Annotated in this window: 41 protein-coding genes and 1 pseudogene (1 of these 42 running past the window's edge); 31 read left to right on the top strand and 11 right to left on the bottom strand. The window is 71.2% G+C overall.

The window, feature by feature from the left end; translation table 11 throughout:
• On the bottom strand, positions 1–5 hold the 5' portion of the coding sequence (locus tag NH287_RS02135; protein WP_253034294.1) for an acyltransferase family protein. It extends 1,117 nt beyond the left edge of the window; the window shows 5 of its 1,122 coding nt (coding positions 1–5); its start codon is at positions 3–5; the stop codon falls past the left edge of the window.
• Between the two features lie 145 nt (positions 6–150).
• Between NH287_RS02135 and NH287_RS02140 the strand changes: the two genes are divergently transcribed.
• Together NH287_RS02140 and NH287_RS02145 are read left to right on the top strand one after the other, a co-directional pair.
• The gene (locus NH287_RS02140) at positions 151–1,347 is read left to right on the top strand and encodes an LLM class flavin-dependent oxidoreductase (RefSeq protein WP_374209355.1); all 1,197 of its coding nucleotides are present in this window, start codon (positions 151–153) and stop codon (positions 1,345–1,347) included.
• Entirely contained in the window at positions 1,344–1,988 is a 645-nt protein-coding gene (locus tag NH287_RS02145) for an FMN reductase (RefSeq protein WP_064003163.1), read from the top strand. The genes NH287_RS02140 and NH287_RS02145 overlap by 4 nt, the downstream gene beginning before the upstream one ends.
• Positions 1,989–1,993: 5 nt before the next feature.
• Here the strand turns inward: NH287_RS02145 and NH287_RS02150 are convergent, their stop codons facing one another.
• Positions 1,994–2,590: a VTT domain-containing protein gene (locus NH287_RS02150; RefSeq protein WP_253034296.1), complete on the bottom strand. Its 597-nt coding sequence runs from the start codon at positions 2,588–2,590 to the stop codon at positions 1,994–1,996.
• A gap of 150 nt (positions 2,591–2,740) precedes the next feature.
• On the opposite strand from NH287_RS02150, the gene NH287_RS02155 reads away from it, so the two are divergent.
• Entirely contained in the window at positions 2,741–4,696 is a 1,956-nt protein-coding gene (locus tag NH287_RS02155; protein WP_253034297.1) for a glycosyltransferase, read from the top strand.
• A 10-nt stretch (positions 4,697–4,706) separates the two neighbouring features.
• Here NH287_RS02155 and NH287_RS02160 read toward each other — a convergent pair whose 3' ends face one another.
• Together NH287_RS02160 and NH287_RS02165 are read right to left on the bottom strand one after the other, a co-directional pair.
• A complete protein-coding gene (locus tag NH287_RS02160) occupies positions 4,707–5,387 on the bottom strand; it encodes a response regulator (protein ID WP_253034298.1) in 681 nt (226 codons plus the stop codon).
• Complete coding sequence (locus tag NH287_RS02165; protein ID WP_253034299.1) at positions 5,384–6,649, bottom strand: ATP-binding protein; 1,266 nt, start codon at positions 6,647–6,649, stop codon at positions 5,384–5,386. Before NH287_RS02165 ends, NH287_RS02160 begins: the two co-directional genes overlap by 4 nt.
• Positions 6,650–6,776: 127 nt before the next feature.
• Here NH287_RS02165 and NH287_RS02170 point away from each other — a divergent pair, with 127 nt between their 5' ends.
• Positions 6,777–8,216, top strand: a complete 1,440-nt coding sequence (locus NH287_RS02170) for a cation:dicarboxylate symporter family transporter (protein WP_253034300.1) — start codon at positions 6,777–6,779, stop codon at positions 8,214–8,216.
• A gap of 72 nt (positions 8,217–8,288) precedes the next feature.
• Here NH287_RS02170 and NH287_RS02175 read toward each other — a convergent pair whose 3' ends face one another.
• Positions 8,289–8,471, bottom strand: a complete 183-nt coding sequence (locus NH287_RS02175; protein ID WP_064003169.1) for a DUF5302 domain-containing protein — start codon at positions 8,469–8,471, stop codon at positions 8,289–8,291.
• 294 nt (positions 8,472–8,765) lie between these two features.
• On the opposite strand from NH287_RS02175, the gene NH287_RS02180 reads away from it, so the two are divergent.
• From NH287_RS02180 to NH287_RS02205, 6 genes are all read left to right on the top strand, one after another.
• Positions 8,766–11,030 carry a polyribonucleotide nucleotidyltransferase gene (locus tag NH287_RS02180; RefSeq protein WP_064003170.1) on the top strand — a complete coding sequence of 755 codons (2,265 nt, stop codon included), beginning with the start codon at positions 8,766–8,768 and terminating at the stop codon, positions 11,028–11,030.
• 201 nt (positions 11,031–11,231) lie between these two features.
• Complete coding sequence (locus tag NH287_RS02185; protein ID WP_253034301.1) at positions 11,232–12,251, top strand: aldo/keto reductase; 1,020 nt, start codon at positions 11,232–11,234, stop codon at positions 12,249–12,251.
• A gap of 65 nt (positions 12,252–12,316) precedes the next feature.
• Positions 12,317–12,916: a histidine phosphatase family protein gene (locus tag NH287_RS02190; protein ID WP_308210378.1), complete on the top strand. Its 600-nt coding sequence runs from the start codon at positions 12,317–12,319 to the stop codon at positions 12,914–12,916.
• 1 nt (position 12,917) lies between these two features.
• Positions 12,918–13,739 carry a TSUP family transporter gene (locus tag NH287_RS02195; protein WP_253034302.1) on the top strand — a complete coding sequence of 274 codons (822 nt, stop codon included), beginning with the start codon at positions 12,918–12,920 and terminating at the stop codon, positions 13,737–13,739.
• A 9-nt stretch (positions 13,740–13,748) separates the two neighbouring features.
• Positions 13,749–14,561: a 4-hydroxy-tetrahydrodipicolinate reductase gene (gene dapB / locus NH287_RS02200; protein WP_253034303.1), complete on the top strand. Its 813-nt coding sequence runs from the start codon at positions 13,749–13,751 to the stop codon at positions 14,559–14,561.
• A complete protein-coding gene (locus NH287_RS02205) occupies positions 14,558–15,007 on the top strand; it encodes a tetratricopeptide repeat protein (RefSeq protein ID WP_253034304.1) in 450 nt (149 codons plus the stop codon). The genes dapB and NH287_RS02205 overlap by 4 nt, the downstream gene beginning before the upstream one ends.
• Positions 15,008–15,011: 4 nt before the next feature.
• On the opposite strand, the gene NH287_RS02210 is transcribed toward NH287_RS02205, so the two are convergent.
• From NH287_RS02210 to NH287_RS02225, 4 genes are all read right to left on the bottom strand, one after another.
• On the bottom strand, positions 15,012–15,902 hold the full coding sequence (locus NH287_RS02210; RefSeq protein WP_253034305.1) for a TIGR01777 family oxidoreductase: 891 nt from the start codon (positions 15,900–15,902) through the stop codon (positions 15,012–15,014).
• Positions 15,895–16,320, bottom strand: a complete 426-nt coding sequence (locus tag NH287_RS02215; protein ID WP_253034306.1) for an OsmC family peroxiredoxin — start codon at positions 16,318–16,320, stop codon at positions 15,895–15,897. The genes NH287_RS02210 and NH287_RS02215 overlap by 8 nt, the downstream gene beginning before the upstream one ends.
• 94 nt (positions 16,321–16,414) lie before the next feature.
• Positions 16,415–16,981, bottom strand: a complete 567-nt coding sequence (locus NH287_RS02220) for a DUF4395 domain-containing protein (RefSeq protein WP_253034307.1) — start codon at positions 16,979–16,981, stop codon at positions 16,415–16,417.
• Entirely contained in the window at positions 16,974–17,411 is a 438-nt protein-coding gene (locus NH287_RS02225; protein ID WP_253034308.1) for a thioredoxin family protein, read from the bottom strand. The genes NH287_RS02220 and NH287_RS02225 overlap by 8 nt, the downstream gene beginning before the upstream one ends.
• A gap of 83 nt (positions 17,412–17,494) precedes the next feature.
• On the opposite strand from NH287_RS02225, the gene thyX reads away from it, so the two are divergent.
• The 18 genes from thyX (at position 17,495) to dapF (ending at position 35,251) form a co-directional block, all read left to right on the top strand.
• A complete protein-coding gene (gene thyX, locus NH287_RS02230) occupies positions 17,495–18,238 on the top strand; it encodes an FAD-dependent thymidylate synthase (protein WP_217531385.1) in 744 nt (247 codons plus the stop codon).
• 21 nt (positions 18,239–18,259) lie between these two features.
• Positions 18,260–19,009, top strand: a complete 750-nt coding sequence (locus NH287_RS02235; protein WP_253034309.1) for an SDR family oxidoreductase — start codon at positions 18,260–18,262, stop codon at positions 19,007–19,009.
• A 202-nt stretch (positions 19,010–19,211) separates the two neighbouring features.
• Complete coding sequence (locus NH287_RS02240) at positions 19,212–20,066, top strand: type IV toxin-antitoxin system AbiEi family antitoxin domain-containing protein (protein ID WP_253034310.1); 855 nt, start codon at positions 19,212–19,214, stop codon at positions 20,064–20,066.
• 106 nt (positions 20,067–20,172) lie between these two features.
• Positions 20,173–21,150: a 4-hydroxy-tetrahydrodipicolinate synthase gene (gene dapA, locus NH287_RS02245; protein ID WP_253034311.1), complete on the top strand. Its 978-nt coding sequence runs from the start codon at positions 20,173–20,175 to the stop codon at positions 21,148–21,150.
• Positions 21,147–22,823: a ribonuclease J gene (locus tag NH287_RS02250; protein WP_253034312.1), complete on the top strand. Its 1,677-nt coding sequence runs from the start codon at positions 21,147–21,149 to the stop codon at positions 22,821–22,823. The genes dapA and NH287_RS02250 overlap by 4 nt, the downstream gene beginning before the upstream one ends.
• A gap of 21 nt (positions 22,824–22,844) precedes the next feature.
• Entirely contained in the window at positions 22,845–23,336 is a 492-nt protein-coding gene (locus tag NH287_RS02255; protein ID WP_253034313.1) for a GNAT family N-acetyltransferase, read from the top strand.
• A gap of 68 nt (positions 23,337–23,404) precedes the next feature.
• On the top strand, positions 23,405–26,101 hold the full coding sequence (locus NH287_RS02260) for a DNA translocase FtsK (RefSeq protein WP_253034314.1): 2,697 nt from the start codon (positions 23,405–23,407) through the stop codon (positions 26,099–26,101).
• 33 nt (positions 26,102–26,134) lie between these two features.
• Positions 26,135–26,701 (top strand): CDP-diacylglycerol--glycerol-3-phosphate 3-phosphatidyltransferase, encoded by a 567-nt coding sequence (gene pgsA / locus NH287_RS02265; protein ID WP_217531379.1) that lies wholly within the window; start codon positions 26,135–26,137, stop codon positions 26,699–26,701.
• Complete coding sequence (locus NH287_RS02270) at positions 26,701–27,237, top strand: CinA family protein (RefSeq protein WP_253034315.1); 537 nt, start codon at positions 26,701–26,703, stop codon at positions 27,235–27,237. The genes pgsA and NH287_RS02270 overlap by 1 nt, the downstream gene beginning before the upstream one ends.
• A 149-nt stretch (positions 27,238–27,386) precedes the next feature.
• A complete protein-coding gene (locus NH287_RS02275; protein WP_064003188.1) occupies positions 27,387–27,707 on the top strand; it encodes a helix-turn-helix domain-containing protein in 321 nt (106 codons plus the stop codon).
• A gap of 7 nt (positions 27,708–27,714) precedes the next feature.
• A complete protein-coding gene (locus NH287_RS02280) occupies positions 27,715–27,936 on the top strand; it encodes a DUF3046 domain-containing protein (RefSeq protein WP_064003189.1) in 222 nt (73 codons plus the stop codon).
• A gap of 226 nt (positions 27,937–28,162) precedes the next feature.
• On the top strand, positions 28,163–29,221 hold the full coding sequence (gene recA / locus NH287_RS02285) for a recombinase RecA (protein ID WP_253034316.1): 1,059 nt from the start codon (positions 28,163–28,165) through the stop codon (positions 29,219–29,221).
• 2 nt (positions 29,222–29,223) lie between these two features.
• Complete coding sequence (locus tag NH287_RS02290; protein WP_253034317.1) at positions 29,224–29,931, top strand: regulatory protein RecX; 708 nt, start codon at positions 29,224–29,226, stop codon at positions 29,929–29,931.
• Positions 29,932–30,014: 83 nt separating this feature from the next.
• A complete protein-coding gene (locus tag NH287_RS02295) occupies positions 30,015–30,935 on the top strand; it encodes an ABC transporter ATP-binding protein (RefSeq protein WP_253034318.1) in 921 nt (306 codons plus the stop codon).
• Positions 30,932–31,810 carry an ABC transporter permease gene (locus NH287_RS02300; RefSeq protein WP_253034319.1) on the top strand — a complete coding sequence of 293 codons (879 nt, stop codon included), beginning with the start codon at positions 30,932–30,934 and terminating at the stop codon, positions 31,808–31,810. Before NH287_RS02295 ends, NH287_RS02300 begins: the two co-directional genes overlap by 4 nt.
• Before the next feature lie 48 nt (positions 31,811–31,858).
• The gene (miaB, locus tag NH287_RS02305) at positions 31,859–33,415 is read left to right on the top strand and encodes a tRNA (N6-isopentenyl adenosine(37)-C2)-methylthiotransferase MiaB (protein WP_253034320.1); all 1,557 of its coding nucleotides are present in this window, start codon (positions 31,859–31,861) and stop codon (positions 33,413–33,415) included.
• A gap of 4 nt (positions 33,416–33,419) precedes the next feature.
• Complete coding sequence (gene miaA / locus NH287_RS02310; RefSeq protein ID WP_253034321.1) at positions 33,420–34,346, top strand: tRNA (adenosine(37)-N6)-dimethylallyltransferase MiaA; 927 nt, start codon at positions 33,420–33,422, stop codon at positions 34,344–34,346.
• Positions 34,347–34,384: 38 nt separating this feature from the next.
• Positions 34,385–35,251 (top strand): diaminopimelate epimerase, encoded by an 867-nt coding sequence (gene dapF, locus NH287_RS02315; RefSeq protein WP_253034322.1) that lies wholly within the window; start codon positions 34,385–34,387, stop codon positions 35,249–35,251.
• 14 nt (positions 35,252–35,265) lie between these two features.
• Here dapF and NH287_RS02320 read toward each other — a convergent pair whose 3' ends face one another.
• Positions 35,266–35,907: a class I SAM-dependent methyltransferase gene (locus NH287_RS02320; RefSeq protein WP_217531371.1), complete on the bottom strand. Its 642-nt coding sequence runs from the start codon at positions 35,905–35,907 to the stop codon at positions 35,266–35,268.
• A 78-nt stretch (positions 35,908–35,985) separates the two neighbouring features.
• Between NH287_RS02320 and hflX the strand changes: the two genes are divergently transcribed.
• Positions 35,986–37,500: a GTPase HflX gene (gene hflX, locus NH287_RS02325; protein ID WP_253034323.1), complete on the top strand. Its 1,515-nt coding sequence runs from the start codon at positions 35,986–35,988 to the stop codon at positions 37,498–37,500.
• A gap of 12 nt (positions 37,501–37,512) precedes the next feature.
• Here the strand turns inward: hflX and NH287_RS02330 are convergent, their stop codons facing one another.
• The gene (locus NH287_RS02330; RefSeq protein WP_253034324.1) at positions 37,513–39,411 is read right to left on the bottom strand and encodes a prolyl oligopeptidase family serine peptidase; all 1,899 of its coding nucleotides are present in this window, start codon (positions 39,409–39,411) and stop codon (positions 37,513–37,515) included.
• Between the two features lie 210 nt (positions 39,412–39,621).
• Here NH287_RS02330 and NH287_RS02335 point away from each other — a divergent pair, with 210 nt between their 5' ends.
• A complete protein-coding gene (locus NH287_RS02335) occupies positions 39,622–40,578 on the top strand; it encodes a methylenetetrahydrofolate reductase (RefSeq protein WP_253034325.1) in 957 nt (318 codons plus the stop codon).
• Positions 40,575–41,583: pseudogene (locus NH287_RS02340) on the top strand (5-methyltetrahydropteroyltriglutamate--homocysteine S-methyltransferase); the annotation flags it as partial. The gene NH287_RS02335 and the pseudogene NH287_RS02340, both read left to right, overlap by 4 nt.

Here is a 41,583-nt window from a genome sequence, read left to right on the forward strand (position 1 = left end):
CTCATCCGGGCCAGGGTACCCGCGGGAATAACGTGGACACCACGGCGTTGACACAGGTATATTCACTTGCATGAATCGGGCGCGATCCGTCCGGGAATCGAGAGGGACACCGTGAGCGACACCAGCAGCACCACCACCACCTGGCCCGGGGTGCAGTTCGGCATCTTCACCGTCACCGACATCACGCAGGACCCCACCACGGGTCACACGCCGAGCGAGCGAGAGCGCATTGCGGCGACCGTCGAGATCGCCAAGCACGCCGAAGAGGTCGGCCTCGACGTCTTCGCCATCGGCGAGCACCACAACCCGCCGTTCTGGTCGTCCTCGCCGACGACGACGCTCGCGTACGTCGCGGCGCAGACCGAGCGCCTCATCCTCTCGACCTCGACGACGCTCATCACGACGAACGATCCCGTGAAGATCGCTGAGGACTACGCGATGTTGCAGCACCTGTCGGGCGGTCGCATGGACCTCATGCTCGGGCGCGGCAACACCGGTCCCGTCTACCCCTGGTTCGGCAAGGACATCCGTCAGGGCGTGCCGCTCGCGATCGAGAATTACGCCCTGCTCCACAAGCTGTGGCGTGAGGACGTCGTCGACTTCGAGGGCAAGTTCCGCACGCCGCTGCAGGGCTTCACCTCGACGCCTCGGCCGCTCGACGGTGTGCCGCCCTTCGTGTGGCACGGCTCGATCCGCACGCCCGAGATCGCCGAGCAGGCCGCGTACTACGGCGACGGCTTCTTCGCGAACAACATCTTCTGGCCCGCCGAGCACTACCAGCGCCTCATCGGCCTCTACCGTCAGCGCTGGGAGCACTACGGTCACGGGGCTCCCGAGACGGCGATCGTCGGCATCGGCGGTCAGGCGTTCATGGCGAGGAACTCGCAGGATGCCGTCGCGCAGTTCCGCCCGTACTTCGACAACGCCCCCGTCTACGGCCACGGCCCGTCGATGGAGGACTTCACCGAGATGACACCGCTCACCGTCGGTTCGCCGCAGCAGGTGATCGACCGGTACGCAGGCATGCGCGACCTGTTCGGCGATTTCCAGCGTCAGCTCTTCCTCGTCGACCACGCGGGGCTTCCGTTGAAGACCGTGCTCGAGCAGCTCGACTTCCTCGGCGGCGAGGTCGTGCCGGTGCTCCGCAAGGAGCTGGCGGAGGATCGGCCGGCGATCGTCCCCGATGCCCCCACCCACGCGGCGCGGGTGGCCGCCACGTACGGTGACGGTCCGGTCCGTGAGGCCCGCCCGCGCGCGAACCGCGGCGACAACCTCTCCGGCCCGAGCCCGTACCAGGACACCCCGGCTCCCGTCGGCGCCGCGTTCGGTCTGGGCGGTGCACGATGACCGCCCGTCGCATCGCGGTCGTCTCGGCGGGGCTCTCGAACCCGTCATCGACGCGGATGCTCGCCGACAAGCTGGCGACCGCCGTGCTCGCGGACCTGCGGGAGCGGGGGGTGGAGGCATCCGTCGACACCTTCGAGCTCCGCGAGTACGCGCACGACATCACGAACAACCTGCTCACCGGGTTCGCCCCGCCCGCCCTCGAGACGATGATCAACACGGTCGTGTCGGCCGACGCGCTCATCGTCGTCACGCCGATCTTCTCGACGAGCTACTCGGGCCTGTTCAAGTCGTTCATCGACGTGCTCGATCCCGACGCGCTGCAGGGCAAGCCCGTCCTCATCGGAGCGAACGCGGGCACGGCGCGGCACTCGCTCGCGATCGACTACGCGATCCGTCCGCTGTTCGCCTACCTGCACGCCGAGGCGGTCTCGACCGGTGTGTTCGCCGCGTCCTCGGACTGGGGTGCCCGCGCCGACGACGTCTCGCCGCTGTCGGCTCGCATCGAGCGCGGCGCACGGGAACTGGCGGATGCCGTGACGCGGCGCCCGGCCGGCGAGACGCTCGACCCGTTCGACCCCGAGTCCTACCTCGGCAAGGGCGGCTCGTTCGGCCACCTGCTCGGTGGTCTCACGGGGGAGTGATCCCCTCAGCGTGAGCGGCGGCCCGTCCAGCGGGCCGCCGCCGCGTCGATCGTCACGCCCAGGATGATCGCAACGGCGATGGAGACGACGACGGCCAGCGCGGGGCTCCCCGGCAGGAGACCGCCGACCGCGGCACCCACGACCGCCTGGTAGAGCGCCCAGGCGGTCGCCGCGACCGCGACCGTGCCCAGGTACCGGGCCGCGGGCACCCTCGTCGCTCCCGCAGTGAGGTTGACCGCGAGCCGCGCGAAGGGGATGAACCGCGCCGTGAACACCACCGTCGCCGTCCCGCGCGACAGGCGGGCTCCCGCCCACTCGAACGCGGCACGGATGCGGCGGTGCCGCATCCATCCCCACCGCTCCACGCCGGCGAACCGCCCCACGCCGTAGCAGAGCGCGTCGCCGCAGAAGGCGGCGAGGGCGGCCACCGCGACGACGGCGGCGAGCGGCGGCGTTCCGGTGGCGGCCGCGAGCGCCCCCGCCGCGGTGACGGCCACCTCGCCCGGGACGACGACGAGGACGGCGTCGGCGAGGACGAGGGCGAAGAGCGCCGGCAGCGCCCACGGGCCCACCGCGACGCTCGTCAACAGATCGGCGAACACGGCGCCTGTGTAGCAGGCGGGGGTGAACGACGCGCGAACGGGGGACGGCGCGGAACCGGTCGGTGGACGCGCGGGGAGGGGTGGATGAACACTCCGCGATCCGGGCCTTCCGCGCTGTGTCAGGGCTCCGCCGCCCGTCACCCTGGTGCTGTGAGAGTCGCGGTCGTCACCGAGTCCTTCCTCCCGCACATGAATGGGGTCACCGGATCCGTCCTGCAGATCCGGGATCATCTCGAACGACGCGGGCACGACGTGTTCGTCATCGCGCCCGCCGCCGGACGCCGGGAGCTCGGGATGCCGGGCCGCGCCGTGCCGTCCGTCCCGCTGCCGCGGTACCCCGCCGTCCGTCTCGCCGTGCCGCCGGTCGCCTCGCTCGTCCGCGACCTCGCCCGCTTCGACGCGGACGTGGTCCACCTCGCCTCGCCGTTCCTGCTCGGGTGGCAGGGGCTGCTCGCCGCGGAGGCGCGCCGGCTGCCGAGCGTCGCCGTGTACCAGACCGACGTCGTCTCGTACGCGGGGAGGTACGGGCTCCCGCAGGGGGCCGCCCTGGCCGAGGCGCACGTGCGCCGGCTGCACCGCCGTGCGACCCTCACCCTCGCCCCCTCCGCGTCGGCGCGCGCGCAGCTCGAGGGGTTCGGCGTCGACCGCGTCGCGCTGTGGGGACGCGGCGTCGACGGTGCGCGGTTCACGCCGAGCCGACGCGACGAGCGGTGGCGGCGGAGCGTCGCCCCCGGCGAGGTGATCGTCGGGTACGTGGGGAGACTGGCTCCCGAGAAGCAGGTGGAGGACCTCGCGGCGCTGCGGGGGATCCCCGGCATCCGTCTCGTCATCGTCGGGGACGGGCCTGCGCGACCGGTCCTCGAGCAGCTCCTGCCGGACGCGGTCTTCCTCGGCCACCTCGACGGCGACGCGCTGGCGACCGCGCTCGCGTCGTTCGACGTCTTCGTCCACCCCGGCGAGAGCGAGACTTTCGGCCAGACGATCCAGGAGGCGCAGGCCAGCGGCGTCCCGGTCGTGGCGACGGGGGCCGGCGGTCCCGTCGACCTCGTCCGCAGCAGCGTCGACGGGTGGCTCTACCGCCCGGGCGACGCGGACGACCTGCGCGCGCGGGTCGCCGACCTCGCCGGCGACGGCGCGAAGCGGCGCGCCTTCGCCCGCGCCGCCCGCGACGCGGTGTCGGGACGCACCTGGGAGGCGCTCGCGGACCGCCTCGTCGAGCATTACGACCGTGCTGCGATGCTGCACCGGACGGATGCCGGGCGCCGGGCCCTCGCGTGGCCCCGCCCGGACGTCGCCGCTCCCGGCGCCGCGGACGGGCGGTTCTGGTCCCGATACGTCGCGCTGGGGGACTCGATCACCGAGGGCCTGTGCGATGCGTCCCGCATGCCGCGGGGAGCGTTCCGCGGATGGGCCGACCGGCTCGCGCACCTGCTGGCGCTGAGCGGCGGGGAGCGTCGTGCCTTCCGCTACGCGAACCTGGCCGTCCGCAGTCGCCGCGTCGCGCACCTCGTCGAGGAGCAGCTGCCCCGCTGTCTCGAGATGCGCCCCGACCTGGTGTCGGTGCTGATCGGCGCCAACGACCTCACGCAGGTGCGGTGCGACCCGGTCGCGCTGGCCGCGCAGGTGGAGGACGCCGTGACCCGCCTCCGCGACGCGGGGTGCGACGTGCTGCTTGCGACGGTCTTCCTCCCGGACAGGTGGGCGGCGGGCGTGTTCACCCGACGCTTCGCCGTCTACAACGCGCACCTGCGCCGGGCGGCCGCGCGCACCGGCGCGATCCTCCTCGACCTCGCGGCCCTCCCCGAGCTGTCGCGCGTCGAGCTCTGGGCCGACGACAAGGTGCACCTGCGCTCGCGGGGGCATCGCTACGTCGCCTATCGCGCCGCCGAGGCGCTCGGCATGCCCGACGCCGAGGCGCTCGCCGGTCTCGACGAGGCGTTCCACGTCGACGAGGAGCCCCCGGCCGGCTCGTGGCTGCGCCGCGATGCGCTGCCGTGGGTGTGGCGCCGGCTGCGGGGCCGGACGGCCGGGGACGGGCTGACGGCGAAGGTCCCGGACTACGTCCTGGTCGGCCGTCCCGGCGGGCGGGCCGGCGTGCAGCGCTGAACGGCGCCGCTCACTGCTCCCAGCGGTACTCCGTCTCGGGGCGACCCGGGGTCCCGTACCGTTGCACCCGCTCGACCCGGCCCGCCTCGGCGAGGTGCTCCAGGTATCGCCGCGCGGCGACCCGCGACATCCCGAGCCGGTCCGCCGCCTCCCGCGCCGACGCCGGCCCTGTCCGCAGCAGCGCGCTCACGCGGCCGAGGGTCTCGGGCGACAGCCCCTTCGGCAGTGTCGGCGCGGGCGCGGTGCGCAGGGTCCCGAGCATCGCGTCGATCTCGGCCTGCGTCGCCGCGCCCGCCGTCTGCGACACCTGGTCGCGGAAGCGGCGGTACTGCTGCATCCGATCCTGGAAGTCGCCGAACGTGAAGGGTTTGACGAGGTACTGCACCGCGCCGAGCGTGATCGCCTGTCGCACCACCTCCGCATCGCGGACCGACGTGATCGCGATGACGTCGACCGTCCCGGCTCGGGCGCGCAAGTGGCGGAGGACATCGAGGCCCGAGCCGTCCGGCATCGTCATGTCGAGCAGGACGAGGTCGATGTCGGCGGCGCGGGGACTGTCGAGCAGGGCGGCGACGGCGGCGCGCGCGCCCGTGCACTCGGCGACGACCTCGAAGCCGTCCAGCCGCTCGACGTAGTGCCGGTGGAGTTCGAGCGTGAGGGCGTCGTCGTCGACGACCAGGACGCCGATCATCCGTTCCTCCGGGGGAGGATGACGCGGAACGTCGTCGGATCGGACTTCACCGAGATCGTGCCCTGGGCCTCCTGCACGATCGAGCGCACGAGGGCGAGGCCCACGCCGCGGCCGAGCTCGCCCGCGGGTTTCGTCGAGAAGCCGTGCGCGAAGATGCGGTCCGTGATCTCGGCCGGGATGCCGTCCCCGCTGTCGGCGACCTCGACGGCGAGCTCGTCCTCCGCGGTGCGGGTCATGCGCACGTCCACCCACCGCGGCGCGGCGCCGGACGCCGCGGCATCCAGCGCATTGTCGATGAGGTTTCCGACGATCGACACCGCGTCGACGGGGGAGAGCACCGATCGCGGCGCGTCGGCGTCGATGCGCGCGCGCCACTCGACACCGCGCTCGGCGGCCTGCGACGCCTTGCCGAGCAGCAGGGCGCCCACCGTCGGGTCGCCCTCGCGGCGGGCCGCGACCTGATCGACGAGCAACTGGCTCTGCCGGGCGTCCTCCGACAGGATCTCGATCGCCTCGCTCGTGCGGCCCAGTTCGAGCAGGGCGATGGCCGTGTGCAGCCTGTTGCCGTGCTCGTGCGTCTGCGCCCGGAGCGCCTCCCCGAGGGTGCGCATGGACTCGTACGACGAGACGGCGTCGCGCACGGCGCCGGCGGGGAGGTCTCCGGTGACCCGCCGGGTCGCCCGCCGGGCGAGGATGGCTCCGGCGAGCCCCGCCGCGGCGAGGACCACCGCGATGCCGACCGCCACCAGGACGCGCGGGCCGAGCGTCTCGGCGATCGATCCGATCGTGACGCCCACCGACACTCGCCCCACGACCTCGCCGTCCGAGACGACCGGCACGATCGTCCGGACGGACGGCCCCAGGGTCCCGGTGAACTCCTCCGTGAGGGTCGCGGTGCCCTCGGGGATGGTCCCGAGGTAGCGCTCGCCGATCCGAGCCGGGTCAGGATGGGTGATCCGGATGCCGGAGGGGTCCATCACGGTCACGAAGTCGACGCCGGCGTCGGCGATGATCGCCTCGATCACGGGCTGCAGGACGCGCGACGCCGCGGCGCGGTCCCCCTGCGCAAGGGCGTCGACGACGCCGGCGCTGTCGGCGATCGTCTCGGCGACCGCCCGCGTCACCCGCTCGGCCTCCGCGCGGACGGCGCGCTGGCCCTCCCAGAGCAGGATCCCCGCCATCGCGAGGGAGAGGACGACGACGGCGGCCGAGACGGCGACGAAGACGCGGGATGCCGCGCTCGTCGGTCGGGGTCGCGCCACCCTGCACTCCTCTCGCCGTTCTGCGAACAATACGACCACAACGGCGGATGCCGGTCCGCGAGGCGCACGCTGATCCTCGTCGACACCGCCGTCGGCTCACGACAAAGACTGTCACGCAGGAGAGATCATGGCCCTCACAACCTCGTTCCGGCTCCCCGGATACAACCCCCGCCGCGGCAAGCAGGCCTGGGACAAGCACACCTGGCTGTACGTCTCGGTGATCATCGCGGTGGTCCTCGGCTGCGTCGTCGGTCTCCTCTGGCCGAACTTCGCCGTCGAGCTGGAACCGGTCGGCAAAGCGTTCGTCAACCTCATCAAGATGATGATCGCGCCGATCATCTTCTGCACGATCGTCGTCGGGGTCGGCTCCATCGCCAAGGCGGCCACCGTCGGTCGCATCGGCGGCCTCGCGCTCCTCTACTTCATGGCGATGTCGACCTTCGCTCTGGGGATCGGTCTCGTGGTCGGCAACATCATCCACCCGGGTGAGGGCCTCAACATGCAGAGCGCGACCTACGACACCGGTTCGCTGCCCGAGGCGAAGACGACGACGGAGTTCATCCTCAGCATCATCCCGACCACCTTCTTCTCGGCCTTCACCGGCGAGAGCGTCCTCCAGGTCCTGTTCATCGCTCTGCTCGTCGGCTTCGCCCTGCAGAAGATGGGCGCCAAGGGCGAGCCCATCATGAACGCGGTCAAGAACCTCCAGGCCCTCGTCTTCCGCATCCTCGGCATGATCCTCTGGCTCGCCCCGATCGGTGCGTTCGGCGCCATCGCCGCCGTCGTCGGCAAGACCGGTGTCGCGGCGATCCTGAGCCTCGGCCTTCTGATGATCGCCTTCTACATCACCTGCATCGTGTTCATCGTCGGCGTCCTCGGAACGCTCCTGTACGCCGTCGCCCGCATCAACATCTTCCAGGTGATGAAGTACCTCGGCCGCGAGTACCTGCTCATCGTGGGCACCTCCTCGAGCGAGTCGGCCCTGCCGCGCCTGATCGCCAAGATGGAGCACCTCGGCGTCTCCAAGCCCGTCGTGGGCATCACGGTCCCCACCGGGTACTCGTTCAACCTCGACGGCACCGCGATCTACCTCACGATGGCGTCGCTGTTCATCGCCGCCGGCATGGGCGCGCCGATGTCGATCCCCGAGCAGATCGGTCTCCTGGTCTTCATGATCATCGCCTCCAAGGGTGCTGCCGGTGTCACCGGTGCGGGCCTGGCGACCCTCGCGGGCGGTCTGCAGGCCTACCGCCCCGACCTCGTCAACGGCGTCGGCGTCATCGTCGGCATCGACCGGTTCATGTCCGAGGGCCGTGCGCTCACGAACTTCACCGGCAACGCGGTCGCGACGCTCCTCATCGGCACGTGGACGAAGCAGATCGACCGCGAGCAGGTCGCCGCGGTGCTCGCGGGGCAGCGACCCTTCGACGAGTCGACGCTCACGGGTCACGGCGTCTCGGACGACACCGGCGCCGTCGACACGACGGGCCTCGGCGACGCCGCCCTCGACGAGGCAGCGGCCAAGGAGGAGCGCGCTCGGCGCCGCGCGGAGGTGGCCTCGCACTGATGCGACACGAACGCGGCGGGCCCGGACAGCCAGAAGGCGTCCGGGCCCGCCGTCATGTCGGGCCGCTCGGGCTCAGCCGCTCTTGCGTCGGAACTCGCGCTTGGTGACGGCGCCGTGCGTCCCGTGCACGGCGGAGTCCCCGTCCAGGTGGGCTTCACCCTTCCGGCTCTGCGCGTTCTTCTTCTCGAGCGCCTCGCGGAACTTCCGCTTCATGTCTTCGGATGCCGCGTCCGCGGTCTTCTCGTCGTCGCTCATGCCGCCACGATACGCACTCCGAAGGGTCCGCTGATAGGCTGGGTCGGGTTGCCCGCGGTTCTCATCGCGGCATCCGCTCAACTTCACAGTGAGCTCATGGAGCAGGCCCGGCAGGAAGCTGGTCCCCTGTGGTGGATTCCCATCCCGTTCCCGCGGATGGTGGTCTTCGACTGGTGGCCAGCGCAGGCGGTCCTCGCGGATTCTCCGCGCGCCCATATCTGCCTGTTCCTGCTCCTTCGCACGATCTCGCTCGCGAAACGCGCGTGCGAGTCTAAACAAAGAAGGAGAGACCTCTTGGAAGGTCCTGAAATCACCGCCGCCGAAGCCGTCCTCGACAACGGACGCTTCGGCACCCGCACCGTCCGGTTCGAGACCGGACGCCTCGCCCAGCAGGCGCAGGGCGCCGTCGCCGCCTACCTCGACGAGGAGACGATGCTCCTGTCGGCCACCAGCGCCGGCAAGCACCCCCGTGAGGGCTTCGACTTCTTCCCGCTGACCGTCGACGTCGAAGAGCGTTCGTACGCGGCGGGCAAGATCCCCGGCTCGTTCTTCCGTCGCGAGGGTCGTCCCTCGACGGAGGCGATCCTCGTCTGCCGCCTCATCGACCGGCCGCTGCGTCCGTCGTTCGTCGACGGCCTCCGCAACGAGGTCCAGATCGTCGTGACGGTGCTGTCCATCGCGCCCGGCGAGTACTACGACGCCCTCGCGATCAACGCGGCCTCCGCGTCGACGCAGATCTCGGGTCTGCCGTTCTCGGGCCCGATCGCCGGTGTGCGCCTCGCGCTCATCCCCGGTCACGGCGAGCACGCCGACCAGTGGGTCGCGTTCCCGAACCAGAAGCAGGTCGAGGAGGCCGTATTCGACCTCATGGTCGCCGGTCGCGTCCTGCCCGACGGCGACGTCGCGATCATGATGGTCGAGGCCGAGGCCACCGAGAACTCGTGGAACCTCATCAAGGGCGGCGCCGTCAAGCCGAGCGAGGACATCGTCGCCGGTGGCCTCGAGGCCGCCAAGCCGTTCCTCAAGCAGCTCGTCGAGGCGCAGGCGCAGATGGCCGCCGAGTCCTCGCGCGAGCCGGGCGTCTACCCCGTCTTCCCGCCGTACAGCTCCGAGGTCTACGACTTCGTGGCCGGCCGCGCCTACGACGACCTGGTGAACGTGTACCAGATCGCCGACAAGCAGGAGCGTCAGGCTGCCGACGACGCCGTGAAGGACCGCGTCAAGGCGGAGCTCATCGCGGCCGTCGAGGCGGAGCAGCTGCCCGCCGGCGCGCCGATCGAGTTCTCCGCCGCGTACAAGTCGGTGACGAAGGTCGTCGTCCGCGGCCGCATCCTCTCCGAGGGCGTCCGCATGGACGGCCGCGGGCTGGCCGACATCCGTCCGCTCGACGCCGAGGTGCAGGTCATCCCGCGCGTCCACGGCTCGGCGATCTTCCAGCGCGGCGAGACCCAGATCCTGGGTGTCACCACTCTGAACATGCTCAAGATGGAGCAGCAGATCGACTCGCTGTCGCCCACGACGAGCAAGCGCTACATGCACCACTACAACTTCCCGCCCTACTCGACCGGTGAGACCGGCCGTGTCGGCAGCCCGAAGCGTCGCGAGATCGGGCACGGCTTCCTCGCCGAGCGCGCCCTCGTGCCCGTGCTGCCCAGCCGTGAGGAGTTCCCGTACGCGATCCGTCAGGTGTCCGAGGCTCTCGGCTCCAACGGCTCGACGTCGATGGGCTCGGTGTGCGCCTCGACCCTGTCGCTGCTGAACGCGGGTGTGCCGCTGCGCGCCCCCGTCGCCGGTATCGCGATGGGTCTCGTGACCGACGAGGTCGACGGCCAGACGCGCTACGCCGCGCTGACCGACATCCTCGGCGCCGAGGACGCCCTCGGCGACATGGACTTCAAGGTCGCGGGCACGAGCGAGTTCATCACCGCGATCCAGCTCGACACGAAGCTCGACGGCATCCCGTCGTCGGTGCTCGCCGCCGCGCTGACGCAGGCGAAGGATGCCCGCCTCACGATCCTGAACGTCCTGAACTCGGCGATCGACGCGCCCGACGAGATGGCGCCGACCGCGCCGCGCGTCATCAGCGTCCAGATCCCGGTCGACAAGATCGGTGAGCTGATCGGCCCCAAGGGCAAGACGATCAACGCGATCCAGGACGAGACCGGCGCGCAGATCTCGATCGAGGACGACGGCACGGTGTACATCGGCGCCGTCGACGGCCCCTCGGCCGAGGCCGCTCGGGCGCAGGTGAACGCCATCGCCAACCCGACCAACCCCGAGGTCGGCGAGCAGTTCCTGGGCACGGTCGTCAAGATCGCGACCTTCGGTGCGTTCGTCTCGCTCCTGCCGGGCAAGGACGGGCTGCTGCACGTCAGCGAGGTCCGCAAGCTCGCGGGCGGCAAGCGCGTCGAGAACGTCGAGGACGTCCTCGGTGTCGGTCAGAAGATCCTGGTGCGCATCACCAAGATCGACGACCGCGGCAAGCTGTCGCTCGAGCCCGTGGTCGAGGAGTCGGCTCCGGCCGGCGACGCGGCCGCTGAGGCGCCCGCCGAGGCCTGATCCCGCACGTCGCGAACGCCCGTCCTCCTCGGAGGGCGGGCGTTCGCCGTTGCGGGCCCCGCGCGGACAACCGTTATCGAAACGTCATCGATCGCCGCGCGGACGCGCACGTCCAGTCCGAGGGCTGCTCTACCCTCGGAGTGAGCGCATCCGGCGGTGCGTGGACACATGTCTTCCGGAACGCTCTGCAAGGAGACGGGCATGGCAGCGTTCGAGACGGCGGATCCGACGTCGCCGACCACCGCGCCCACGCTGCATCCCTCCGGCCCGCTGCCGGTCCACGGCGGTCCGCTGGGCCGCGCCGTCCGTGTCCCCCTCGGCGAGACCGGCCTCACGGTGTTCCCGCTCATCCTGGGGGGTGGGGAGTTCGGGTGGCACATCGACATCGCGGCGGCCCACGCCATCCTGGACCGCTATGTCGAACGCGGCGGCAACGCGCTCCACACCTCCGACAGCTACGCCGCCGGTCGCAGCGAGCACGCCATCGGCAGATGGATGGCGGCCCGGCGCAACCGCGACGACATCGTCCTCACGGTCCGGGTCGGTCGCGGCGCCGACAACCCCGGTCTCGGCCCGGTCAACCTCGTGCGGGCCGTCGAGGCATCCCTCATCCGACTCGGCACCGACCGGATCGACGTGCTGTCCCTCGACGGCACCTCCGACCGCACCACCATGCTCGAGGACACCCTCGCCACGGCGGAGTGGCTCGTCGAGTCGGGCAAGGTGCGCGCTGTCGGCGCCGCGGGCTACCGCGCCGCGCAGCTGGTGGAGGCCCGCATCCTGTCGGCGGCCGGATACCCCCGCTTCACGGTGCTCGACGTGCCGTACAACGTGCTCCGGCGCGACGAGTTCGACGGCGATCTGCGACTGGTCGCCGGAGCGCAGGGCATCGCCGTCACGCCGTCGCAGGCCCTCGAGCACGGGTACCTGTCGGGGATGCATCGCGACCGCGACCACGTCGGGGGCACGGTGCGCGGTCGCCAGTTGGCGGCGAGTATGAACCGTCGCGGCGCGCGGACCTTGCGGGCGATGGACCGGATCGCCGGCGAGCTCGCGGTGCCGCCCGCCGCTGTCGCCATCGCCTGGCTGCTCGCGCAACGGATCGTCGCGGCGCCGATCGTCAACGCCTACGCCGTCGCCCACGTCGACGAACTCGTGCAGGGTGTCGGCGTGCACCTCGGTCGAGCGCACCTCGCCGAGATCGCGCGGGCCACCGACTGAGGCTGGTTTAGGGTGGAAGGAGCCGGGGCAACGCCCGGCGCACTTTCGACGAAGCGAGCAGACACGTGACGCACTATCTGTATCTGGTGCGGCACGGCGAGCACCTCGACGCCGAGCACGGGCTCGCCGACGGACCGCTTTCGCCGCGCGGTCGTCGGCAGGCCGAGCTTCTCGCCGATCGTCTCTCGGGCGTCCCGCTCACCGCGGTGTGGCACTCACCGCTGCTGCGTGCGGCCGAAACCGCTCGCGCTGTCGCCGAGCGCCTGCCCGCGGTCGACCCCGAGCCCACCGCCCTGCTGTTCGACTGCGTGCCGAGTGGCATGACGCCGGACACCCCGCACGTCTACGAGCCGTTCTTCGGGGGAGTGACCGAGGCCGAGGCCGACGCGGGAGCCGCGCAGATGGCGGATGCCGGGGTGGAATTCCTCGCGCACCGTCCCCACGCGCACGAGCTGCTGATCACCCACAACTTCGTCATCGCGTGGTTCGTACGCGAGGTGCTGCAGGCGCCGGAATGGCGGTGGCTGACGATCAACCAGGCGCACTGCGGCCTGACGGTGCTGGCGCAGCGCCCGGGGCGTCCGTGGACGCTCGTCTCCCACAACGACCTCGCGCACCTGCCCGTGGAGCTGCGGACGGGCCTCCCCGACATCCTCTCGGTGTGAGGTGCTGACCGGCCCTCTCCTCGCCGAGTGGCTCCCCGTCTCCGCGAGCGCCCTGTTGTTGCTCGTCGTCGCCGCCGGGCTCGCCGGCTGGGTGGACGCGGTCGTCGGAGGAGGCGGCCTGATCCAGCTCCCCGCCCTCGTGATCGGGGTGCCGAAGGACGTCGCGACGCCGTTCATCCTCGGGACGAACAAGCTCTCGTCCTTCTTCGGGACGCTCTCGGCCAGCTGGGTCTATCTGCGTCGTATCCGGGTCCACCTCACCCTCCTGATCCCGCTCGTCGCCGGGGCGTTCGCCGGTTCCGCCGTCGGTGCGGCCCTCTCGCGGTACGTGCCGCGCGAACTCCTGACCCCCGTCGTGCTCGTCGCCGTCGTCGCCGTCGGCGTCTACACGCTGCTGCGGCCCCGCATGGGGCTGCACCACGAGCCGCGGCACACGGATCGCGGGGCCGTGGTGTGGCGCTCGGGCGCCATCGGGCTCGGGGTCGGCTTCTACGACGGGATCCTCGGGCCGGGCACCGGGTCGTTCTTCGTCATCCTCCTCGTCGGCGTCCTCGGCTTCGGGTTCCTGCAGGCGAGCGTGAACGCCAAGATCGCGAATCTCACGACGAACCTGGCCGCGCTCATCGTCTACGGTGTGCACGGCGAGATCATCCTCGCCCTGGGCCTGCTGATGGCGTGCGCCAACATCGCCGGTGGTCTCCTCGGCGCGCGAATGGCCACCCGCGGCGGCAACGGCTTCGTCCGCGTCGTGTTCCTCGTCGTCCTCGGCCTGCTGGTCGTCAAGCTCGCGTGGGACACGATCGCGTCGTTCCTGCCCGCCTAGGCTGGTGGCATGACGACGCGCGTGGCCCTCGTGGGCGGGACCGGCAAACTCGGCGGGATCATCGCCCAGGTGATCGCAGCGACCGACGGATACGAGACGGTCGCCGTCCTCGGGTCCTCGAGCGACCTCGCCGAGCTCGACGGGGCCGATCTCGTCGTCGACGCCTCGACCCCGGCGGTGTCGATCGACGTCGTCCGCGCCGCGATCGAACGCGGCAAGAACGTCCTCGTCGGCACCTCCGGATGGTCCGCCGAGCGCATCGCCCTCGTCCGCCCGCTAGTGGATGCCGCCGGCACGGGCGCCGTCTTCATCCCGAACTTCTCGCTGGGTTCGGTGATCGGGTCCGCGCTGGCTGCGGCATCCGCTCCCTTCTTCCCCTCGATCGAGATCGTCGAGACCCACCGCGAGACGAAGGTCGATTCGCCCAGCGGCACGGCCGTCCGCACCGCGGAGCTCATCGCCGCGGCGCGGTCGGAGGTCGGACCCGTCGAGGCGCCGCACGTCGACCAGCGCGCGCGGGGTCAGCAGATCGCCAGCGTCCCCGTCCACTCGCTCCGCCGTCCGGGGGTCATCGCCCGCCAGGAGACGATCCTGTCGGGGCCGGGGGAGTCGCTCACGATCGTCCACGACACCGTGGACCCTGCCGCGGCCTATGCCCCCGGCATCCGTGTGGCACTCGATGCCGCCCGCGACGCGTCGGGGATCGTCGTCGGTCTCGACGCGATGATCGACATCGGGATCCGGATGCCGCACACGTCGCGCACCGTGCCGGTCGCCGACGGGGACGTCTCGGGCCAGGTCGCCGCGACGACCGCCCGATGAGGACCCGCATCGGCGTCGGGATCGTCGCCGCCGTCCTCGTCCTCTACATCGTCCTCGTCGCGCAGCGCGCCGTGCTGCTCGTGGCGAGCGGCGATCCGGTGGGCATCGCGATGGGGATCGCCCTCGTGCTCCTGCCCGTCGTGGCGGTGTGGGCGCTGTGGCGCGAGCTGAGCTTCGGCCTGGGAGCGCAGCGGCTCGGCCGACGACTCGAGGCCGAGGGCGGCCTGCCCGAGGAGGAACTCTCGCTGCGCCCGAGCGGACGCCCCGTGCAGGCCGAGGCCGACGCGCTCTTCCCGGCGTACCGCGACGCCGTCGAGCGCGATCCCGACGACTGGCGCGCCTGGTACCGGATGGGGCTCCTCTACGACGGCGCGGGCGACCGTCGGCGTGCGCGCAGCGCCATCCGCACCGCGATCTCGCGCGAGCGCGCCGACCGTCGCGGCTGACCGGTCAGACGGCCGCCGCGACGGCGTCCTCGACGGTCGGATGCCGGAACGTGAAGCCCGTCTCGAGCAGCACCGCCGGGACGACGTGCGTGTCGTTGGCGAGCAGCGCCTCGACCGCGTCCTTGCCGAGCACGAGCCGGACCGCCCACAGGGGCGCGCGCAGCACGTACGGGCGGTTCAGGCGGCGTGCCAGGGCGAACCCGAGGTCGTTCGCGGTGGCGCGTTCGGGCCCCGTCAGGTTGACCGGCCCCGTGATCCCGCGGTCGATGACGTGGCGGATCGCACGCACCTCGTCCTCGAGCGAGATCCACGGCCACGCCTGCGTGCCGCGGCCGAGCGGCCCCGACAGGCCGAGCTTGGTGAGCAGCAGCAGCGGCTTCAGCACGCCGTCCCGGTGGACGACAGGGGCCGTGCGCAAGAGGGCTGTGGGGGCACCCGAGGCGACCGCGGCCGACTCCCACTCGCCGCAGAGATCGGAGAGGAAGGCGTCGCCCCGTGGGCCCGATTCGTCGAAGGTCCGGCCGTGCGCGTCGGGCGGATAGTAGCCGGTGGCCGATGAGCTCACGAACAGCGGCGCGTCCTCGCCGAGTTCGCGCAACGCTCGCGCGAGCGTCTGCGTCGGATGGATCCGCGACCAGACGAGCTGCTTCTTGTACGACGGCGTCCACGGGAATCGGCCGATCGTCGCGCCGTTGAAATTCACGACCGCCTCGGCACCTGCGAGCACCTGGGGGTCGAGCGGCGATTCGCCCGGCGCCCAGGTGACCTCGTCGGGGGCCTGCGCCTCGTGGCGGACGAGTCGCGTGACGGCGTACCCGTCGGCCCGCAGCGAATCGACGAGCGCCCGTCCGATCAGACCCGACGCCCCCGAGACGACGACGCGGCGATCAGGCAAGCGTCGCCTCGAGCGTGATCTCGATGCCGGAGAGGGCTGCCGAGACGGGGCATCCCGCCTTCGCCTCGTTGGCGATGCGGTCGAAGTCCTCCGCCGAGAGGCCGGGAACCGACGCGTTGACGTTCAGGTGCGAGCCGGTGATCCCGGTGCCGGGGATGAAGGTGACGGATGCCGTGGTCTCGACGCTCTCGGGCGGGGTGCCGTTCTTGGCGAGGGCGTTGGAGAGGGCCATGCTGAAGCATGACGAGTGCGCGGCGGCGATGAGTTCCTCGGGCGTCGTCACCGAGGTGGATCCCTCGCTGCGCGCCTTCCAGTTCACGGCGAACGGTCCCTGGTTGGAGCTCTCGAGGGCGACCTCGCCCGCCCCTTCGAACAGGGTGCCCTTCCAGCTGGTGGTGGCTTCGCTCGTGACGCTCATGGTGTCTCCTCGGTCGTGGTCGTGACGGATCGCTGCCGAGCCTAAACCTCGTCCATGAGCGTGCGATATGACTTGACGCGGCCGCAGCGGAGCGTCAGGCGGTACGGCCCACGAGGCCGACGCGCTGCAGGACCAGCCACAACTGGCATCCGAGGCACAGCCCGAACACGGCGTTGAGGAACGCGGCCATGAAGGCGAGGCCCGCGGCGATCGGGAGCGCCACCGGGACGCCCATCACGTGGAGCAGCAGACCGACGGAGGTGACGAAGAGTCCGACGCCCTGGGCGAAACGGGGCGGACGGGGGTCCTCGAGGTCGGTCGGGGGAGCGAGGCGGGGCTGGACGAGGCGCCGGTAGAGGACGCCCCACGGTGCGGTGCGGGGCGAGACGACACCCCACAGGAACAACAGGGCGATGACGAGGACGGCGAGGAAGCCGGGGTCGAGGATGCGCGCGCTGACCGGGGCGAGCGAGATCGCCCAGGGGCTCCCGGAGACGAAAGCGAAGTCGCCGATCGGCTGATAAGCGAACCACCCGAAGGATGCAGGCCTCTGCGTCGAGATACCGACCAATGCCAGAAGCGTCGCAACGAGCAGCAGCACCGACGTGACGGATGCCGCGAACCGCGGCCCGCGCGGATCGATCCCGCGCACCTCAGCCACGGCCGGCTCCCGTGGTCACCCGGTCGAGCTCCATCTCGACGACCTGGCGTCCGGGTGTGCCGCCGAACCGGGAGCGCACGACGCCGTGCTTGTCGAGGATGAGGGTGGTCGGGGTCTGCAGGACCCGGAAGTGCTGCGCGATGTCGACGCGGTGGGTGAGGTCGACGTCGAGGTGGATGACCCCGTCCCGCTCGTCCGCGATCTCGCGGAGCGTGCGGTGAACGCCCGGGCACCGGCCGCACATCTCGGTGCTGAACTGCAGCAGGGTCGCCTCGTCGCCGAGCCGCTCCGCGCCCAGGCGGGTCGGCTCGACGACCTCCTGCGGGTCGAAGGGACGCGGCCGGTTCTGCCGCCACCGCAGCGTGAGACCGATGCCGACGGTGACCGCGAGCAGCGCGGTCAGCACGACGATGGCGGGGAAGAGTTCCATGACCGCTCCACAGTAATGCCGGCCGCGGGTGTCGGGGCGCCGCGGCGTCATCCGGCGTCACCCCGACGGGTAGTGTGTGAGCCGTGAGTGAGCGCGCCGACAGCCCCGAGATCGAGTTCCGCAGCGATGTCACCGTCGAGCTGGTGCGCTCGTCGGCATCCGACAGTGACGTGCTCTTCGCGGCCCGGGTCTCGACCCAGGGCGAGCAGACCCTCGAGGCCGCCGCCGAGGGCACCGAGGCGACGGGGCGCGACCGAGGCCTCATCAACTACCTCATGCGCGACCGCCACGGTTCGCCGTTCGAGCACAACTCGATGACCTTCTACGTCCAGGCGCCGATCTTCGTGTTCCGCGAATTCATGCGGCACCGCATGGCGTCCTACAACGAGGAGTCGGGCCGCTACCGCGAGCTGCGTCCCGTCTTCTACGTCCCGGCCCCCGAGCGCAATCTCGTCCAGGTCGGCAAGCCCGGCGCCTACCAGTTCCTCCCCGGGTCCGAGGAGCAGGTCGAGCTCGTCGCCCGCGAGACGCGCGCGGCATCCGTCGCCGCTTTCGAGAGCTATCAGCGGATGCTGGACGCCGGCATCGCCCGCGAGGTCGCCCGCATCGTCCTGCCGCTGAACATCATGTCCTCGATGTACGTGACGGTGAACGCCCGGTCGCTGATGAATTTCCTGTCGCTGCGCACCACCCGCGAGGGGACGCACTTCCCGTCATTCCCGCAGCGCGAGATCGAGATGTGCGCCGAGAAGATGGAGAACGTGTGGCGCGAGCTCATGCCGCTCACGTACGCCGCCTTCAACGCGAACGGTCGCGTCGCCCCCTGACCCGCTCCTAGGCTGGCGCGCATGAGTCGCACCGCCCTCGTCACCGGAGCCAGCTCCGGGATCGGCGCAGAGTACGCCCGTCAACTGTCGTCCCGCGGCGCCGAGGTCCTTCTGGTCGGCCGCGACGCCGACGCGCTGCGCGCTCTCGTCGACGAGATCGCGGCGGCCGGAGGACGGGCCGAGCACCTCGTGGCCGACCTGCTCGATCCCGCCGGGCGGCGGCGCGTCGAGGAGCGCGCGGCGGGTGTCGACGTGCTCGTCAACTGCGCCGGCTACGGCCTCCGCCGCGCGTTCGAGGAGAGCGACATCGACGAGGAGGCCCGCCACCTCGAGCTCCACGCCGAGGTGACGATGCGTCTCACCCGTGCCGCGCTGCCCGCCATGCTCGAGCGCGGAAGTGGCCGCATCCTGAACGTCGCCTCGGTGGCGGGGCTGGTCCCGCGAGGCACCTACGGAGCCGCCAAGGCGTGGGTCGTGAGTTTCAGCCGGTGGGCGAACGCCGTCTACGCGCCCCGCGGCGTGACGGTCACGGCGGTGTGTCCGGGCTTCGTCCACACGAACTTCCACGAGCGGCTCGGCCTGCCGCCCGGGCAGGAGGGCGTCCCCGGATGGATGTGGCTGGAGGTCCCTCACGTGGTGCGCACCTCGCTGCGCGACGCCGCCCGCGGCCGTGCCGTCAGCATCCCCTCGTTCCGGTACAAGGCGCTGGTCGCCGTCTCGCGCCTGCTGCCCGACCGCGTGGTGGTGCCCGCCGCCTCCCGCGGCCGCTGACCCGGAACACCGCGTTCGCGCGCGTCGGCTCACGCTTGCACGACCGTTGGTGCGGAATGCTCCCGAGACGGCCGATTTGGGCGACGAGGTCCCCACCGATCGCGCATCCGTCGCACTCTCCACAGAACGCCGCACGAACTCGCTCTCCGCGAAGCCGCGGCTGCGGGGACCCTGCAGTGCCGTAGGCGACGAGGCTCGACGGATGGATGCCGCGACAGTCGCCCATCACGTCCGCGTCCTCGGCGGTATCGCGAGGTCTGCGCAGCTGTGTCGCCGAGGGGCGACGCGGGCACAACTCATCCGTGCAGCGGATCGCGGCGCCCTGGTCCGCGTCCGGAACGGCGTGTACGCGGTGCCCGAGGTAGATGCGTCGACCCGGCTCGCGGCCGCGCACGGGGGCGAGCTGTGCTGCGCCTCCGCGCTGCGCCACCATGGTGTCTGGGTACTCGAGCATCCGGTCGGCCTGCACGTCTGGGTGGGGCCGGACGCGCGTGTCCATCCTCACGACGGATGCCGATGCACGACCCACCGGGACGAGGGCCGAGCCGCTTTCGGTGTGGTCTCGGTCGTGCACGCCCTCATCCAGTCCGTCCGCTGCCTCGGAGCCGAGGGATTCTTCGCGGCATTCGAGTCCGCCTGGCACCTCGGTCTCCTGACCGGGTCCGACCGGGCGCTCGTGCGGCAGGGCATCCCTGCGCGGTTCCGACACCTCGTCGACATCGCCCGCCCGGACGCCGAGAGTGGGATCGAATCTCTCCTCCGCTTGCGGCTGTCGCGTCTCGGCATCCGTCTGGAGTCCCAGGTCCTCGTCGCGGGTGTCGGCAGGGTGGACTTCGTCCTCGCGGGTCGGATCATCCTGGAAGTCGACGGGCGGCTGAACCACGACGGCCCCGCTCAGCGGCACCGCGACCTCGTGCGGGATGCCGAAGCCGCCGCTGCGGGGTACGAGACGCTGCGGTTCGACTACGCCCTCATCGTCCACGACTGGCCCCGAGTCGAGCGCGCGATCCTCGGCACCCTCGCTCGCAGTCGGCGACGGATGCACGAGCAGCGGTGACGGAGACAAAGGCCCGAGAGATCGAGAAGACACCCATCCCACGGATCGTGCATCTGTCACCACCACCCCGCACGACCGACGGACCCCGACCGGTACCCTGGGAACCATGACGCACTCCGCCAATCCGTTCGGTCAGGTGCTCGTCGCGCTCGTCACTCCGATGACGGCCGACGGCGAGGTCGATTGGCCCGCGGTCGAGAAGCACATCGACGACGTCATCACCGGCGGCGCCGACGGCATCGTCGTGACCGGCACGACCGGTGAGACCAGCACGCTGACGGATGCCGAGAAGCTGAAGCTCGTCGAAGTGGGCAAGTCCGTGTCCTCGGGGCGCGCGAAGATCATCACGGGCGGCGGCTCCAACGAGACCGCTCACGCGATCGAGCTCTACAAGGCGAGCGAGAAGGCCGGCGCGGACGGCATCATGATCGTCACGCCGTACTACAACAAGCCCACCCAGGCCGGCATCCTGACGCATTTCCGCCTCGTCGCCGACGCGACGGACCTGCCCGTCATCCTCTACGACATCCCCGGGCGCACGGGTGTCCCGATCACCTACGAGACGATTCTGCGCCTCGCCAAGCATCCCAACATCCTCGCGGTGAAGGACGCCAAGGGTGACTTCAGCGAGGTCAGCCGTGTCCTCAACCAGACCGACCTGCTCTACTTCTCCGGCGACGACGCGAACGTCCTGCCGCACCTGTCGATCGGCGCCGCCGGACTCATCGGTGTGACCGCCAACATCACGTCCGCGCCGTACCGCGTGATCGTGGATGCCGTGAACCAGGGCGACCTGAAGACCGCGACCGCCGCGCACCAGAAGCTCGAACCCCTCGTCCGCGCCGTGATGACCCACGTCCCGGGCACCGTGAGTGCGAAGTACATCCTCCACGGACTCGGCCGCATCTCCAGCCCGCGCGTGCGTCTGCCGCTCGTCGGGCCGGAGGAGTGGGAAGCCGCCCTCATCGAGGACGAACTCGCCCTCGTGAAGGATGTCGACGGTGCCGACTTCTCCAACTTCCGCCCCGACCGCAACGCCGCCGCCGGCGGCGCCCTCCCGAAGGTGCATGGAACAACTCGATGAGCACGACCGTCTCAGCGCCTGAGGCGCTCGCTCCCGGCACGCTCCGGGTGACCCCCGTCGGCGGACTCGGTGAGGTCGGCCGCAACATGACGGTCTTCGAGTTCGACGGCAAGCTGCTCATCGTCGACTGCGGCGTGCTCTTCCCCGAGGAGCACCAGCCCGGCGTCGACCTGATCCTGCCCGACTTCGAGGCGATCCGCGGCCGGCTCGACGACATCGTCGGCGTCGTCCTCACGCACGGTCACGAGGATCACATCGGAGCGGTGCCCTACCTCCTCAAGCGCAAGGGCGACATCCCCCTCATCGGGTCGCAGCTGACCCTCGCGCTCGTCGAGGCGAAGCTCAAGGAGCACCGGATCAAGCCGTACACGCTCACGGTCAAGGAGGGGCAGCGCGAGCAGGTGGGGCCCTTCGACCTCGAGTTCGTCGCGGTCAACCACTCCATCCCGGATGCGCTGGCCGTCGGCATCCGCACCCCCGCGGGCCTCGTCCTCGCGACGGGCGACTTCAAGATGGACCAGCTGCCGCTCGACGGTCGCCTCACGGACCTCCGCGCGTTCGCCCGTCTCGGCGAGGAGGGGGTCGACCTCTTCCTCGTCGACTCCACGAACGCCGACGTCCCCGGCTTCACCCCGCTCGAGCGCGCCATCGGGCCGGTGCTCGATCAGGTGATCGGCAAGGCACCGCGCCGCGTCATCGTCGCGAGCTTCTCGAGCCACGTCCACCGCGTCCAGCAGGTCATCGACGCTGCCGCCGCGCACGGCCGGCGGGTCGCGTTCCTCGGCCGGTCGATGGTCCGCAACATGACGATCGCCGAGCAGCTCGGCTACCTCCACGTCCCCGACGGCGTGCTGATCGACTACAAGAAGGCCAAGGACCTGCCCGACGACCGCATCGTCTACATGTCGACGGGTTCGCAGGGCGAGCCGATGGCCGTGCTGTCGCGGATGGCGAACCTCGACCACGCGATCGAGCCGGGCGAGGGCGACACGGTCATCCTGGCCTCGAGCCTCATCCCGGGCAACGAGAACGCCGTGTACCGCGTGATCGACGGGCTGACCAAGCTCGGGGCGAACGTCGTGCACAAGGCGAACGCGAAGGTCCACGTCTCGGGCCACGCCGCCGCCGGTGAGCTCCTCTACTGCTACAACATCCTGAAGCCGAAGAACGTCCTGCCCGTCCACGGCGAGTACCGCCACCTCATGGCGAACGCCAAGCTCGCGCAGGACAGCGGCATCCCCGCCGAGAACACGATCCTCGCCGAGAACGGCACCGTCATCGACCTGAAGGACGGGGTGGCTCGTGTCGTGGGTCAGCTCGACCTCGGCTTCGTGTACGTCGACGGGTCGTCCGTCGGCGAGATCACGGACGCCGACCTGAAGGACCGTCGCATCCTGGGCGAGGAGGGGTTCATCTCCGTCATCGTCGTGGTGGATGCCGCGACCGGCCGTATCGTCACGGGTCCCGAGATCCACGCGCGCGGTGTCGCGGAGGACGATGCGGTGTTCGACTCCGTGAAGCCGAAGATCGCCCAGGCGCTCACCGACGCCGCCCAGTCGGGTGTCCGCGACCAGCACGCCCTGCAGCAGGTCGTGCGCCGCACGATCGGGCGCTGGGTCAACCAGTCGCTGCGTCGCCGGCCGATGATCGTCCCCATGGTGATCGAAGCCTGACGAGGCCGCTACCATTCGGGCATGCCCGAGTCGTGGTCGCTGCGCCCGGCCGTTCAGGCGGACGGGGTGTTCCTCGGCGACATGGTCGTCGAGGCCGCCAACTGGCGGCCCGGTGCGGCGCGCCCGCGACACGAGATCCTGTCGCATCCCGACTACAGCAGGTACCTGTCGGGGTGGATGCGGCCCGGTGACGTCGGGTTCGTCGCCGTCGCCGGCGCGGAACAGATCGGGGCCGCGTGGTACCGGACGATGCCGCCGAACGATCCCGGCTTCGGGTACGTCGGCACAGGGGTGCCCGAGCTCATCATCGGGGTGAAACCGCTGTGGCGTTCGCACGGCGTCGGGCGTGCGCTCCTGCGGCGACTGTGCGAGGAGGCCCGTACCGAGGGCCGCGCGCGCATCTGCCTGTCCGTCGAGCGGGGGAACTTCGCCCAGGTCCTCTACCGGGGCGAGGGGTTCGCGGTCACGCGCAGCGGGTTCGGCCGCGACACGATGGTCATGCGCCTCGGCTGACCGCGGATACGGGCGAGGGGTCGCGTCAATCCGGGCACATGTCGGTCCTCGCGCCTACCGTGGAAGGTATGCCCAGGAGCAGCAGTCCGGCCAGCAAACCCCGCGCCTCCGCGTCGGGCTCCTCGGCGCGCGCGAAGAAAGCCGAGCCCACGCCTCGTCGAAAGGCCGAACCGGCCCCGAAGCGGTACGTCGACGACGTCGAGCGTCCCCCGGTCCTGGTCCGCGCCTGGCTGGGGCTCGCGCACGTGGCGGGCGGCATGTTCCGCGCCTTCGGCTCCGAATCGCTCGAGAAGGACCAGCGGCGCGACGGGTTCCCGTTCCTCCTCGTCCTCATGGCGATCGCCGGCGCCGTCGTCGAGTGGTTCCTCATCGGGACCGAGGTCGGCACCAACATCAGCGCCTACACCGTGGGTGCGCTCATCGGGCGCGAGGCGTTCGTCTTCCCCGTCATCCTGCTCCTGCTCGCGGGGTGGCTCTTCCGGCATCCGCCCTCCGTCCACGACAACGGCCGGATCGGCATCGGCGCGGGCCTGTTCATCCTCGCGGTCGCCGGTTTCTGCCACGTCGTCGCCGACCGACCGCAGCCGAGCGAGGGCCTCGCCGCACTGAGCGCCGCGGGCGGCCTCTTCGGGTGGGCCATCGGCGAGCCGTTGACGGTGCTCTCCGAGATCGGGGCCGGCATCGTGCTGGGCCTGCTCGCGTTCCTCAGCGTCCTCATCCTCACCAAGACACCGCCGAACCGCATCGGGCGGCGCCTCGGCGACCTGTACGCCTGGATGTTCGGCGCCGAGCGCTCCGAGGCCGACGACGCCCCGTCCCAGGGGCGGACCGGACCGACGGTCGCCTTCGACGCACCCGAGGACGAGGGCGAGTCGCTGCCCTGGTGGCGGCGCAACAAGTCCGGCCGCGAAGAGGACGCCGACGGCGGACTGGGCGCCGACGACCTGACGGCGCTCCTCGAGGCCAGCGGCGACGGCAGCTTCGACAACCCGGTGACGACGCCGACGCCCGAGGTGATGCCGGATGCCGTGACGGAGATCATCGCGCCCGCCGCGCCTCGCACGCCGGGCCGCAAACGCGACGCCGCGGCCGGGGACGTGCCGCCCGTCCCGCCGCTGCCAGACTTCGTGGCCGCGAATCTCGACTCCGTCGACCCGGATGCCGCGGACTACCGGCTGCCGTCCGCCGACGCGCTCGCCGCCGGCACGCCGCACAAGGCGCGCTCCGAGGCGAACGACGCGATGGTCCGCGCCATCATGGGCGTCTTCGAGCAGTTCTCCATCGACGCGAAGGTGACCGGCTTCTCGCGCGGCCCGACCGTGACCCAGTATGAAATCGCTCTGGGGTCCGGGGTCAAGGTCGAGCGCATCACCGCGCTCACCAACAACATCGCCTACGCCGTCGCCTCCAACGAGGTCCGCATCCTCGCCCCGATTCCGGGCAAGAGCGCGATCGGTGTCGAGATCCCCAACACCGACCGCGAGATCGTCACGCTCGGCGACGTCCTGCGCTCGCCCAACGCGCAGCAGGCGACGCATCCCATGACGATCGGCATCGGGAAGGACGTCGGCGGCGGCTACGTCGTCGCGAACCTCGCCAAGATGCCCCACCTCCTGGTCGCGGGATCGACCGGCTCGGGCAAGTCGAGCTTCGTGAACTCGATGATCACGAGTCTGCTGATGCGCGCGAAGCCGTCGGACGTCCGCATGGTGCTCATCGACCCCAAGCGGGTGGAGCTCACCTCGTACGCCGGCGTGCCGCACCTCATCACGCCCATCATCACGAACCCCAAGAAGGCTGCCGAAGCGCTGCAGTGGGTCGTGAAGGAGATGGACATGCGGTACGACGACCTCGCGTCGTTCGGATTCCGTCACATCGACGACTTCAACCGCGCCGTCGTGGCGGGCGAGATCCAGCTCCCCGCCGGCAGCGAGCGCGTCCTAAAGCCCTATCCCTACCTGCTGGTCGTGGTCGACGAGCTCGCGGACCTCATGATGGTCGCTCCCCGCGACGTCGAGGACTCGATCGTCCGCATCACGCAGTTGGCCCGTGCCTCCGGCATCCACCTCGTCCTCGCGACGCAGCGGCCGTCGGTCGACGTCGTGACGGGTCTGATCAAGGCGAACGTCCCGTCCCGTCTCGCGTTCGCGGTGACGAGCGTCACCGACTCGCGCGTCATCCTCGACCAGCCCGGCGCCGACCGCCTCATCGGACAGGGCGACGGCCTCTTCCTCCCGATGGGGGCCTCGAAGGCCGTGCGCGTCCAGGGCGCGTGGGTCGCCGAGAAGGAGATCGAGAAGGTCGTCGCGCACGTCAAGAACCAGGCGCGTCCCGAGTACCGCAAGGACGTCGAGGCGATCGTCGAGAAGAAGGAGATCGACGCCGACATCGGTGACGACCTCGAGCTGCTCCTCGCCGCCGCCGAGCAGATCATCACGACCCAGTTCGGGTCGACGTCGATGCTGCAGCGCAAGCTCCGGGTCGGCTTCGCGAAGGCGGGTCGCCTCATGGACCTCCTCGAGGCGCGCGAGATCGTCGGTCCCTCCGAGGGTTCCAAGGCCCGCGACGTGCTCGTCACCCCCGACGAGCTGCCCGCCGTCCTCGCCCGCCTCCGCGGCGAGGAGCCTCCGGCGGACGCGACGCCCGTGTCGACTCCTGCGGCCGACCCGTACGGGCCCGACGCGGTGACGCAGCAGTTCGAGGGCTACGAGGTCGTCGAGTCCGAGGGCGATGAGGATGCCTGGGGTCTCACGGGCCGCGACTGAGGTCGGGTGTCCGCGGCTCGATAGGCTCGGACCGTGACGATCCCGCGGCAGCTCCCGAACGCCATCACGATCCTGCGCATCCTGTGCGCGCCGGTGTTCGTCTGGATGCTCCTCGCCGACGGCGGCTCGGACGGCCCGCTCCGGTGGTGGGCGGCGGTGCTGTTCATCGTCGCGATCGCGACGGACGGCATCGACGGGTATCTCGCCCGCAAGCACGACATCGTGACGGACCTCGGCAAGCTGCTCGATCCGATCGCCGACAAGGTGCTGACCGGCGCCGCCTTCGTGTCGCTGTCCATCCTCGGGGAACTGCCCGTCTGGGTCGTCGTCCTCGTCCTCGTGCGCGAACTCGGGATCACGGTGCACCGCCTCGTCGTGGCCACCGACCACGTGGTGGCGGCCGCCTGGATGGGCAAGCTGAAGACGGTCGCGCAGGCCGTCGCCCTCTCGCTCGCCCTCCTACCGCTCTGGACGGTCGTGGGGGAGTGGATCCACGTCGTCAACACGATCACGATGAGCGTGGCCGTCGTCCTGACCGTCGCCAGCGGGATCGACTACGTCGTCACCGCGCTCCGCTCCCGCACCTCGAGGAAGCCATGATGCACCGGACGCCCAGCGAACTCCCCGAGGAGCTCGAGCAGACCGCGGTCGCCAGCGGACCCCGCTCCGAGTCCGAGCGGCTCGTCGAGCGACTGAAGGAACTGGGGTGGACCCTCGGTGTCGCCGAGTCGCTCACGGGCGGCCTCGTCGCGGCATCCGTCGTCTCGGTGTCGGGTGCGTCGGCCGTCTTCCGCGGCGGCGTCGTCGCCTACGCCACCGATCTGAAGGAGCGGCTCCTCGGTGTCGACGCGACCCTCCTCGAGGCCCACGGTCCCGTGCATCCGCGGGTGGCGCGCCAGATGGCGGACGGCGTCCGCCGCACCGTCGGCGGCGCCGAGCCCGCCGACGTCGGCATCGCCACGACGGGGATCGCAGGCCCGGTGTCGTCGGACGGGCAGCCGGTGGGAACGGTGCACATCGCCGTCTCCACGCCCCTCGGTTCGCGGGTCGAGTCGCTCCTGTTGGAGGGCGACCGGGACGAGATCCGCACGGCTGCGGCAGCCCGTGCGATCACGCTCGCCGTCGACGCTCTCTGAGGCGGGAATAGCGCTTGTTCCGTGCACGTTACGTCTCGGTGATTCCCATCCATTCCCCAGCGCTCGGGGTCTAGGGTGACATCGAACGTGTTGTACCGTGGTTCCCCCGCAAGGGATTCGGTGGATCGCAGCAGAGGGAGGGCCCACGCATGATCCTGGTTCGTCAAGAGATCGGTGACGTCCTCCGCGACTTCCGTCTGCAGAAGGGTCACACCCTCCGCCAGGTGTCCGGCAAGGCCAGTGTGGCCCTCGGCTACCTGAGCGAAGTCGAGCGCGGGCAGAAGGAGGCGTCGAGCGAGATCCTCGCCGCCGTCGCCGAGGCACTGGATGTGCCGATCTCCGCCATCATGCGCGAGGTGGGCGAGCGCATCTCCGTGCTGGAGGGCCTGCACTCGCTGAGCGACGTCGTCCCGGACGACCTCGCGTCGCTGGGAGAGGACGTCCCCGCTCCCGAGCTGTCGCTGCGCTGACCGCTCGATGCGTCACAGCGAGTTCGATCGCGCCGTCTCGGACGAGTTCGGTGCCGGGGGGTCCGCCCTCGTCTCGGATCTGGTGCTCTCCGCCGTGGGTAACAAGACCGCGCGCGAAGCGCTGGACGCCGGCGTCCCGCCTCGCGAGGTCTGGTACGCGCTCTGCGCGGAGACCGACGTCCCCGTCGCCCGCCGACACGGGGCAGGACGGCTCGATCCCCGCCGCTGACCGGCGTGTCGTATCGAAGATGCGTTCGATACGGGCGTAGTCTCCTTCACAGCGGGTGTCGTAGAGACGTCATCCACGGAAGCAGGCGCCGGCAGATGGATGTCGGAGGGTCCTCCTAACGTGAACGACGTCAGATGACACCCCCGCCCTGTCGCAGAATCCGAACCGTCGGTGACGATCGCGACAGCCTACGGGCGACGGAACCGCGAGCACGAAGGAGCACGACATGCCATCACCTGCCGACCGCGAGAAGGCCCTCGAATCGGCCCTCGCCCAGATCGATCGCCAGTTCGGCAAAGGATCGATCATGCGACTGGGCAGCGACGAGCGCGCTCCCGTCGAGGTCATCCCGACCGGTTCCATCGCGCTCGACGTCGCGCTCGGCATCGGCGGCATCCCCCGCGGACGTGTCGTGGAGATCTACGGTCCGGAGTCCTCGGGTAAGACGACGCTGACGCTGCACGCGATCGCGAACACGCAGCGCGCCGGTGGCATCGCCGCCTTCATCGATGCCGAGCACGCCCTCGACCCCGCCTACGCCGAGAAGCTGGGCGTCGACATCGACGCCCTGCTCGTCTCGCAGCCCGACACGGGTGAGCAGGCGCTCGAGATCGCCGACATGCTGATCCGCTCCGGCGCCATCGACCTCGTCGTCATCGACTCCGTCGCCGCGCTCGTCCCCGAGGCCGAGATCAAGGGTGAGATGGGTGACTCCCACGTGGGTCTCCAGGCGCGCCTCATGTCGCAGGCCCTCCGCAAGATCACGGGTGGTCTGAACCAGACGAAGACGACCGCGATCTTCATCAACCAGCTCCGCGAGAAGATCGGTGTGTTCTTCGGTTCGCCCGAGACCACCGCCGGCGGTAAGGCGCTCAAGTTCTACGCGTCCGTCCGCCTCGACATCCGTCGCATCGAGACGCTGAAGGACGGCTCCGAGGCCGTGGGCAACCGCACACGTGTGAAGGTCGTCAAGAACAAGATGGCGCCTCCCTTCAAGCAGGCGGAGTTCGACATCCTCTACGGTGTCGGGATCTCCCGCGAGGGCAGCCTCATCGACTTCGGCGTCGAGCACGGCATCGTCAAGAAGTCGGGTGCGTGGTACACGTACGAGGGCGAGCAGCTCGGTCAGGGCAAGGAGAACTCCCGCAACTTCCTGCTGAAGAACACCGATGTGGCAGCCGAGATCGAGACCAAGATCAAGCAGAAGCTCGGCATCGGTCAGCCCAAGCAGGCTGAAGCGGATGCCGCGACGCCCGACGAGCTGGCGGCTCGCCGCCCGGCCTGATCATGACGGACCGGAACGGGGGCGAGCGCGACTCGCTCGCCCCCGTCATCCCCCTCTTCGGACAGCGGGTCGAGCGCTCATCCGTATCCTCCGGCGATACCGAGGCCCAGCCGTGGCATGCGACGTGGATCGGCGAGCGATCGGAATCGGAGCGGGCCGCGCGTGCCGCCCATCCGGCGACGGGGACCCTTCCCGTGGTCGTCCCCGCCGAGGAAGATGAGGCCGCCGCGGCGGCGGAGCGGACGCTGCTGCGAAAACTCCGCACGCGGTCGCTGTCCGTCCGGGAGGCGCGATCGGCTCTCCGAGAGCACGACCTCGATGAGGCCGCATCCGAGGGCATCATCGACAGATTTCTCTCGTTGGGGTACCTCGACGACGCCGCCCTGGCGGAGCAGCTGATCGACAAGGCGACCTCGCGCAAGGCTCAGGGTCGTCAGGCCATCGCGCAGACGCTCTCGCAGCGAGGAATCCCGCGAGAGGTCGTCGACGAGGCGCTCGCACAGCTTCCCGACGACGAGGCCGAGCGCGCTCTCGAGTTCGCCCGTACCAAGGCGCGCGGACTGATGGGTGTGGAGCGGGATGCCGCGCTGCGGCGGTTGGCGGGGCAGCTCGCCCGACGGGGGTACGGCGCCGTCGCGCTGTCGGTGGCGCGTCAGGCGCTGGATGAGCTCAGCGCGCCTCCACGGAGCGGGGTTCGTTTCGAGCCGTGACTCCCGTGTCGACGGTGCCGTCGTGCGGCCTCGTCTGACAGACTCGGCCCCACGTGCGCATCGCACGACGGAGAGGGCGTGCTGTGGCGATCGAGGTCGAGGGACTCGTCAAGTCGTACCGGGCGGTGCGGGCGGTGGACGGGATCTCGCTGACCGTCCCCGACGGCCAGCTGTTCGCCTTCCTCGGCGCCAACGGCGCGGGCAAGTCGACGACGATCGGATGCCTCACGACGCTGCTCCGGGCCGACGCGGGTCGCGTGCGGGTGGCCGGCCGGGACCTGGCGGCCGACGGTGAGGCGGTGCGCTCCGAGATCGGCGTCGTCTTCCAACGCTCGCTCCTCGACGACGGCCTCACGGTGCGGGAGAACCTCGCCCTGCGAGCGACCCTGTCGGGCGTGTCCCGCGGGCGCTTCGGTGTGCGTCTGTCCGAACTGTCCGAGCTGATCGAGCTCGAGGACGTCCTCGGGCGCCCGTACGGACGGCTGTCCGGCGGTCAGCGCCGCCGCGCGGACATCGCGCGCGCCCTTCTTCACGAGCCGGCGATCCTCTTCCTCGACGAACCGACGGCGGGCCTCGACCCTGCCAGCCGCGTCGCGGTCTGGGCCGCGATCGGCAGACTCCGCCACGAGCGGGGACTCACCGTCTTCCTCACGACCCATTACATGGAGGAGACCGAGGAAGCCGATCAGGTCAGCATCATCGACGCGGGCCGCATCGTGGCCGAGGGGACGCCGACCGAGTTGCGCGCCCGGTTCAGCCGCAGCATCCTCACTGTGACGACCGACGACCCCGCGGCCGTGCTCGCCCATCCCGACGTCGATCCCGCGACTGTCGAACGTGACGGCGAGGTGCTGGTCGTCCCCGTGGCGGGCGCGGACCAGGCCCGCCGCATCCTCGCCGTCCTAGGCGACGGCGTGCGCGACTTCGAGTTCCGGCACGGGCGCATGGACGACGTGTTCCTCGCGCTCACGGGCCGACGGGACGAAACGGAGGAGGCGGCGTGAGGATCGTCGCGGCCATCGTGCGCCGCAACCTCACCCTCTTCTTCCGCGACCGCCTCAACGTCTTCTTCTCGCTGCTGAGCGGTCTCATCCTCTTCCTCCTGTACACGCTCTTCCTCGCGCGCCTGCAGGTCGACGCGCTCGAGCAGTCCCTGCCTCGCGCGAGCCGCGGCGAGATCGAGGCGTTCGTCGACAGTTGGATGCTGTCGGGCATCGTCCTGCTCACGACGGTCACCTCGGGCATCGGCGCCGTCTCGGTGTTCGTGGACGATCGGGCGACGGGGCGGTTCGGCGATTTCCTGGTCGCCCCGATCCGGCGAACGCACCTCGTGCTCGGCTACCTCATCTCCTCGGTCACCGTCGCCGTGCTCATGTCGGGGATCATCTTCGTCCTCACACTCCTCCATCTGGGGCTCGTCCGCGGTACCTGGCTGCCGCTGGAGCAGATCGTGGCCGCGCTCGGCGCGATGCTCCTGTGCTGCGCGGCGTTCACGACGCTCGGGTGCTTCGGAGCGTCGTTCCTCACGACGACCGGGGCCTACTCCGCGTTCTCCACCGTCGTGGGTACCGTGCTGGGGTTCGTCGCGGGCTCGTACATCCCGGTCGGCTCGCTGCCCGAGACCGTGGCCGACGTCATCAACGCGCTGCCGTTCGCGCAGGGGGCGATGCTGCTGCGGCGCCCCTTCACGGAGGGCACGCTCCAGGCGGTGACGGGTGGCGACACGAAGGCCGTCGCCGACCTGTCGGAGTTCTACGGCATCGACATCGCCGTCGGGGCAGCGACGGTGCCCGCGTGGGCGGCCGTCACGATCCTGCTGGCTGTGGCGGTCGTCTTCAGCGCGATCTCGGCGGGCCGCATCCGCTCGCTCCTGCGCTGAGCGGCGCCGCCTCCGGCACCGCGACGCGGCTCGTAGAATGGCCTGATCATGACCAGCCCTTCCGCTGCCCCCACCCTCATCGCCCCGTCCGATGCCGCCGTCGGCGCGGACGGTCGTCCTCGCACGTACGAGGTGCGCACTTTCGGGTGCCAGATGAACGTCCACGACTCCGAGCGGCTCTCAGGATCGCTCGAGTCGGCCGGGTACGTGCGCGCCGATACGGGGACCGAGGCCGACGTCGTCGTGATCAACACGTGCGCGGTGCGCGACAACGCGGCGGGCAAGCTGTACGGCACGCTCGGTCACCTCAAGAGCCGCAAGGACAAGCACGACGGCATGCAGATCGCCGTCGGCGGGTGCCTGGCCCAGATGGACAAGGAATCCGTCCAGCAGAAGGCCCCGTGGGTCGACGTGGTCTTCGGTACCCACAACATGGGGTCGCTTCCGAGCCTCCTCGAGCGTGCCCGCCACAACGGCGAGGCAGAGCTCGAGATCCTGGAGTCCCTCGAGGTGTTCCCCTCGACCCTCCCCACCAAGCGCGACTCCGCGCACAGCGGCTGGGTCTCGATTTCGGTCGGCTGCAACAACACGTGCACGTTCTGCATCGTCCCGAGCCTGCGCGGCAAGGAGAAGGATCGTCGCCCCGGCGACATCCTGAACGAGATCCGGCTGCTCGTCGAGGACGGCGCGATCGAGGTCACCCTGCTCGGTCAGAACGTCAACAGCTACGGCGTCGAGTTCGGCGACCGGCAGGCCTTCAGCAAGCTTCTGCGCGCCGCCGGCGAGATCCCCGGTCTCGAGCGGGTGCGCTTCACGAGCCCGCACCCGGCCGCCTTCACCGACGACGTGATCGACGCGATGGCCGAGACCCCCGCGGTCATGCCGCAGCTGCACATGCCCCTGCAGTCGGGATCGGACCGCATCCTCAAGGCGATGCGTCGTTCGTACCGCAGCGAGCGGTTCCTCGGCATCCTCGACCGTGTGCGCGAGAAGATGCCGCACGCCGCGATCTCGACGGACATCATCGTCGGGTTCCCCGGCGAGACCGACGAGGACTTCGAGGACACGATGCGTGTCGTCGAGCAGGCGCGGTTCGCCGGCGCGTTCACCTTCCAGTACTCGATCCGCGAGGGCACGCCTGCGGCAACCATGCCCGACCAGGTGCCGAAGGAGGTCGTGCAGGAGCGGTACAACCGCCTCGTCGCCCTCCAGGAGCGGATCTCCCTCGAGGAGAACCAGGCCCAGCTCGGTCGCACGGTCGAGGTGCTCGTGTCCACGGGGGAGGGGAAGAAGGATGCCGCGACCCGCCGCCTGACCGGTCGCGCCGAGGACAACCGCCTCGTGCACTTCGAGGTTCCCGACGGATCGCCGACGCCGCGCCCCGGCGACGTCGTCACGACGGTGATCACCCACGCCGCTCCGTTCCACTTGCTCGCCGACAGCCCCGACGGCGCGCCGCTGCGCATCCGCCGCACGCGGGCCGGCGACGCGTGGGACCGCGCGCAGGCGGACTCCTGCGGCGTGCCCGCCCCGGCGGGGGAGGCGGGGCCCCGCGCGGTCTCGCTCGGTCTGCCGGCGCTGCGCACCGCGACGCCCGGGCTCTGATCCCGTGGGCGCGGCGCGCCTGTGGGCGATCGTCGGCGCGACCGGCACCGGCAAGACCGCGCTGTCGCTGGAGATCGCCGAGGAGCTGATCCGTCGCGGTCGGCCGGCAGAGGTCGTGAATGCCGACGCCATGCAGCTCTACCGCGGCATGGACATCGGGACGGCCAAACTGCCCGAGGCGGAGCGTCGCGGCATCCCGCATCACCTCTTCGACGAGTTCGACGTGACCGAGGACGTCGCCGTCGCGGTCTACCAGGAGCGCGCGCGGGCGGCGATCCGCGGGGTCTTCGACCGCGGCGGCGACGCGATCCTCGTCGGCGGGTCTGGCCTCTACGTCTCGAGTGTCGTCTTCGACTTCCGGTTCCCGCCGCGCGATCCCGCCCTGCGTACCCGTCTCGAGGCGGACCTCGACGCGCACGGCGCCGAGGCGCTCCTCGCCCGCATCCGACAGGTGGACCCGGGTGCCGCCGACCGTCTCGATCCGCGCAACGGCAGGCGCGTCGTCCGTGCCCTCGAGGTCCTCCTGCAGGGCGCCGACACGCATGGCGCCGCGCTGCCGGACGCGCCCGTGCTGTGGCATCCCGACACGACGATCGTGGGCGTGCATCTCGAGCGCGGGGAGCTGGTGCAGCGCCTCGACGAGCGGGTGCGCGGGATGTGGCGGGACGGTCTGCTCGCCGAGGTCGAGACGTTGCGTGCGGAGGGACTCGAGTCCGGCCCGACCGCGCCCCGGGCGATCGGCTACGCGCAGGCCCTCGCGCAGCTCGCGGGTCGGATGACCGAGGACGAGGCGATCGCCGAAACCCAAGCGCTGACGCGGCGGTACGCCCGCCGTCAGGTGTCGTGGTTCCGCCGGTACCCCGGGATCCAGTGGGTGGATGCCGGGACCCCCGGCGCCCGCCTGGTGGCGGCGGCACCGCACTCGCCGTGACCGGCGTCCGTGCCGCTGCCCGCGCCTAGACTGGTCGGGTGTCGACGATCGCATTCTCGAAGGGCCACGGGACGGGCAACGACTTCGTCGTGGTCGCCGATCCCGACGGCGACCTGCACCTGACCGGTGAGCAGATCGCCGCCCTCACCGATCGTCGCTTCGGCATCGGCGGTGACGGGCTGTTGCGCGTCGTGCGCTCCTCGGCCATCGACGCCGGCGCGCAGACCCCCGACGCCGAGTGGTTCATGGACTACCGCAACGCCGACGGATCCGTCGCCGAGATGTGCGGCAACGGGGTCCGCGTCTTCGTGAAGTACCTGCTCAGCGCCGGGCTCGCGACGCTCGCGCCGGGCGAGACCCTCCGGATCGGCACCCGCGCCGGCACCAAGACCGTCACCCTCGCCGACAACGGCTTCGAGGTCGACCTGGGCCTGTGGCGACCGACGGCGGACGAGGTCCTCGTCCGCGCCCGCGGGCTCAAGGTCGCCCGACCCGGTCTCGGCATCGACGTCGGGAACCCGCACGTCGTCGTCGCGCTCTCGAGCGAGGACGAGCTCGCCGGGCTCGACCTGTCCGTGCAGCCGCTCCTCGACCCTGAGCCCGCCGCCGGCGCGAACGTCGAGTTCGTCGTCCCCGAGGAGCCCCTCGTCACCGACGGCGTCGGCGCCATCCGCATGCGCGTGTTCGAGCGGGGCGTGGGCGAGACCCTCTCGTGCGGGACGGGGGTCGCGGCATCCGCGCTCGCCGTCCGTCACTGGGCCGGCACCGGTGCGCCGGACCGTTGGACCGTCGACGTGCGGGGCGGTCGCCTGGGCGTCCGGGTGGTCCGGACGGATGCGGGGGAGCGGGTGCTCCTCTCGGGGCCGGCATCCCTCGTCTTCTCCGGCGAGATCACCCTCGCCTGAGCCGGACGGCGACGTCAGGGGAGCGGGATCGTGCCCGTCGCGGGCGTGCCGTGGCGGCGCACCTTCAACACGCGGAAGCCGCGTCCGGTCGCCGCGCGGCTGACCGAATAGCCGCGGTCCAGCGAGGCGGCGAGCCAGCGCTGCAGCGAATCGGAGCCGAGGTTGCGCTGGACGACGAGCCACGCGTCGCTGCGTTCGGCGAGCCGGGGGATCCAGGTCTCGAGCATCCCGTGCAGGACGTCCTTACCCACCCGGATCGGAGGGTTCGAACGGATCGTGCGGAAGGCGACGCCCTCCGGAACATCTTCGGGCTGTACGGCGTTGACGTTGTCGAGGCCGAGTTCCTCCGCGTTGCGGCGGACGAGGTCGAGAGCCCGCTCGTTGACGTCCACGGCCCAGACCGTGGCGCGCGGGGCGTCGAGGGCGAGGGACAGCGCGATCGGACCCCAGCCGCATCCGAGGTCGAGCAGATGACCGCCGGCCGGTGGTGGGGGAGTGTTCGCCAGGAGCACCGCCGTCCCGCCGTCGATGTGGTCGGGACTGAACACCCCGCCAGCCGTCGTCACCTCGACATCGCGACCGGCGAGGGACACACGGATGCGGCGGAGGTTCTCAGAGCTGGACGGGGACGCGCTGAAGTAATGGTCGCTCCCCATGCGACGAGCGTAGCGGAGGCGGTCCCGGGCGCGGGAAGCTAGAGTTCACGGATGGCCGCGAGGCCGCGAAAGGATCACATGACAGACACCACCACCCCTGCCACGACGGACGAACCGGTGGACCCGGTCGACCGCGTGCTCGCGCGCGCCGAAGCGCGTTCGGGGGTGCGCGTGTTCGGCGCCGCACAGGCGTTGCAGGACGAGAGCACCGTCGCCTACGGCGACACCGACGGCGAGCAATGGGACCGCGAGGAGCGCGCCGCGCTGCGCCGCGTCCCCGGCCTGTCGACCGAACTCGAGGACGTCACCGAGGTCGAGTACCGGCAGCTGCGCCTCGAGAACGTCGTCCTCGTGGGCGTCTACCCGCAGGGATCGACGGAGGATGCCGAGAACTCGCTGCGCGAGCTCGCGGCGCTCGCCGAGACCGCCGGTGCCGTCGTCCTCGACGGCGTGCTGCAGCGGCGTCCGCACCCCGACCCGGCGACCTACATCGGCCGCGGGAAGGCCGCGGAACTGCGCGACCTCGTCGTCGCCGTCGGCGCCGACACCGTCATCGCCGACACCGAGCTCGCCGCCAGCCAGCGGCGCGCGCTCGAGGACGTCGTCAAGGTCAAGGTCATCGACCGCACGACCGTCATCCTCGACATCTTCAGCCAGCACGCGAAGAGCCGCGAGGGCAAGGCGCAGGTCGAGCTCGCCCAGCTCGAGTACCTCCTCCCGCGCCTGCGCGGGTGGGGTGACTCGATGAGCCGTCAGGCGGGTGGCCAGGTCGGTGCCGGCGGTGCCGGTATGGGCTCGCGCGGTCCCGGTGAGACGAAGATCGAGCTCGACCGTCGCCGCATCCGCACCCGCATGGCGATGCTGCGCCGGCAGATCCGCGACTTCGCGCCCGCCCGCGACGCCAAGCGCGCCGAGCGCAAGCGCAACACGATCCCCTCGGTCGCGATCGCGGGGTACACGAACGCCGGAAAGTCGAGCCTGCTGAACAAGCTCACGAGCGCGGGTGTCCTCGTCGAGAACGCCCTGTTCGCGACCCTGGATGCCACGGTGCGCCGGGCCCAGGCCGCCGACGGACGCGTCTACACGCTCACCGACACCGTCGGGTTCGTCCGCAACCTGCCGCACCAGCTGGTCGAGGCGTTCCGCTCGACGCTCGAGGAGGTCGGCGATGCCGACGTCATCGTGCACGTCGTCGACGGGTCGCACCCCGATCCGGCGGCGCAGCTGGCGACCGTGCGCGACGTGATGGGCGACGTGGGCGCTCGCTCGACGAACGAGATCGTCGTCTTCAACAAGGCCGACCTCATCGACCCCGACACGCGGCTCGTGCTGCGCGGGCTCGAGCCGAAGGCCCACTTCGTCTCGTCCCGGACGGGCGAAGGCGTCGCCGAGCTGCGCGCGACGATCGAGGACGCGCTGCCGCTGCCGGCCGTCGAGGTCCGGGCGCTCGTGCCGTACGACCGCGGCGACCTCGTCAACGCGGTCCACGAGTCCGGACACATCCTGTCGACGCGCCACGAGGAGGGCGGCACCGCCGTCCACGCGCACGTGTCGGAGCGACTCGCCGCGGAGCTCGCGCCCTTCACCCGCTGAGCGCGCCCGCGGTCAGCTGAGCGCGATCGCGGGGACGCCGGGCGTCTCGAAGCCGAACACCTCGCCCAGGAAGGCGAGTTCGGACTCGAGCGCGTGGATGACGTACTCCGCCCGTCGGAAGCCGTGCCCCTCGCCGTCGTACAGGACGTAGGCGTGGGGCACGCCCTTGTCCGCCAGCGCGTCCCGGATCGCTTCGGCCTGCGACGGCGGCACCACCGCGTCGTCGGCGCCCTGCAGCAGGAGCACCGGCACGCGGAAGCCCTCCGTGTGGCCGAGGGGTGAGCGTTCGAGGTAGAGCGCCTCGGCCTCGGGCAGGGGCCCGATGAGCCCGTCGAGGTAGCGCGCCTCGAAGTCGTGGGTGTCGGTCGCCAGCAGCCGCGCATCCCCCACCCCGTAGCGGGAGATGCCCGCGCTGAACACGTCCGTCCCGACGAGGGCGGCGAGGACGGTCCACCCGCCGGCGGAACCACCGGCGATCGCGATGCGGGCGGCATCCGCTCGTCCCTCCGCCGCGAGACCGGATGCCGCGGCTGCCACGTCGTCGCGGTCGACGACGCCCCACTGCCCCCGCAATCGTTCGCGGTAGGCGCGTCCGTACCCGGTCGAGCCGCCGTAGTTGACCTCGAGGACGCCGATGCCGCGGCTCGTGAAGAAGGTGATGCGGCTGTCGGCGACGCCGCCGACGTGCGCCGTCGGGCCGCCGTGCACGAGGACGAGGTACGGCGGCAGTTCGCCCTCGGGGGCGGCGAAGTCCGGGCTCGTCGGCGGGTGGTCGTAGGCGTGGACGCCGCCGTGCGGTCCAGGGACGGTCAGCGGGCGCACCGGCGGGATCCACTCCGCGCCCAGACCCGAGGGTGTGCCGCGGACGAGGCGCGCGCGTCCGTCCGGGGTGATCTCCCAGATGCCGGTGATCCCAGGGCCCGTCCCCGAGACGAGCGCGCGCGAGCCCGCCACGTCCTCGACGACGACGCGGGATCGTGCCGGCACGTCGGTCGCGGCGACGACGCCGTCCGCCCCGATCCGCACGACCTCGTCGGCACCGTTCGTGCGGACGGCGACGAATCCGCCGTCGGCGAGCGGGGCGTACCACCGCACGCCGAGCACCCACAGGCCGCCGCCGGTGTCCGCGTCCGCGGGTGCGACCGGCACGGATCCCTCGGGCGATGCCGCGTCCTCGCGGCGGAGGTTCCACCGCCCCGTCGGGTCGTCGACGAAGACGAGGCGGCACGCGGCATCCCACTCCGGCTGCAGCGCGGCGGTCGCGCCCGACGTCACCGTCCGCCAGGTCGACACGAGGCCGTCGTCGAGCTCCGCGACGCGGACCTGCGTGCGGTCCCACGGCATGTCCGGGTGGTCCCACGCGACCCAGGCGAGCCGCCGGCCGTCGGGCGACAGGGCGGGCTGAGCGAGGAAGTCGCTCCCGCTGACGAGCTCACGCACCTCGCCGCCCGCGAGCGGGATCGCAACGATCGACCGGCGGGGGACGGGGGAGTCGTCGTGGACCTCGCGGACGGCCAGCAGGGTGCCCGCCTGCCAGCGCAGGCCGCCGTGGCGGGCGCGGTCGTCGACCGGGGTGAGGGCCTCGGGCTCGCCGCCGGGGCCGAGCATCCAGACGCGCTGGTCGGTCTTCTCGACGAAGAAGAGACGGCCGTCGTCGGAGGTCGTCCACGACCCACCGCCGTACTCGTGCACGCGGGACCGGGCGCTCCAGGGCGCGGGCAGCACGTCGATCGCGGTGCCGTCGTCGGCCGCGCGGCGCACCGTCGTCCGGCCGCCCTCGTCGGGCAGGGACTCGCCCCACCAGATCTCGTCGCCGACGTACCGTGCGCCGTCGAACCGCGCGGCCGCAGCAGACGCGTCGGCGGCGGACAGCGGCGAGATCCAGGAACCGTAGGGGGCGATCGTCGTCATGGCTCCACGGTACGCGGCGGCCGGATCGAAACCGGGCGTCACATGCCCGTCACGGCGCCGACCCGCGTGGCAGCATGAGGGCATCAACAGTGGCCCGGAACCCCGGGCCCGGAGCGACAGCCGAGCCCGGCACCCGCCCGCGATGTCCCCGCACCCGTGTGTGCGGTCCGCGGCCGCCAGGCCTTTCCGTCCCGTCTCCGGAGCACCGCCATGTCGATCATCCAGCCCTCGTCGGTCACGACGGTGCCGGTCTCGTTCGAGGTCTACCCGCCGCGCAGCGACGCGTCCTACGCCGCCCTCTACGAGACGATCGACCGGCTCGCCGCCGTCGACCCCGCCTTCATCTCCGTCACCTACGGCGCCGGCGGCTCCGGCGGCGGTCGCTCCCTCGAGGTGCTCACGCACATCCTGCGCGAGACGCGCGTCGAGCCGTTGGCGCACCTGACCTGCATCGGCAGCTCGTACGCCGAGGCGACGGCCCTCATCCGCGAGTTCCTCGACGCCGGCATACGCTCCTTCCTGGCGCTGCGGGGGGATCCGCCGGCGGGAGCCGGAGAGGATGCGGCGGCGCTCGGCGACCTCGAGAGCGCGGCCCAGCTGGTGCAGCTCATCGACCGCGTGCAGGCCGAGACGTCCCCGTACACCGAGGAGCCCATCCCCGGCGTCCCGGGCGCCGCCCGCGTCGAGCGGCGGCCGAGCGTCGACATCGCCGTCGCCGCCTTCCCCAACGGCCACCCGCGCTCGCGGTACCCCGCCGAGCACATCGACGCCCTCCTCGCGAAGCAGGCCGCGGGGGCGACCCTCGCGATCACCCAGTTGTTCTTCCACGCCGACGACTACCTTGCCTTCGTCGCCCGCGCCCGCAGTGCCGGGGTCGAGATCCCGATCCTGCCGGGCATCATGCCGATCACCTCGCCCTCCCGACTGCGCCGCGTCATCGAGCTGACGGGCGAGCAGGTCCCCGGCACCCTCGCCGTCGACCTCGACGTCGAGCCCACCGCCGACGGTCGCCGCGAGATCGGTGTCCGATACGCCGCCGATCTCTGCCGGGCCGTCCTCGCGGGCGGTGCCCCCGGCATCCATCTCTACGCCTTCAACAATCACGACACCGTCCTCGCCACCCTGCGCGAGGCGGGCATCATCCCCGCGACAGAGGAGACCTCATGACCGCCTTCCCCGGAACGATCCTCGGCTACCCCCGCATCGGCCGTCGCCGCGAACTCAAGCGCGCCGTCGAGGCCCACTGGAGCGGCGCGCTCGACGAGGCGGGACTCGAGTCCGTCGCCGCCGACCTGCGCCGGACCACCCGCGCCCGCCTCGCCGAGCTCGGGCTGGGTCGCGGTGACTCGTCGATCCCCGAGACGTTCTCCTTCTACGACCAGGTCCTCGACGTCGCCGCGGCCGTCGGCGCCCTTCCCGAGCGGTTCGCGCACCTGCGTGCGGAGGACGGGTCGGTGCCGCTGTCGGCCCTGTTCGCCGCCGCCCGCGGCGTGGGCGAGGCCGCGCCGCTGGAGATGACGAAGTGGTTCGACACGAACTACCACTACCTCGTGCCCGAGATCGGCCCCGAGACGCGGTTCGCCCTCTCGAGCGATCGGTTCGCGCGGCAGGTGGCGGAGGCCGTCGCGGACGGATACGTCACCCGTCCGGTGCTCGTCGGCCCGGTCACCTTCCTCGCCCTCGCGAAAGGGACGGATGCCGCGGCCCCCGGCACGCGCCCGCTGGACCGGCTCGACGACCTGCTGCCCGTGTACGTCGAGCTGCTCGCCGCTCTCCGCGACGCAGGGGCGCAATGGGTGCAGATCGACGAGCCGGCCCTCGTGAGCCAGTCGCTCGGGTACTCGGACGACGAGCTCGCGACCGCCGCCGCCCGCTCACTCGACGTCCTCACCGCCTCCGGCGACCGTCCCGAGATCCTGGTCGCCGCCGGATACGGCGCGCTCTCCGAGCCCGCCTGGCGCGCGATCGCCGCCTCCGCCGCCGAGGGCCTCGCGATCGACCTCACCCGCGGCGGCGTGCCGTCGCCCGTCGCGGGACTCGACGACAAGGTGATCGTCGCGGGCGTCGTCGACGGCCGGAACGTCTGGCGGGGCGACCTCGCCGGCGCGGCGGACGTGCTCGACGCGGTCGGCGGCCTCGGCGCCGCGGCCGTCGCGGTCGGCACCTCGACGT

The organism is Microbacterium sp. CnD16-F (genome assembly GCF_024124465.1).
GTDB classification, from domain to species: Bacteria; Actinomycetota; Actinomycetes; order Actinomycetales; family Microbacteriaceae; genus Microbacterium; species Microbacterium gawkjiense.

Bases quoted from the DNA above. Each gene is read 5' to 3' on its own strand.
- NH287_RS02145 (WP_064003163.1), top strand. From the start codon at position 1,344: ATGACCGCCCGTCGCATCGCGGTCGTCTCGGCGGGGCTCTCGAACCCG.
- NH287_RS02160 (WP_253034298.1), bottom strand. From the start codon at position 5,387: ATGATCGGCGTCCTGGTCGTCGACGACGACGCCCTCACGCTCGAACTC.
- NH287_RS02170 (WP_253034300.1), top strand. From the start codon at position 6,777: ATGGCCCTCACAACCTCGTTCCGGCTCCCCGGATACAACCCCCGCCGC.
- NH287_RS02175 (WP_064003169.1), bottom strand. From the start codon at position 8,471: ATGAGCGACGACGAGAAGACCGCGGACGCGGCATCCGAAGACATGAAG.
- NH287_RS02185 (WP_253034301.1), top strand. From the start codon at position 11,232: ATGGCAGCGTTCGAGACGGCGGATCCGACGTCGCCGACCACCGCGCCC.
- dapB (WP_253034303.1), top strand. From the start codon at position 13,749: ATGACGACGCGCGTGGCCCTCGTGGGCGGGACCGGCAAACTCGGCGGG.
- NH287_RS02205 (WP_253034304.1), top strand. From the start codon at position 14,558: ATGAGGACCCGCATCGGCGTCGGGATCGTCGCCGCCGTCCTCGTCCTC.
- NH287_RS02215 (WP_253034306.1), bottom strand. From the start codon at position 16,320: ATGAGCGTCACGAGCGAAGCCACCACCAGCTGGAAGGGCACCCTGTTC.
- NH287_RS02225 (WP_253034308.1), bottom strand. From the start codon at position 17,411: ATGGAACTCTTCCCCGCCATCGTCGTGCTGACCGCGCTGCTCGCGGTC.
- NH287_RS02235 (WP_253034309.1), top strand. From the start codon at position 18,260: ATGAGTCGCACCGCCCTCGTCACCGGAGCCAGCTCCGGGATCGGCGCA.
- NH287_RS02240 (WP_253034310.1), top strand. From the start codon at position 19,212: ATGGATGCCGCGACAGTCGCCCATCACGTCCGCGTCCTCGGCGGTATC.
- dapA (WP_253034311.1), top strand. From the start codon at position 20,173: ATGACGCACTCCGCCAATCCGTTCGGTCAGGTGCTCGTCGCGCTCGTC.
- NH287_RS02250 (WP_253034312.1), top strand. From the start codon at position 21,147: ATGAGCACGACCGTCTCAGCGCCTGAGGCGCTCGCTCCCGGCACGCTC.
- NH287_RS02255 (WP_253034313.1), top strand. From the start codon at position 22,845: ATGCCCGAGTCGTGGTCGCTGCGCCCGGCCGTTCAGGCGGACGGGGTG.
- NH287_RS02260 (WP_253034314.1), top strand. From the start codon at position 23,405: ATGCCCAGGAGCAGCAGTCCGGCCAGCAAACCCCGCGCCTCCGCGTCG.
- NH287_RS02270 (WP_253034315.1), top strand. From the start codon at position 26,701: ATGCACCGGACGCCCAGCGAACTCCCCGAGGAGCTCGAGCAGACCGCG.
- NH287_RS02275 (WP_064003188.1), top strand. From the start codon at position 27,387: ATGATCCTGGTTCGTCAAGAGATCGGTGACGTCCTCCGCGACTTCCGT.
- NH287_RS02280 (WP_064003189.1), top strand. From the start codon at position 27,715: ATGCGTCACAGCGAGTTCGATCGCGCCGTCTCGGACGAGTTCGGTGCC.
- recA (WP_253034316.1), top strand. From the start codon at position 28,163: ATGCCATCACCTGCCGACCGCGAGAAGGCCCTCGAATCGGCCCTCGCC.
- NH287_RS02290 (WP_253034317.1), top strand. From the start codon at position 29,224: ATGACGGACCGGAACGGGGGCGAGCGCGACTCGCTCGCCCCCGTCATC.
- miaB (WP_253034320.1), top strand. From the start codon at position 31,859: ATGACCAGCCCTTCCGCTGCCCCCACCCTCATCGCCCCGTCCGATGCC.
- NH287_RS02320 (WP_217531371.1), bottom strand. From the start codon at position 35,907: ATGGGGAGCGACCATTACTTCAGCGCGTCCCCGTCCAGCTCTGAGAAC.
- hflX (WP_253034323.1), top strand. From the start codon at position 35,986: ATGACAGACACCACCACCCCTGCCACGACGGACGAACCGGTGGACCCG.
- NH287_RS02330 (WP_253034324.1), bottom strand. From the start codon at position 39,411: ATGACGACGATCGCCCCCTACGGTTCCTGGATCTCGCCGCTGTCCGCC.
- NH287_RS02335 (WP_253034325.1), top strand. From the start codon at position 39,622: ATGTCGATCATCCAGCCCTCGTCGGTCACGACGGTGCCGGTCTCGTTC.